This is a genomic window from Mucilaginibacter antarcticus (assembly GCF_042686155.1).
Lineage (GTDB): Bacteria > Bacteroidota > Bacteroidia > Sphingobacteriales > Sphingobacteriaceae > Mucilaginibacter > Mucilaginibacter antarcticus.
The window spans coordinates 1-57,671 of record NZ_JBHUON010000021.1 but is presented as its reverse complement, the minus strand read 5'-3'; the positions used below and the strand labels follow the sequence as shown (position 1 = coordinate 57,671).

The 57,671-nt window shown below is 42.0% G+C and carries 47 protein-coding genes, 1 tRNA gene and 1 riboswitch (1 of these 49 running past the window's edge); of the genes, 36 read left to right on the top strand and 12 right to left on the bottom strand.

What is annotated here, in order from left to right:
• Nucleotides 1-648 carry the start of a GumC family protein gene (locus ACFSYC_RS15635; RefSeq protein WP_377129496.1) on the bottom strand. It extends 1,692 nt beyond the left edge of the window, so only the first 648 of its 2,340 coding nucleotides appear in the window; the start codon lies at nucleotides 646-648; the stop codon falls past the left edge of the window.
• Between the two features lie 6 nt (nucleotides 649-654).
• Nucleotides 655-1,494: a polysaccharide biosynthesis/export family protein gene (locus ACFSYC_RS15630; protein WP_377129495.1), complete on the bottom strand. Its 840-nt coding sequence runs from the start codon at nucleotides 1,492-1,494 to the stop codon at nucleotides 655-657.
• Between the two features lie 418 nt (nucleotides 1,495-1,912).
• On the opposite strand from ACFSYC_RS15630, the gene ACFSYC_RS15625 reads away from it, so the two are divergent.
• The 9 genes from ACFSYC_RS15625 to ACFSYC_RS15585 all read left to right on the top strand — a co-directional run bounded on the left by ACFSYC_RS15625 (nucleotide 1,913) and on the right by ACFSYC_RS15585 (nucleotide 11,085).
• Nucleotides 1,913-2,740, top strand: coding sequence for an MOSC domain-containing protein (locus tag ACFSYC_RS15625; protein ID WP_377129494.1), 828 nt, complete (start codon nucleotides 1,913-1,915; stop codon nucleotides 2,738-2,740).
• Nucleotides 2,741-2,751: 11 nt separating this feature from the next.
• The gene (locus ACFSYC_RS15620) at nucleotides 2,752-3,036 is read left to right on the top strand and encodes a SelT/SelW/SelH family protein (RefSeq protein WP_377129492.1); all 285 of its coding nucleotides are present in this window, start codon (nucleotides 2,752-2,754) and stop codon (nucleotides 3,034-3,036) included.
• Between the two features lie 72 nt (nucleotides 3,037-3,108).
• Nucleotides 3,109-3,543 (top strand): RrF2 family transcriptional regulator, encoded by a 435-nt coding sequence (locus tag ACFSYC_RS15615; protein ID WP_377129490.1) that lies wholly within the window; start codon nucleotides 3,109-3,111, stop codon nucleotides 3,541-3,543.
• Between the two features lie 136 nt (nucleotides 3,544-3,679).
• Nucleotides 3,680-5,773: a nitrite reductase gene (locus tag ACFSYC_RS15610; RefSeq protein WP_377129488.1), complete on the top strand. Its 2,094-nt coding sequence runs from the start codon at nucleotides 3,680-3,682 to the stop codon at nucleotides 5,771-5,773.
• On the top strand, nucleotides 5,770-7,293 hold the full coding sequence (locus tag ACFSYC_RS15605; RefSeq protein ID WP_377129486.1) for a TSUP family transporter: 1,524 nt from the start codon (nucleotides 5,770-5,772) through the stop codon (nucleotides 7,291-7,293). Before ACFSYC_RS15610 ends, ACFSYC_RS15605 begins: the two co-directional genes overlap by 4 nt.
• 5 nt (nucleotides 7,294-7,298) lie before the next feature.
• Nucleotides 7,299-8,015, top strand: coding sequence for a phosphoadenylyl-sulfate reductase (locus ACFSYC_RS15600; RefSeq protein ID WP_377129484.1), 717 nt, complete (start codon nucleotides 7,299-7,301; stop codon nucleotides 8,013-8,015).
• A gap of 76 nt (nucleotides 8,016-8,091) precedes the next feature.
• Nucleotides 8,092-9,000 (top strand): sulfate adenylyltransferase subunit CysD, encoded by a 909-nt coding sequence (gene cysD / locus ACFSYC_RS15595; RefSeq protein WP_377129482.1) that lies wholly within the window; start codon nucleotides 8,092-8,094, stop codon nucleotides 8,998-9,000.
• 63 nt (nucleotides 9,001-9,063) lie between these two features.
• A complete protein-coding gene (locus tag ACFSYC_RS15590; protein ID WP_377129480.1) occupies nucleotides 9,064-10,314 on the top strand; it encodes a sulfate adenylyltransferase subunit 1 in 1,251 nt (416 codons plus the stop codon).
• Between the two features lie 162 nt (nucleotides 10,315-10,476).
• A complete protein-coding gene (locus ACFSYC_RS15585; RefSeq protein WP_377129478.1) occupies nucleotides 10,477-11,085 on the top strand; it encodes a dihydrofolate reductase family protein in 609 nt (202 codons plus the stop codon).
• An 86-nt stretch (nucleotides 11,086-11,171) separates the two neighbouring features.
• On the opposite strand, the gene ACFSYC_RS15580 is transcribed toward ACFSYC_RS15585, so the two are convergent.
• Complete coding sequence (locus tag ACFSYC_RS15580) at nucleotides 11,172-13,793, bottom strand: TonB-dependent receptor (RefSeq protein WP_377129476.1); 2,622 nt, start codon at nucleotides 13,791-13,793, stop codon at nucleotides 11,172-11,174.
• A 450-nt stretch (nucleotides 13,794-14,243) separates the two neighbouring features.
• Here ACFSYC_RS15580 and proB point away from each other — a divergent pair, with 450 nt between their 5' ends.
• From proB to ACFSYC_RS15555, 5 genes are all read left to right on the top strand, one after another.
• Nucleotides 14,244-15,323, top strand: coding sequence for a glutamate 5-kinase (gene proB / locus ACFSYC_RS15575; protein ID WP_377129474.1), 1,080 nt, complete (start codon nucleotides 14,244-14,246; stop codon nucleotides 15,321-15,323).
• A gap of 4 nt (nucleotides 15,324-15,327) precedes the next feature.
• Complete coding sequence (locus ACFSYC_RS15570) at nucleotides 15,328-16,572, top strand: glutamate-5-semialdehyde dehydrogenase (RefSeq protein WP_377129472.1); 1,245 nt, start codon at nucleotides 15,328-15,330, stop codon at nucleotides 16,570-16,572.
• A 70-nt stretch (nucleotides 16,573-16,642) separates the two neighbouring features.
• On the top strand, nucleotides 16,643-17,731 hold the full coding sequence (gene mnmA, locus ACFSYC_RS15565; protein WP_377129470.1) for a tRNA 2-thiouridine(34) synthase MnmA: 1,089 nt from the start codon (nucleotides 16,643-16,645) through the stop codon (nucleotides 17,729-17,731).
• Nucleotides 17,732-17,895: 164 nt separating this feature from the next.
• Complete coding sequence (topA, locus tag ACFSYC_RS15560) at nucleotides 17,896-20,238, top strand: type I DNA topoisomerase (RefSeq protein WP_377129468.1); 2,343 nt, start codon at nucleotides 17,896-17,898, stop codon at nucleotides 20,236-20,238.
• A 73-nt stretch (nucleotides 20,239-20,311) separates the two neighbouring features.
• A complete protein-coding gene (locus ACFSYC_RS15555) occupies nucleotides 20,312-20,716 on the top strand; it encodes a hypothetical protein (protein WP_377129466.1) in 405 nt (134 codons plus the stop codon).
• A gap of 50 nt (nucleotides 20,717-20,766) precedes the next feature.
• Here the strand turns inward: ACFSYC_RS15555 and ACFSYC_RS15550 are convergent, their stop codons facing one another.
• Nucleotides 20,767-21,489: an RluA family pseudouridine synthase gene (locus ACFSYC_RS15550; RefSeq protein WP_377129464.1), complete on the bottom strand. Its 723-nt coding sequence runs from the start codon at nucleotides 21,487-21,489 to the stop codon at nucleotides 20,767-20,769.
• A gap of 307 nt (nucleotides 21,490-21,796) precedes the next feature.
• Here ACFSYC_RS15550 and ACFSYC_RS15545 point away from each other — a divergent pair, with 307 nt between their 5' ends.
• Complete coding sequence (locus tag ACFSYC_RS15545; RefSeq protein ID WP_377129462.1) at nucleotides 21,797-22,360, top strand: hypothetical protein; 564 nt, start codon at nucleotides 21,797-21,799, stop codon at nucleotides 22,358-22,360.
• Nucleotides 22,361-22,407: 47 nt separating this feature from the next.
• Here ACFSYC_RS15545 and ACFSYC_RS15540 read toward each other — a convergent pair whose 3' ends face one another.
• The 4 genes from ACFSYC_RS15540 to alaS all read right to left on the bottom strand — a co-directional run bounded on the left by ACFSYC_RS15540 (nucleotide 22,408) and on the right by alaS (nucleotide 28,737).
• The gene (locus ACFSYC_RS15540; RefSeq protein ID WP_377129460.1) at nucleotides 22,408-23,100 is read right to left on the bottom strand and encodes a response regulator transcription factor; all 693 of its coding nucleotides are present in this window, start codon (nucleotides 23,098-23,100) and stop codon (nucleotides 22,408-22,410) included.
• A gap of 96 nt (nucleotides 23,101-23,196) precedes the next feature.
• Nucleotides 23,197-24,327 carry a redoxin domain-containing protein gene (locus ACFSYC_RS15535; protein ID WP_377129458.1) on the bottom strand — a complete coding sequence of 377 codons (1,131 nt, stop codon included), beginning with the start codon at nucleotides 24,325-24,327 and terminating at the stop codon, nucleotides 23,197-23,199.
• Nucleotides 24,327-25,793, bottom strand: a complete 1,467-nt coding sequence (gene gatB, locus ACFSYC_RS15530) for an Asp-tRNA(Asn)/Glu-tRNA(Gln) amidotransferase subunit GatB (protein ID WP_377129456.1) — start codon at nucleotides 25,791-25,793, stop codon at nucleotides 24,327-24,329. The genes ACFSYC_RS15535 and gatB overlap by 1 nt, the downstream gene beginning before the upstream one ends.
• Before the next feature lie 310 nt (nucleotides 25,794-26,103).
• On the bottom strand, nucleotides 26,104-28,737 hold the full coding sequence (gene alaS / locus ACFSYC_RS15525) for an alanine--tRNA ligase (RefSeq protein ID WP_377129455.1): 2,634 nt from the start codon (nucleotides 28,735-28,737) through the stop codon (nucleotides 26,104-26,106).
• Between the two features lie 131 nt (nucleotides 28,738-28,868).
• Between alaS and ACFSYC_RS15520 the strand changes: the two genes are divergently transcribed.
• The 10 genes from ACFSYC_RS15520 (at nucleotide 28,869) to ACFSYC_RS15475 (ending at nucleotide 41,487) form a co-directional block, all read left to right on the top strand.
• Complete coding sequence (locus ACFSYC_RS15520; protein ID WP_377129453.1) at nucleotides 28,869-29,204, top strand: MerR family transcriptional regulator; 336 nt, start codon at nucleotides 28,869-28,871, stop codon at nucleotides 29,202-29,204.
• Between the two features lie 39 nt (nucleotides 29,205-29,243).
• Complete coding sequence (locus tag ACFSYC_RS15515; RefSeq protein ID WP_377129451.1) at nucleotides 29,244-31,346, top strand: ComEC/Rec2 family competence protein; 2,103 nt, start codon at nucleotides 29,244-29,246, stop codon at nucleotides 31,344-31,346.
• Between the two features lie 68 nt (nucleotides 31,347-31,414).
• A complete protein-coding gene (locus ACFSYC_RS15510) occupies nucleotides 31,415-32,053 on the top strand; it encodes a hypothetical protein (RefSeq protein ID WP_377129449.1) in 639 nt (212 codons plus the stop codon).
• Nucleotides 32,054-32,120: 67 nt separating this feature from the next.
• On the top strand, nucleotides 32,121-33,980 hold the full coding sequence (locus tag ACFSYC_RS15505; RefSeq protein WP_377129447.1) for an LTA synthase family protein: 1,860 nt from the start codon (nucleotides 32,121-32,123) through the stop codon (nucleotides 33,978-33,980).
• Between the two features lie 611 nt (nucleotides 33,981-34,591).
• Nucleotides 34,592-35,710, top strand: a complete 1,119-nt coding sequence (locus ACFSYC_RS15500; RefSeq protein ID WP_377129446.1) for a trans-sulfuration enzyme family protein — start codon at nucleotides 34,592-34,594, stop codon at nucleotides 35,708-35,710.
• Nucleotides 35,711-35,873: 163 nt separating this feature from the next.
• A riboswitch (SAM riboswitch) is annotated at nucleotides 35,874-35,983 on the top strand.
• A 202-nt stretch (nucleotides 35,984-36,185) separates the two neighbouring features.
• Entirely contained in the window at nucleotides 36,186-37,241 is a 1,056-nt protein-coding gene (locus tag ACFSYC_RS15495) for a homoserine O-acetyltransferase family protein (RefSeq protein ID WP_377129444.1), read from the top strand.
• The gene (locus ACFSYC_RS15490; protein WP_377129442.1) at nucleotides 37,241-38,452 is read left to right on the top strand and encodes a homoserine dehydrogenase; all 1,212 of its coding nucleotides are present in this window, start codon (nucleotides 37,241-37,243) and stop codon (nucleotides 38,450-38,452) included. Before ACFSYC_RS15495 ends, ACFSYC_RS15490 begins: the two co-directional genes overlap by 1 nt.
• A 139-nt stretch (nucleotides 38,453-38,591) precedes the next feature.
• The gene (locus tag ACFSYC_RS15485; RefSeq protein WP_377129440.1) at nucleotides 38,592-39,767 is read left to right on the top strand and encodes a glycosyltransferase family 87 protein; all 1,176 of its coding nucleotides are present in this window, start codon (nucleotides 38,592-38,594) and stop codon (nucleotides 39,765-39,767) included.
• Nucleotides 39,764-40,705 carry a glycosyltransferase family 2 protein gene (locus ACFSYC_RS15480; protein ID WP_377129438.1) on the top strand — a complete coding sequence of 314 codons (942 nt, stop codon included), beginning with the start codon at nucleotides 39,764-39,766 and terminating at the stop codon, nucleotides 40,703-40,705. The genes ACFSYC_RS15485 and ACFSYC_RS15480 overlap by 4 nt, the downstream gene beginning before the upstream one ends.
• A complete protein-coding gene (locus ACFSYC_RS15475) occupies nucleotides 40,702-41,487 on the top strand; it encodes a polysaccharide deacetylase family protein (protein ID WP_377129436.1) in 786 nt (261 codons plus the stop codon). Before ACFSYC_RS15480 ends, ACFSYC_RS15475 begins: the two co-directional genes overlap by 4 nt.
• 160 nt (nucleotides 41,488-41,647) lie before the next feature.
• On the opposite strand, the gene clpB is transcribed toward ACFSYC_RS15475, so the two are convergent.
• Nucleotides 41,648-44,248 carry an ATP-dependent chaperone ClpB gene (clpB, locus tag ACFSYC_RS15470; protein ID WP_377129434.1) on the bottom strand — a complete coding sequence of 867 codons (2,601 nt, stop codon included), beginning with the start codon at nucleotides 44,246-44,248 and terminating at the stop codon, nucleotides 41,648-41,650.
• Nucleotides 44,249-44,466: 218 nt separating this feature from the next.
• Between clpB and ACFSYC_RS15465 the strand changes: the two genes are divergently transcribed.
• The gene (locus ACFSYC_RS15465) at nucleotides 44,467-45,792 is read left to right on the top strand and encodes a sensor histidine kinase (protein ID WP_377129433.1); all 1,326 of its coding nucleotides are present in this window, start codon (nucleotides 44,467-44,469) and stop codon (nucleotides 45,790-45,792) included.
• On the opposite strand, the gene ACFSYC_RS15460 is transcribed toward ACFSYC_RS15465, so the two are convergent.
• Entirely contained in the window at nucleotides 45,789-47,219 is a 1,431-nt protein-coding gene (locus ACFSYC_RS15460; protein ID WP_377129431.1) for an ATP-dependent DNA helicase, read from the bottom strand. The two genes, ACFSYC_RS15465 and ACFSYC_RS15460, sit on opposite strands and share 4 nt — an antisense overlap.
• Before the next feature lie 59 nt (nucleotides 47,220-47,278).
• Here ACFSYC_RS15460 and ACFSYC_RS15455 point away from each other — a divergent pair, with 59 nt between their 5' ends.
• From ACFSYC_RS15455 to coaD, 4 genes are read left to right on the top strand one after another with little or no spacing between them, the layout of a single operon-like run.
• Nucleotides 47,279-48,091 (top strand): DUF3822 family protein, encoded by an 813-nt coding sequence (locus tag ACFSYC_RS15455; RefSeq protein WP_377129430.1) that lies wholly within the window; start codon nucleotides 47,279-47,281, stop codon nucleotides 48,089-48,091.
• The gene (locus tag ACFSYC_RS15450; RefSeq protein ID WP_377129428.1) at nucleotides 48,067-48,600 is read left to right on the top strand and encodes an RsmD family RNA methyltransferase; all 534 of its coding nucleotides are present in this window, start codon (nucleotides 48,067-48,069) and stop codon (nucleotides 48,598-48,600) included. Before ACFSYC_RS15455 ends, ACFSYC_RS15450 begins: the two co-directional genes overlap by 25 nt.
• Nucleotides 48,601-48,640: 40 nt before the next feature.
• The gene (locus tag ACFSYC_RS15445) at nucleotides 48,641-49,660 is read left to right on the top strand and encodes a hypothetical protein (RefSeq protein ID WP_377129426.1); all 1,020 of its coding nucleotides are present in this window, start codon (nucleotides 48,641-48,643) and stop codon (nucleotides 49,658-49,660) included.
• Nucleotides 49,661-49,710: 50 nt separating this feature from the next.
• Nucleotides 49,711-50,172, top strand: a complete 462-nt coding sequence (gene coaD, locus ACFSYC_RS15440) for a pantetheine-phosphate adenylyltransferase (RefSeq protein WP_377129424.1) — start codon at nucleotides 49,711-49,713, stop codon at nucleotides 50,170-50,172.
• Here the strand turns inward: coaD and ACFSYC_RS15435 are convergent.
• Nucleotides 50,141-50,779, bottom strand: coding sequence for an NUDIX hydrolase (locus ACFSYC_RS15435; RefSeq protein WP_377129422.1), 639 nt, complete (start codon nucleotides 50,777-50,779; stop codon nucleotides 50,141-50,143). The two genes, coaD and ACFSYC_RS15435, sit on opposite strands and share 32 nt — an antisense overlap.
• Here ACFSYC_RS15435 and pyrE point away from each other — a divergent pair.
• The 4 genes from pyrE (at nucleotide 50,778) to ACFSYC_RS15415 (ending at nucleotide 54,354) form a co-directional block, all read left to right on the top strand.
• A complete protein-coding gene (gene pyrE / locus ACFSYC_RS15430; RefSeq protein ID WP_377129421.1) occupies nucleotides 50,778-51,428 on the top strand; it encodes an orotate phosphoribosyltransferase in 651 nt (216 codons plus the stop codon). The two genes, ACFSYC_RS15435 and pyrE, sit on opposite strands and share 2 nt — an antisense overlap.
• A gap of 4 nt (nucleotides 51,429-51,432) precedes the next feature.
• Nucleotides 51,433-51,828, top strand: a complete 396-nt coding sequence (locus tag ACFSYC_RS15425; RefSeq protein ID WP_377129419.1) for an SRPBCC family protein — start codon at nucleotides 51,433-51,435, stop codon at nucleotides 51,826-51,828.
• Nucleotides 51,829-51,900: 72 nt separating this feature from the next.
• Complete coding sequence (locus ACFSYC_RS15420) at nucleotides 51,901-53,529, top strand: ABC-F family ATP-binding cassette domain-containing protein (RefSeq protein WP_377129417.1); 1,629 nt, start codon at nucleotides 51,901-51,903, stop codon at nucleotides 53,527-53,529.
• A 6-nt stretch (nucleotides 53,530-53,535) separates the two neighbouring features.
• On the top strand, nucleotides 53,536-54,354 hold the full coding sequence (locus ACFSYC_RS15415; RefSeq protein WP_377129415.1) for a carboxypeptidase-like regulatory domain-containing protein: 819 nt from the start codon (nucleotides 53,536-53,538) through the stop codon (nucleotides 54,352-54,354).
• A 7-nt stretch (nucleotides 54,355-54,361) separates the two neighbouring features.
• Here the strand turns inward: ACFSYC_RS15415 and ACFSYC_RS15410 are convergent, their stop codons facing one another.
• The gene (locus ACFSYC_RS15410) at nucleotides 54,362-55,810 is read right to left on the bottom strand and encodes a family 43 glycosylhydrolase (protein WP_377129413.1); all 1,449 of its coding nucleotides are present in this window, start codon (nucleotides 55,808-55,810) and stop codon (nucleotides 54,362-54,364) included.
• 98 nt (nucleotides 55,811-55,908) lie between these two features.
• Here ACFSYC_RS15410 and ACFSYC_RS15405 point away from each other — a divergent pair.
• A tRNA-Lys gene (locus tag ACFSYC_RS15405) sits at nucleotides 55,909-55,981 on the top strand.
• A 311-nt stretch (nucleotides 55,982-56,292) separates the two neighbouring features.
• Nucleotides 56,293-56,823 carry a Fe-S protein assembly co-chaperone HscB gene (gene hscB, locus ACFSYC_RS15400; protein ID WP_377129412.1) on the top strand — a complete coding sequence of 177 codons (531 nt, stop codon included), beginning with the start codon at nucleotides 56,293-56,295 and terminating at the stop codon, nucleotides 56,821-56,823.
• The last annotated feature ends 848 nt before the right edge of the window (nucleotides 56,824-57,671 follow it).

The window sequence follows — 57,671 nt, the reverse complement described above, 5'->3', positions numbered from 1 at the left end:
AGATTTGGGGTCATCAATGTTGATAACAATAGTTTTTCCGATAAATCTATTAAGGCTGGCAGTAGGCGCCAGTTGCCAAGTACCAAGGGTTGTAGAAATTGGCGATGAAAAGCTATACTCCGGGTTCGAGTTTTCAGGATCAGAAGTTTTGAGCGTAAAGTTGGTACTATTTTCAATTGTAATAGTTACTTTTTGGCTAGGCTTAACATTGGGGTTTCTATGCAGCAAAATAAACTCTACCGGGCTTTCATCTTTATAAAGATTCTCAGTCAGATGATTAACTTCAACCTTGTAAGATGCCCAAAGCTTAAGGTCATTGATAACCATTTCTATCAGTCGACGCGATTGCAATATCTCCCTGTCGTTTTCAACCTTTTTTTGAGCACCGGCAATGCCCATTTCCTGTAATGAAGATTGGATGTCATTACTAGCCTTTTCCTCTTGTAATAATAAGGTTGCTTTTATTTCATAAGTTGGCTTTGATACTAAATGGAAAGCGTAAGCCCCTATCATTGTTAACATTGTAAACAACAAAAATACGGGCCAGTAATAAATGTATTTAATAATAATTTCACGCAGGTCAAAATCGTCGTCAGCTACAACCTGAGGACGTTTGCTTGTTTGTGTGTTTACTTTCTGTGCGCACATAAATAGCTATTGGCTGTCGCTGTTATAGTATAAGAAATAGGCTGTCACCAAAACGCCCGCTGCTGATATGGCAGCCAATAAGGTCGTGAGGGTACGGTACCCTCGGTCAACAGGCGCATACTTTGTGCGGTCTGGCTCAACATAAATTACATCATTGTTTTGCAAATAATAATAAGGAGAAGAGAAGATCTTTTTTGACGTCAGATCCACAGGTAAATATTCGCGTTTGCCCTCGTATTCTCTAATCAGTATTACGTTTTTACGTTTAGCAGTAATGTTTAAATCGCCCGCCAGGCCAAGGGCTTCTAAAATAGTTATACGCTCGTTTTGTATGTTAAAAACATCAGGCCTTAATACATCGCCCACAACGGATATTTTAAAGTTTAGTATGCGTACGCTGGGGATAGGGTCTTTAAGGTAAGGAGTAAGCAACGGTTTCAATTTTTCGGCAAACTCATCAGTGCTTATACCAGCTGCCTTCACTTTACCAACATAAGGTACAGTAATTTCACCGCTCGAGTTAACCCGATAACCAAATACAGGGTTATTATTTGAATTTTCTTGCCCCATTGGCACATTGGCTTTATTACTACCACCGGTTTCAATATTACCGGTAACACGGGCATTTGATGGCGCAAACTCATTAACCGGGCTCGCGCTGGCAACATTAAGACCTAAAAGATCGCCCGCTTGTATCTTCAAGGGCGAGTAGTTATCTACCGCCTCCTGCGTTATCCTTTTATGGTCAAGATCTTGAAAATAAGGCACCTGCTTGTAAACCGAGCATGACGCATTTAATAATATCACCGCAATAAAAAGCACTTTCTTTAAGTCAGATATTATCATTTCTCGCCTTTAAATAGTTGTTTCGAAATTAACGATTACTTTGGTACGCCGTGTTGAGTAGTTATTAACAACCACTTATTTAATTAACAATTTTTCAGTCGCTTTGAGGCAGAAGCATTGTTTATAACAGCAATATTAAAATTGGGATTTTAAATAACCTTAGATCATTAGGATCACAAGCAATAATTATGCTCTAATTTATCAAGTAAAATATAAACGACCTGTTTTGAACGTCGTGTAGCGCTAAAATGTATCATATGTTGTTAAAACGGCCTTTTAACCTAATTTGTTGGGTTTCTACTTATATTATTGATAATAATATATTACAGTTATCACCTCGAGGCACTTGGGCAGTTATTTCCTCAAAATGTAAAACTACTTAATCAATTAAGTAAATTGCGTGCTGTAGACTTTTGAGATGTTACAGATAACTGAACTATATATTTATCCTATTAAATCAATGGGGGGCATTAGGCTTAATGAAGCGATGGTTACCGATCGTGGTCTGCAATATGACCGTCGTTGGATGCTAATCGATGACAACAACCGCTTTATTTCGCAGCGTGAATGTTCTCAAATGGCCTTACTAAAAACCGCCATAAATGATAGCTATTTGGTGGTAACTAATAATGTTACAAATACTTCAATTAACATTCCATTAACTACTAGAAGTAAGGGTTTTATACAGGTTACAATCTGGGACGATAGTTGCGTTTCTGTTCTAATGCGCGATGAAATTAACGCCTGGTTTACCAAGGCACTAGGCATTAGTGTACGGTTAGTTTATATGCCCGATGATTCGCAGCGGCTGGTTGAGGAGAAGTATGCAAAACACAACGATATTACCTCATTTTCAGACGCTTTTCCATTTTTGTTAATCGGTCAATCATCGCTGGACGATTTAAATACCCGGCTTGATAATGCAGTACAGATCGATCGCTTTCGGCCTAATATAGTCTTCAGCGGAGCCGCGCCATATTGTGAAGATACAATAGATAGCTTTACTATTAACAACATAAACTTTAACGGCGCCAAACTATGCGCACGATGTAACATGATCACTATTAACCAGAATGATTCCACCAGCGCTAAGGAGCCTACTAAAACCCTTGCCAGATATCGCAGACGAGATAATAAGATCTATTTCGGTCAAAACCTTATTCATAATGGATCAGGAAAAATTTCTGTCGGTGACGAGTTGCATTTGATTTCTACTCATACAGACCAACGTTTTATAATCGCTTAATAAGCCCAGATATGAAACCTACCATAATTATAGAATACTGCCCTAAATGTAAATGGCTCCTGCGTGCCGCTTATATGGCGCAAGAGTTATTGACCACTTTTGAAGATGACCTTTTTGGCGTCACCCTTCAACCCAGCGAAATAGCGGGCAGATACTCTATCAGCATAGATGGCAACTTGTTATTTGATCGGAAGCGCCAAGAACGTTTCCCTGAAATAAAAGAGCTTAAACAATTGGTGCGTGATTTAGTTAGCCCGGATAAAGATTTGGGGCACTCTGACAAAATTGTAAAATAATGTATACCTAACAGGTATTTTTAATTGGATTACAATTCTTTACTTATATTTGTTAGTTATCAACCCCAAAAAATGCTGTCGAAAAAAACGAAGTATGCTATTAAAGCATTGGTGATTTTAGGTAAACATGCCGATCAACCACCCATGCAGATATCAAAAATTGCAGAAATAGAACGGATCCCTAAAAAGTTCCTGGAGCAAATCTTGTTAGATATGCGCAACGCCGGTTTTTTATACAGTAAGAAGGGGGCTGGCGGTGGCTACGCTTTAAATAAAGACCCAAAAGACATTTATTTGGTAAGTATAATGCGTATTACAGACGGGCCTGTGGCTATGCTGCCTTGCGCGAGTTTAAATTTTTATCATAAGTGCGATGAATGCCACCAGGAAACCACCTGCGGGATACGCGATGTATTTGTTGATGTACGCGATGCGACACTAAAGATCTTATCAGAAACCAGCATAGCCGATATTATTGCCCGCGAAAACAAGCTTATCAATATTTAATACAGAATGTTCATTTAATTGTTAAAATTTATCTTTTTTTAACAATATTCTACCATTTCCATATACTATATATATCTTTGGCTTGCTAACGCACTTCTTTATATTGCAATGGCATCTATTTAACTAAAATATTATTATGCAAAGCTTCAGAACAGAGCTTGAAAACCCTATTGTTGAGAAGGATATTATTGATCTTGAGAAAAAGATAAGGGAGTTTCGTGAAGGAAAGATACATGACGAGAAATTTAGAAGTTTACGTTTAGCAAGAGGTATTTACGGTCAGCGCCAGCCAGGTGTGCAAATGATACGTATTAAGTTACCTTTTGGTAAAATGACCTTTAAGCAGTTATTGCGCATTGCCGATGTGTCTGACAAGTACGCAAGCCGCAACCTGCACCTTACCACCCGCCAGGATATACAGATACATTATGTGAGCTTGGATCGCACGCCCGAACTATGGGCGGAATTAGAGCAAGATGATGTTACCCTGCGCGAGGCCTGCGGTAATACCGTGCGTAATATCACCGCCTCTCCTACTGCGGGCATAGATCCGAAAGAACCATTTGATGTTTCACCTTATGCGCATGGCGCATTTGAATATCTGCTGCGTAATCCTGTAAACCAGGATATGCCGCGCAAGTTCAAAATCGCTTTTTCTGCAAGTGATGAGGATACCGCTTTTTCATTCGCGCATGATTTAGGTTTTATACCCAAGATCAACGCATCAGGCGAACGTGGTTTTAAAGTGATGTTAGGTGGCGGTCTCGGTGCGCAGCCTATATTGGCGCATATTGTTGAGGAGTTTTTGCCCGAAGATCGACTTATACCATATATCGAATCAACCATTCGTGTGTTTGATCGCTATGGCGAGCGTGCAAATCGTAATAAAGCGCGTTTAAAGTATGTTATTCAAAAATTAGGTTTAGACGAAGTGTTGCGCCTGATGCAAGTTGAGCGTACTGCTAATAAAGTTAAAACCTATAAAATAAATATCGAGGCCGTAGAAGTACCTGTATTGCCCCTACCAATTGATTTTGGTGATGTTAGTATCACTAACCCACTAGGTTATGAGCAATGGTTAGCTACCAATGTATTTGAGCAAAAGCAAACAGGATTTTTTGGTGTATATATTAAAGTATTAACGGGTGATATTCCGACCGATCAGGCGCGGAAGCTGGTAGCGCTATTGCAACCTTTAGCCGGCGACGAAATTCGCGCTACGCAAAATCAAGGTTTGTTATTAAAATATATCCGTAAAGAAGCTTTAATAACCCTTTACAACGGTTTAGCAGAGTTAGGCTTAGCGGCACCCGGGTTTGACAGCGTTGCCGACGTTACCACCTGCCCTGGTACTGATACCTGTAACCTGGGCATATCAAACAGTATGACCTTTGCGCGCGTGTTGGAAGACCTGATCTACAACGAATATGAAGACCTGATTTACAACCGTGACATCACCATAAAGATCAGCGGTTGCATGAACTCGTGCGGACAGCACAGTATGGCACACATTGGTTTCCACGGAAGCTCATTAAAAGCCGGTGCTAAAGTATTACCGTCAATGCAGGTAATGTTAGGCGGTGGTGTTGTTGGCAATGGTGTAGGACGCGCAGGCGACAGGGTAATCAAGATCCCGTCAAAACGCGCTACACAGGTTTTAAGAGATTTGTTAGACGATTATAAAGCAAACTCTAATGAGAACGAGCTTTTTAATGATTACTATGACCGGCAGGGTAAAGATTATTTTTACCAGATGTTAAAACCACTGGCTGATCTGACTACCCTTACGGACGAAGATTATGTAGACTGGGGCCATGTAGAAAGCTATGAAAAAGCTATTGGCGTTGGCGAGTGTGCGGGTGTGGTAATTGATTTGGTAGCTACGTTACTATATGAGTCTGACGAAAAAATGGAGTGGGCAAATGAATCATTCGCCAATGGCGCATGGGCAGATGCTATTTACCACTCATATAACGTATTTATTAACTCTGCGAAAGCTTTGTTGTTAGATAAGGGCATTAACAGCAGCACACAGATAGGTATAATACGTGAGTTCGACGCACAGTATATTGACACCCACGAGTTTGAATTAGGCAGCAGCTTTAACGACCTGGTAACTCAGCTTAACCAGCACGAACCGTCAGAAGCGTTTGCAACCCGTTATAAAGAATTAGCCACAGGATTTTTAGCAAGCGTAAAAGCAAAAAGAGAAGCGATTTTACAGTCATGAGTTTAGCGTCTAAAGGATTGGTTGACACTGCTGATAGCGATTTAAATTCCGTTCGGAATGAAAACGCCGGCGGCAATCAACTTTTCCCCGTTTTTTTGAAGCTGAACAAACTCCATACCGTGGTTATTGGAGCAGGCAAAGTCGGGCTTGAAAAGCTTACTGCCATTATGCACAACTGCAATACGGCGCGTGTTACGGTTATTTCAGCAGCGGTTATTCACGAGGTTAGTGCTTTGGCCGTCGCCTATCCTACCATCAATGTCATCCAAAAAAGTTTTGTTGATAGCGACCTGGATGGCGTCGACTTAGTTATTGCCGCTACGGACGACTCTGCTCTTAACGCTTACATCCGCGAATCAGCGCATCAGCGTAAGCTATTGATCAACGTAGCAGATAAGCCTGATTTATGCGACTTCTATCTAGGTTCCATCGTAAAAAAAGGCGACCTAAAAATAGGAATATCTACCAACGGTAAATCGCCCACCATAGCTAAGAGGCTACGGGAGGTTTTGGATGAAAACATCCCTGATGAAATTGATATTACCCTGCAACAAATGGCAGGCCTGCGCAACACCCTATCAGGCGACTTTGCAGCCAAGGTTAAACATTTAAATGAGATAACATCAGTATTAGTTGAACCTAAAATCGAGCGTAAAAACCTTCGCTGGCTGATATGGCTGTTTATTATATTTGGACTAGGTATAGCTATAACCGCTTTATGGTTTAACGAACCCGAGTTTAGAGCCTATGCGCAACAGATAGACCAATCCTTTTATTACTTTTTAGGCGCAGGCTTTTTGTTTGCGATGGTAGACGGAGCGATAGGCATGTCATATGGCGTTACTTCAACGGCTTTTTCAATATCTATGGGCATTTCTCCCGCATCAGCTAGTATGGCCGTGCATTTGTCAGAGATCATGAGCAATGGTATTGCCGGCTGGATGCACTATCGTATGGGTAATGTAAACTGGAAATTATTTAAGCTGCTCATTTTACCAGGTATACTTGGCGCTGCGGTAGGCGCCGGTTTAATATCGTCGTTGGAGCATTATGCCATGTACACCAAGCCTTTGGTGTCAATCTATACGCTTACATTGGGCGGCGTAATATTATCCAAAGCATTTAAAACAGCTAAAAAGAAATCAGCCGATAAAATAAAGCGCATTTCATTATTAGGCTTGGGCGGCGGTTTTATTGATGCTGTAGGCGGTGGCGGTTGGGGTTCAATTGTATTGTCGTCATTAATTGCCGGTGGTCGGCATCCACGTTTTTCTTTAGGTACGGTTAAGCTAACCCGCTTTTTTATTGCCATGATAGGCTCGCTGGTATTTTTAACTATGCTTAATGGTGCCCCATGGAGCGCTATTGCAGGTTTAATTATAGGCAGCGCATTGGCAGCCCCTATAGCGGCAAGGATATCTAACCGTATATCGGTTAAGCTCATCATGGTTGCCGTAGGTATAATTGTGATATTGGTAAGCTTAAAAAGCATCGTTGCCTTTGTAAGTAAAGTGATATAATAATAATGAATTCATCAGAAGAAAATATAACTCAGTTAACTACAGGGCTTGAACCTGTAGAAGCTTTAAAGAAGTTAGCCGAAATATTTCCGGGCGAGATCGTTTTTTCCACCAGCTTTGGCTGGGAAGATCAGGTAATTTCCCACATGATATTTGCTAACAACATCCCTATTAAAGTTTTTACGTTAGAGACCGGACGTATATTCCCCGAGACCTATTACGTTTGGAACCGTACCATGGAGATGTACAGCAAAACCATTTATGCCTACTACCCTCAGCATGAGCCTTTAGAGAAAATGCTGAACGAAAAAGGCCCAAGCAGCTTTTACGAGTCGGTTGATAACCGTAAGGAGTGTTGTGGCATCCGCAAGCTTGAGCCATTAAACCGTGCTTTAGCAGGCAACCAGATATGGATTACCGGTATCCGTGCAGAACAATCTGTAAATCGCCAGGATATGCATAACGTAGAATGGGACGAAGGCCATAATCTAACTAAGTTCCACCCTATTTTTAGCTGGAGTTTAGAGGACGTAAAAGCTTACATTAAACAACATAATGTACCCTACAACACCCTGCATGACCGTGGTTTCCCCAGCATTGGGTGCCAGCCATGTACCAGGGCGATACGCGAAGGTGAAGACTTTAGAGCGGGCCGCTGGTGGTGGGAAGACCAATCAAAAAAAGAGTGCGGCTTGCATGAGCTAATAATTGATAACAAATAATTAAGGAATTATTGCTTGTTTTGCAATCGCTAATAAATAGCTATTCTACCACGCAATAATACCGTTTCACACAAACATGAGTAAACACAACCAACTGGACTACTTAGACGAGCTTGAAGCAGAAGCCATACACATTCTGCGTGAGGTAGCCGGCCAGTTTGAGCGCCCCGCGCTTTTATTTTCGGGAGGAAAAGATTCGATCACCCTGGTGCGTTTAGCCGAGAAGGCTTTCCGTCCGGGTAAATTTCCTTTCCCGCTGGTACACATTGATACCGGCCACAATTTTCAGGAAACCATTCAATACCGTGACGATATGGTTAAACGCCTTGGCGAGAAACTCATCGTGGGTAACGTCCAGGATTCTATCGACCAGGGTAAGGTAGTTGAGCAGAAAGGTAAAAACGCCAGCCGCAATTCCCTGCAAACCGTCACTTTGTTAGACACCATTGCCGAGCATAAGTTTGACGCCTGCATTGGCGGTGCCCGTCGTGATGAGGAGAAAGCCCGGGCCAAAGAACGTATTTTTTCAGTACGCGACGAGTTTGGGCAATGGGACCCAAAACGCCAGCGCCCCGAGCTTTGGAACATTTATAACGGCAAGATTCACAAAGGCGAGAACGTACGCGTTTTCCCTATCAGTAACTGGACCGAGCTTGACGTTTGGAACTACATCCGCAGAGAACAAATAGAACTGCCAAGTATATACTTTGCGCATGAGCGCGATACCATTATACGTAATGGTCAGCTGATGGCCGCCTCCCCTGTTTTGAACATGGATCAAGAGGATGTCATTACCCGCCGTACCGTACGTTTTCGTACCGTGGGCGATATGACCTGTACCGCGGCGGTAGCGTCTGAGGCGTTTTTGATTGATGACATCATCGACGAGATCAGCCAGTCAAAGATCAGCGAGCGCGGCGCCCGTATGGACGACAAGGTATCAGAGGCTGCAATGGAAGATAGAAAAAAAGGTGGTTACTTCTAAATTTCGATGATTGACTAAGGACCTAAGTCCGAAAACTCAAACCCGAAATCCGAAATTATAATTATGGATATTTTAAAATTTTTAACCGCAGGTAGTGTTGACGATGGCAAAAGTACGCTTATCGGCCGCTTGTTATATGATAGCGACTCTATCCTGCTTGATCAATTAGAGGCACTGCAGGCATCAAATCGTAAAAACGATGACGGTACTATTGACCTTGCTATTTTAACCGACGGCCTTAAAGCCGAGCGCGAGCAAGGTATTACTATCGATGTTGCTTACAAATACTTTCAGACAGAGAAACGCAAGTTCATTATAGCCGACACCCCGGGGCATATTCAATATACCCGTAACATGGTTACCGGCGCGTCTAACGCTAATCTGGCTATTATTTTGGTTGATGCGCGTAAAGGTGTTATTGAGCAAACCATACGTCACTCCTTCCTGGTATCGTTATTAGGTATACAGCAAGTGGTATTGGCCATTAACAAAATGGACATGGTTGACTATGGTGAAGAGGTATACAACAAAATTGTAACCGACTACAAAGCTTTAGCCCAAAAGGTAGGTTTAAAAAATGTACACTACATACCGGTAAGCGCGCTTAAAGGCGATAACATTGTAAATAACTCAACCAATATGCCATGGTATACCGGCGAAAGCTTACTGCATTTCCTGGAAACTGTTGACGTGGACATTGACGACAGCACTGAGCATGCCCGTTTCCCCGTACAGTGGGTAGTACGACCGCAGACGGACGAGCTTCACGACTATCGTGGCTATGCTGGTCGTGTTTCAAGCGGATCGTTCAAGGTTAATGATAAAGTAACGGTATTACCGTCGGGCTTTACATCAACTATCAGCAAGATAGAGATGTTTGATAAAGAGCCCGAAATAGCTTCAGCTGGTATGTCAATCACTATGCATTTAGCGGATGAGATCGACATTAGCCGTGGAGATATATTGGTGAACAGCAACTTTCAACCGCAGGTATCGCAGCTAATAGAGGCCGACCTATGCTGGATGGACACCCGCACGTTGGACACAACACACACCTACTTTATTCAACATAACAGCAAGGTAACGCGTTGTAAGATTCAGGAAATGCTTTACAAGGTGAACATCAATACCCTTGAACAAGAGCAAGCCGAAGACTTTAAATTAAACGACATAGGCCGTATCATTATAAAGACCGCTGATCCGCTGGCGTTTGACCATTACCAGGAAAACAAAGCTAACGGCGGCGCCATCATCATTGACAGCCGCACTAACGTAACTGTTGGCGCTGTGATGTTAAGAAATGCAGCTGATTAGGTAGCCTCTAAAATCTTATTGAAGGCGAATCGAGGATAACTTGGTTCGCCTTCTTTGTTTTACTATCCAAGCACGTCCCAATCCACCCCTACAATGTCCTAATCACACCTCACCAGTGGCGATTGTACCAGCTACCTTTACATCAACATAAACAATCAGACTATGAGAAAGATCATCGTATCAGAATTTTTAAGTATGGATGGTGTTATGCAGGGGCCCGGCGGTCCGCAGGAAGATACTACAGGCAATTTTGCATACGGCGGTTGGATAGCCCCGCTCGGCGACGAGCAGATGAATCAGCAATTGGGCAAAATAATGGCACCGCCATACGACCTTTTACTGGGGCATTTCACATTTAATATCTGGGCATCATATTGGCCTAACCAGCAGGGCACCATTGCCGAACAGTTTAATAAGGTTACCAAATACGTAGTTTCCGGCTCGCAGGTTGAACTATCCTGGGAGAACTCGGTTTTAATAACCGGCGACATAATTACCGAAATAAAAAATCTAAAGGCACAGAATGGGGTGGATCTGCTAATCATGGGCAGTGGTAAGCTGGTGCAAGCTTTGCTTGCAGCCAACCTGGTAGACAAACTGCATACCTTTACCTACCCAATAATATTGGGCGGCGGCAAGCGCCTTTTTGAAGCCGGCAGCCAAGCCTACGAGTGGCAGCTGACAGACTCGCTGATATCTGCTACAGGTATTATTATGGCTACCTATCAGCCCAAAGGCGATGTGCGAACCGGACAGGTTAGCGAGGATTAAAGAGAACATTTAATTTTATATCCAAAAAAAAGCGGGTCAGCAATTAAGCTGAACCCGCCTCCTATTTAAACCTAAAGAAGATTTTTCTACAAAGAGTATCGTAAGGTTATGCCATAGGTGCGTTGGTCGCCCAATACACCTGCGTAATGGCCCGCGTTACCACCCGCAGGTAGCAATTGCTCAAAATAGTTTTGGTTAAGCAAGTTGCGGCTCCAGAGGTAGGCGCCGAAACCATGTACTGCTTTAAAACCTAAACGTGCATTAAGCAAACCGTAGCCGGCAATGTTCAAATAAGCCGATGGTGACGCGCTTGAAGAAAACGACGAGCGGAATGAACCATCAGCAGCTACAAAGAATTTTGATGTAGGATTGTTAACAAACTTGGCGTCAATAGCATACTCGCCACCTAATGACCCCGCCCATTTCGATATACCCGGCAATAGGCTGCCTGATACGTCTTTAAATGCGGGTGTTAAACCTGTTTCCTCTAACGGAAGTGGCGCATTGGTAAACTTCACATATTTAGCATCGGTATAAGCACCGGCAGCGTAAAACGAGAAGTGCTGATCAAGTCTGTAGCTTGCGTCTAACTCTAAACCTTTAACGTTTACTTCATCAGCGTTAGCTATGTAACCACGGTTCACTGTTAAGTCCGGAGATTGCACGTTGGTTTGGAAGTTATCGATATCAGAGTTATGATAAGTAAGGTTAAAAGTAAGGTTGGTTAGCGGCGTGCTTTTAAAACCAATTTCATAATGCCGGGTTTTTTCGGGCTTAATAACCGCGTAATCTAAAATCGTTTTACCAGCCTCTGGCGATGGCAAACCTGCTACGTTAACACCTACGGGCTTGTAGCTGGTTGAGTAAGTTGCAAAACCGTTAAATTTTGAGCTTGGTCTGTAAGCCGCAGTTAAAGAGAAAGTAAAGTTTTTTTCGTCAACATTAGTCGTATAGGCCTGGCTGCTGTATACGCCATTTTTAATTTTCTGTAGTTCGGTTTTTACCGCAGCGCTGTAAGCGCTGTTGGCAACATCTAAACCACCACGGGCAGCACGGTCATAAAACACGTCTTTTTTATCGTAGTTGATACGAGCGCCCGGTATAAAGTGTAAACCTTTTACTAACTCATAATCAACGCTGGCAAATGCCGCGGCACTTTTTGATTTGATAGACGCGTTAGTATAAATTCCGTAACCTTCTAACAAACCTGGTGTTGCCCATAACTGGTCATTGGTGGTGCCGGGGGTATTAGGGTTATTACCTGTTGAATTTTTTGAAAACCTCGCTTGTGCAGCGCCAGATTCTTCTGTACCGGTAATGGTAACTTCCTGATCCAGGTAGAATAAACCTGCAACACCACTTAATTTATCTGTAAAAGTACCAGCGTAACGTAGCTCTTGCGACCAGTTTTTGTGTTTAGCCGGGTTCTGCGATTTTTGCAATACCGGTAAACCAGTAAAGTCACGGTCGTTTGATGGATCCCAGTTCCAGTATCTGTAAGCTGTAGTTGAAGTTAAAGTACCCGGGCCTAATTTGATATCAGCGTTTAACGACACGCCACCTAGTTGATTACCTGATCTCCAGGGCGTATCATGATCTATTTTACGATCAAAGGCGTTTAAGCTTGGTAGCGCATAACCTAAGTCAGCAATGATAGCGTTAAACTGGCGGTAAGCCGCACGTTTAGTAGGCGCTACACCTGCAACAACCTGTGCATAGCCATCAGGTTTCTGATTAGAGTAATCCCCGGCTAAAGTAATAGCGACGTCTTCAATTGGCTTGTATAACAACTGACCACGTACGCCAATGTTGTTAACGTCATTGGTAGCACGGCCAGTTCTAACGTTTTCAATCAAACCATCGCGCTGTGTACCAGAGAAGGATAAGCGCGCCGCTAATTTACTGGTTAAAGGGCCTGTTATAGAAGCTTTAGCCTGAATGTAGCCAAAATTACCAAAGCTGCTCTCAAAAGCTAAACCCGGCGTAAAGGTTGGCTTACGGGTGGTTATGTTAATGGCACCTGCCGCAGTATTTTTACCAAATAATGTTCCTTGCGGGCCACGTAAAACCTCAAGGCTCTCAATGTCTACAAAGTCTAAAGTTGCGGCCGCGGGGCGGGCGTAATAGACACCGTCAACGTAAAAACCTACACCGGGATCTAAACCATCGTTAGTTAAACCAAATGGTGACCCAATACCACGGATATTAATACCCGTGTTACGTGGGTTTGAGGTGTATAGCTGTAAAGACGGAATAAGCTCTTTAACACGGTTAACATTAAAAGCGCCGGTTTGATCAACCTGCGAACCGCCCACTACAGAGATAGCGATGGGTACATCCTGCAAAACCTCTTTACGGCGACGGGATGTTACCACGATCTCGCCTAACAAGGCGTCGTCAACCAATTCTAGCTCTAAAGGAGTATCTTGAAATTTTAGCACCTGGAAATCCTGAGGTTTAAAACCTACCGAGCTGACACGTAAGTAAAACGGTGGTTGCTGATCTGTTTTAAGGGTAAACTCGCCATTTTCGTTAGCGCTTGCTCCGATGTTGGTGCCGCGAATTACAATGCTGGCTTGTGGCACCGGGGCGCCTTTTGAGTTTTTAATTATACCTGTAAGGGCGCTTTGCTGGGCATATGCTATTGCCGACGATAATGATAAAAAGGTTAAGAGTAAAAATTTTATCGAGTAAGAATTGGATTTCATTTGTTGTTTGTATGTTAATTTGAAATTGAATGGCTAACTACTTGCATTTAGTGTTAATTTATTGCGACTAGCAGCAGCAGCAACGTTGGTGATCCATGTGTTTAAGATTAAGTGAAGTTGGTTGTGTTTTTGATAAATACATAAAGTCTATAGAGATAGTAGACAAAAGTATTAAAAATTATTAATTCGCAAATTATTTTTCAAAAAAATCTTTTAATGAAAGATTTGGCTAATCCACTGTGGCAATCTATCTTATAGAAAAGTAAGGTTTTTTTAAAAAAATGGCGCCTACATAGCCCTCTTTACCCGGTTTAACTACAAAAAACACGGATGTGATTTAAAAATGACGAGTTGACATCTTCGCTTAGCTACTTATTTGACTTTTTAGTTATAAAATGATTAAAAACGGATAAAAAACACAATATTTGTTGCATATATCCTTAGAAAAACATGTCGTTTAACTACAAACGGATCGTCATAAAAATTGGGTCAAATGTTTTAACACAGAGCAATGGCCTCCCCGATCAACAGCGTCTCAGCCAGTTGGTGGAGCAAATCTCGGCCATTAAAAAGCAGGGGATCGAGGTTATTTTGGTGTCATCCGGGGCGGTCGCGGCGGGCCGAAGTATAATCACAGTTTCCGACAAGTATGATGCTATAGCTGCAAGGCAGTTGCTGGCATCAATCGGGCAAATAAAGCTTATAAACAACTACGCACAACTATTTGAAAAGCAAGATGTCATATGCTCGCAGGTATTAGTTACTACCGAAGATTTTAAGGGCAGGCAACACTATCTTAACATGAAGAACTGCCTGGAGATACTACTGCAACACCAGGTAATCCCCATAGTAAACGAAAATGACGTAGTTTCAGTTACCGAACTGATGTTCACAGATAATGACGAGCTGGCAGGACTGATAGCATCTATGCTTAACGCACAGGCATTGATCATTTTAACTAATGTAGATGGTATTTATGACGGTGATCCAAACGACGCAGGCTCATCTATCATCACAGAAGTAGCCGAGTCGGGTATTAACTTCGCTTCATTTGTAAGCACCGGCAAATCTCAGTTTGGCCGCGGCGGAATGATCACCAAATCAACCATGGCCCAAAAAACAGCTAAATTGGGTATAGCGGTGCACATTGCCAACGGTACTAAGGATAATATCCTGATTGATGTATTGGCTAATGTTGCAAAACATACACGTTTTATACCCAAGCGTACGGCATCCGAGAAAAAAAAGTGGATAGCACATTCAGAGAATGCTGCTACCGGTGTAGTACAGGTAAATTCGGGAGCTAAAGCAGCGCTCACATCAAGCAAGGCCACAAGCCTGTTACCTGTTGGCATTACAACTATAATAACCGACTTTAAAAAGGGCGAGATCGTTAAACTAATTGACGATAAAAACAAAACAATTGCTCTGGGTATAGCCGAATATGGCTCAGACAAGGCGCGCGAAAGCATCGGGCAAAAAAATCAAAAGCCACTGGTGCATTACGATTATCTTTACCTACTAAGCTAATAATATGAGCTATACTCAATATTTTGAGGCTGCGCAAGCGGCCGGTCGTTCGTTAAGTTTATTTGCCGATACGATAAATAATGTATTGAGGGACCTGGCTAAGGAAGCCATCGCTCAAACAGATTACCTCTTGACGGAGAACCAGAAAGATCTGGATAGAATGGACCCGGAAAACCCCAATTATGATAGGTTAAAATTAACTGCCGACCGGATAGAAGGTATCGCTGATGACATTGTTAACATCTCCCGACTTGAGAATCCGTTAGGTCATGTACTATCTGATAAGACAATGCCTAATGGGCTGAAAATTTCAAAGATCAGTGTACCGCTAGGTGTAGTGGGTGTTATTTACGAAGCAAGGCCCAATGTTACCTTTGATGTATTTGCCCTTTGCTTTAAAACCGGGAATGTCTGTATTTTAAAAGGTGGCAGCGACGCGGCTTTTTCTAATCAGGCTATCATAAACGTCATCCATAAAATACTGACTAAATATAATATCGATACAAACACTGCTGTCTTACTACCTAAAGAACGAGAAGCCGCAGAAGCGCTGATGCAAGCAGTTGGTTATGTAGACGTGATTATTCCGCGTGGTAGCCAGGGATTAATTGACAGCGTGCGCAGAAACAGTAAAGTACCCGTAATAGAGACCGGTGCGGGTATCGTGCACACCTATTTTGATGAGTTTGGAGATCTAAAAACTGGTGCCGATGTTATTCTAAACGCCAAAACGCGAAGAGTAAGTGTATGTAATGCATTGGATTGCGCCATTATTCATTCGTCGCGACTAAATGATCTGCCAAAATTAATGCAACCGCTAGGGGATGCAGGAGTTACCGTCTTTGCAGATGAATTTGCCCATGAAGCACTACTTGGCCACTACCCTGCCAATAGGTTACAACAGGCAGGTAACGAACACTTTGGCACAGAATTTTTGTCGATGAAAATGGCTATAAAAACGGTGGACAACTTACAACAAGCACTTGACCATATAGCAAAGTACAGTTCAAAACATAGCGAAGCCATCATTACAGAGAAAGCAGACCACGCTGAAACTTTTCTGAACCGGGTTGATGCTGCTGCGGTATACGTAAATGCGTCAACGGCATTTACAGACGGTGCACAATTTGGCCTGGGTGCCGAAATTGGTATCAGCACCCAGAAACTGCATGCTCGCGGCCCAATGGGTTTGCAGGAACTAACCAGCTATAAATGGATTGTGAGGGGTAACGGCCAAACCCGCCAGTAATTATATTTACCCTTAACTGACTAACGCCATTTAGCATAGTTAGGCGTAAAGCTGTATCTTTGCGCCCAATATGAGTAAGCACGGTAGGATTTTGGTCGCCATGAGCGGCGGGGTTGATAGCTCGGTAGCGGCAGTTATGCTGCATGAACAGGGTTACGAGGTTATCGGCCTTACCATGAAAACGTGGGACTACGCTTCTGCCGGCGGCAGCTCAAAAGAAACAGGCTGCTGCAGTTTGGATAGCATCAATGATGCACGCTCCCTAGCTGTGGGTTATGGTTTCCCGCACTACATATTAGATATACGTAATGAGTTTGGCGATTTTGTAATTGACAATTTTGTTGACGAATATCTTGCTGGCCGCACCCCTAACCCTTGTGTGTTATGTAATACACACATTAAATGGGAAGCCTTATTAAAACGTGCTGATAAACTGGATTGCGAGTTAATTGCTACCGGACACTACGCGAACATCCGCTTGCAAGACAACGGCCGTCATGTGATATCAAAAGGTAAAGACGAAAATAAAGATCAATCATACGTACTTTGGGGTGTATCGCAAGAGAACCTCGCGCGTACCAAATTCCCTTTAGGCAGTTTTTCCAAGCCCGAGATAAGACAAATGGCTTTAGACATGGGGCAGATTGAACTGGCTGGTAAAAGCGAAAGCTACGAGATATGCTTTGTACCCGACAACGACTACAGAGCTTTTTTAAGGCACAAAGTAGAGGACCTGGAAGCACGTGTTGCAGGCGGCAACTTTATACTTGCAGACGGCACTATAGTAGGTAAACACGAAGGATATCCATTTTACACCATAGGGCAACGCCGTGGCTTAGGTATTGCGTTGGGTAAACCAATGTTTGTAACACGTATTGATCCTACCACCAATACGGTTGTTTTGGGTACTGAGGATGAACTACAAAAGAAACAAGCCTGGGTTAAAAACCTTAACCTCATTAAATACGAAAGTATCATTGAGCCGCTAAACGCCATCACCAAAATAAGGTATAAAGACGCGGGCTCTGAAAGTACTATTGTACAAATGGGTGACCACATGAAGGTTGATTTTGCGCACATGGCATCGGGCGTAGCGCCGGGGCAGTCTGCCGTTTTCTACGAGGGAAATGACTTGCTGGGCGGCGGCTTCTTGATGTAGTCTAACGTTCGAAAGTTAAAATGATGAACGGGCTGAAACCTGCTCTTTCGACTTTTAAAATTTAAAACTACAGGCTTCAAACCCTACACCTTTACAACCCTTTCAAAAAAACAAGTTTGCGTTTCGCTTACTTTATCCTTTATTTGCAAAAAATACTCTAATAAATGGCTAAAAATTTACTGATAGTAGAATCACCTGCGAAAGCTAAAACCATTGAGGGATACCTTGGAAAAGACTTTATGGTGAAGTCGAGTTACGGCCATATCCGCGATCTGGTGAAATCTGAAGATGCTATTGATGTAGCCAACAACTTTAAACAAACCTATGAAGTACCTGCCGATAAGAAGCAGATAGTAAGCGAGTTAAAGAAATTAGCAAAAGAAGCCGAAACAGTATGGCTAGCGTCCGATGAGGACCGCGAGGGAGAAGCTATATCATGGCACTTATTTGATACTTTAAATTTAAAGGAAGCCAATACCAAACGCATTGTTTTTCATGAAATAACTAAACCGGCTATTTTAGCTGCAATTGAAAATCCGCGTAAAATAGATTATAACCTTGTAAATGCCCAACAAGCCCGCCGTGTTTTAGACCGCTTAGTAGGTTTTGAACTTTCGCCGGTATTATGGAAAAAAGTTAAGCCGTCGTTGTCTGCCGGTCGTGTGCAATCTGTTGCTGTGCGTATTGTAGTCGAGCGTGAGCGCGAGATCAATAAATTTCAGTCAGAAGCTGCGTTTAAAATTGTAGCCATATTTGGTAAAGGCAAACAAGCCTTTAAAGCCGAGCTTGCCGAACGATATAGCCAACAGGAAGATGCCGAGAAGTTTTTGACAGACTGTATCGGAGCTGATTTCAATGTCAAGTCGTTAGAAACAAAACCGGCTAAACGTTCGCCCGCAGCACCGTTTACAACCTCTACCCTACAGCAGGAAGCCAGTCGAAAACTGGGTTACTCTGTATCGCGCACCATGCAGGTAGCCCAAAAATTGTACGAGGGCGGGCATATCACCTACATGCGTACCGACTCGGTTAACTTATCTGAAACCGCATTAGCTGCGGCTACTGCAGAGATCATATCCGCCTACGGCGATAAATATCACCAATACAGAAAATATAAAACCAAAAGTGCAGGCGCGCAAGAGGCTCACGAAGCTATACGCCCTACTTATTTCAGTAATCATAAAATTGAAGGCGACAGCAGCGAAACACGCCTTTACGAGCTGATCTGGAAACGTGCTATCGCGTCGCAAATGAGCGAGGCACAGTTTGAAAAAACTATCGCAAAGATCAGCATATCAACCCGTAAAGACGATTTGACCGCCAATGGCGAGGTAATGAAGTTTGACGGTTTCCTGAAGGTTTACCTTGAATCAAACGATGAAGAGGATGACTTGCAGCAAGATGGCGACAACACCATGCTGCCACCATTAACTAATGGACAGGCGCTTGAGTTGCAGGAAATGACTGCCACAGAACGCTTCTCTCGCCCACCGGCACGCTATACAGAGGCAAGTTTGGTTAAAAAACTGGAAGAATTGGGTATCGGCCGACCGTCAACCTATGCTCCTACCATATCAACCATACAAAACCGTGGCTACGCGATAAAAGAGGAGCGCGAAGGCAAGCAACGTAAATTTAGGGTACTCACGCTTAAAGGCGATGGCATTTTAAAGGACGAACGCATTGAAAATACCGGTGCTGAGCGTGGTAAGTTATTCCCTACGGATATTGGTGCTGTGGTAAATGACTTTTTGGTACAACATTTTCAAGGCATTGTCGATTTTAACTTTACCGCCAAGGTTGAGAAACAATTTGATGAGATAGCACAAGGGTTAGAAGAGTGGACTACTATGCTCCACAACTTCTACACGCCTTTCCATGCAGACGTACAAAGCACTATTGAGACGGCAGATAAAGCTACCGGTATACGCGAATTGGGCGCACACCCTGAAAGCGGCGAAAAACTGTCTGTACGCATTGGCCGTTACGGACCGTTTGTACAGATAGGCGAAAACGCCAGCGACGATAATAAAGATTACAAACCGCAATATGCCAGCCTGCGCACGGGCCAAAGTATCGAGACAATATCCCTGGAAGAAGCGCTTGAACTTTTCAAACTACCTAAAGTGGTTGGCGAGTTTGAAGGTAAGGTAATGAAAGTTGCTATTGGCCGTTTCGGCCCTTACATCAGCCATAACAGCGCTTTTGTATCGTTGCCGAAAGAGATTGATCCGCTTGACGTTACCGAAGAGCAGGCAGTTGAGTTGATATTAGCAAAACGCCAAAAAGATGCTGAAAAGCTGATAAAAGCGTTTGATGAGGACCCAACCATGAAAGTACTAAACGGACGTTGGGGGCCTTATATTGAATTTGGTAAACAAAACGTTAAAATCCCTAAAGATATAACAGATCCGCTTACGCTTACGTTTGAACAGTGTAAAACACTGGCCGCAGCAGATGCTAAAGCGCCCAAAAAAGGCGGTAAGAAATTTGCCAAGAAAAAGTAAGTGAGGCGTTGATGGGTGAGTGGTTTCATATGATCAATTACTCACCCAATCAGTGATAACTCAATAACCAACCATGATTAAAGATCTTCCGGAAAATAACGTAACAGATATTGCAGTTGCTGTAGCCTTAGAGGGCGAAACAGCCGAGCGCAAGATCTGGCATGTATATCTTATCAATCAAAAAAAAGAAAATATCGAGAACGTACTGATCACGTCAAAAGGTTATGGCGAAAAGGATGGTGAGCAGGTTAAGACATCTACCCTGCGCCATATGTTTACCGAAGTTGCCGCTGGCACATTTAAACAGATAGAAATGATAGACGAGCAAACCTTTGGACTTAACAACGAGTACTGGGTAAGCTATTACATTGGCAAACAGATCTACGACAAGAAATTCATCTTCCTGCCCGAAAGCATTATTGATGCCAATTTTATTAAGTTACCTGTGGTAAATAAACCCGGGGTAATGATTGGATAGTTAATCCTCCATTGTCATGCTATGTTTGTATAGGACAACGAGTGTTATTATTAAGCGTCAAACTTCTCCAATAACTTCAATAACGTTTCAAAATCTTTAGGATACGGGGCGTGAATAGTGATTGGTGTACCGTCTATCTTTTTGAAGGTTACCTCGTAAGCATGTAGCGCAAAGCGCTTCATAATAGGCAGTTCCTCCTGATCTTTACCTAAATGATATTTACGTTTTATGGCTGACAGGAACACCGGTTTGCCTTTATACATCTCGTCGCCGGCTATTGAGGCGCGCTGGGTAGCCAGGTGGATACGAATCTGGTGCATACGGCCAGTTACCGGGCGGCACTCTACCAGGGTATAGTGTTTAAAAAACTTGAGCGACTGAAACCAGGTCTCTGCCCGTTTACCTTCCTGGCGGCTGATGGTTACTGTACCCTTACCAACGTTCAATATCGGCAAATCAACAAATAGCTTATCAAACTGGTGTGTACCGTCAATTATAGCGTGATATACCTTATTAACCTGGCGTTTTTCAAATTGCATAGATACCGCACGGTATGTTTCCGGGTTTTTAGCTATAATAAGCGCACCTGAGGTCTCTTTGTCTAAGCGATGACACACTTGAGCGTCATCACTATATTGTTTCGCCAAACGCAGTATATTGACCTCACCGCCTTCACCCCTATCATCAAGCGAGCTTATAAAGGCTGGCTTATTAATAACAATCAGGTCATCATCCTCAAACAATATCAGGTCGGCAAACTTTGGTATTTTCATGTATTAAATTAAAGGTGCAAAAGTACGGTTTTTAAAATAAATCTTTTAGTAAAGCCTAAAGCCTTTAATCAATTCATTGCCGGGCCCTTCTCTATTTCTGGTTGCGTTGGTTATAACTTTACACTGTGTTATGTGTAGATAACAGGACAGTTTATATTGGATATCCTAAGCTGTAATTCTTCGTCGCCCGCAACGATAGCTGTGTTTAAGTTGATTTTGAGGGCTGTATACTTATGGGGCAAACAAAAATGAATTGGTGTAGTTATTGTAATTATACCATCAATTATACATCTAACTTATTTACATCATGGAAGATAAATCAACCAAACCTGAAGAAAAAGGATTTTTCGAAAAGGTAAAAGAAACACTTGAAGAGCTTTGGGAAGGCACCAAAGACACTGCCGAAGATATAAAAGATGTTACCGAAGACAAATATGACGACATTGCTAAAAAAGCAGCTCCGGTCAAACGTGCTATTGCTAAAAAGTTAACAGCCACTAAAACTGCGGTAAATGAAAAAGCCAGCGCTGCAACTACCGAAGCAAAAGCTGTGGTTAAAGACGTAAAGGCTAAAGCAGATACTAAGGTGAAAGACACCAAAGCAAAAGCTGATGCAGAAATAAAGCAAGTAAAAGCGAAAGCCGCCGATGTTACAAAAAAAGCAGACGCCAAAGTAAAAGACGTAACAGCTAAAGCAAAAGATGTAGCAGCCAAATCAAAAACCGAAGCTAAAGAAGTAAAAGCCAAAGTTGAAACTAAAGCTAAAGAGGCTGGCGATAAAGCAAAATCAACCGTTGAGGCCGCTAAAAAAGCAGCCACAGCCAAAACCACTACTACAGCTACAAAAGCTAAAAGAAAACCGGTTTTGTAAGTTTAAAGCCTTATAAATAACAAAAGGCCCCAATTTGGGGCCTTTTGTTATTTAATCTCAAATTTGTAACCTACACCTTTAACGGTAGCTACTATATCGTCGCCTAACTTCTCGCGCAGTTTGCGTATATGTACATCAATAGTACGGTTGGTAACTACTACGGAGTCTTCCCAGATGTTTTTTAGGATAACTTCGCGGGTATATACCTTGCCCGGTTTTGAGGCCAGCAGGTAAAGCAATTCAAATTCTTTTTTAGCTAGTACCACCTTCTCGCCGTCTTTAAAAACAAGATACGCCTCGCGATCAATTACCAGGGTGCCTATCTCCAATTTGTTGTCGCTTACATCTTCAGCAGGGGCATTTCTTCGTAATATGGCATTAATGCGGCTAACCAAAGCACGTGGCTTAATTGGTTTGGCTATATAATCGTCGGCCCCTACATTAAAGCCGGCAATTTCAGAGTATTCTTCGCTACGGGCGGTTAAAAACACCATAAATGTATTTTTAAACTCGGGCATGGTACGCATAATGCGGCAAGCCTCAATGCCATCCATTTTAGGCATCATGATATCCAACACGATCAAATCAGGTAAAGATCTTTTTGCCTCGGTAACAGCTTCCTGGCCATTACGGGCCGTGAAAACCTGGTAACCTTCTTTTTTTAAATTATATTCAATGAGTTCCAGAATATCCGGTTCATCATCTACTATTAGAATCTTTTGTTTGGTAGAGGTGCTCATGCTTATTATAATTTTGTTATAAAAGTATGTACTTAAAAGAAGCTTACAGTAAACTTAATATTAACAAATTGTTAAGTGGCACTTTAAGTTAACATATTATAAAGGCTTGTTAAACGTTTTATTTAAAAACGCTCCTAATTCATCGCCTCTTACATTTTTTGCTACAATAACACCCTGTGGGTCAATGATAAAATTAGCCGGGATCCCTTGAATATTATAAAGGCGCTCTGTTGGGCCGTCAAATCTTTGCAGGTTAGACGCGTGTGCCCAGGTCAATTTATCTGCAGCTATAGCTTTTTCCCATTCAGGTTTGCCTGTATCCAGCGATATACCCAGGATATTAAAGCCTTTGTCCTTAAACGCGGCATAGGCTGCAACAACATTTGGATTTTCTGCACGGCAAGGGCCACACCATGACGCCCAAAAATCAAGCATCACGTATTTTCCTTTATAATCTGACAGGTTAACTACTTTACCGTCAATGCCCGGAATGCTAAACTGCGGCGCTTTGTGGCCTACAGACAATGGCTTAATTAAAGCCATTTGCGCTAAAAAGCGCTGCACGGCAGGGTTCTCGCTAAACAACTTCTCTTTTTCAATTTCGTCCGCATAAGCCACCATTTGTTGCTCATACTGCATAGGCTCAACAGAGGAGACAGCGTAGAATGCCGCTAAAGAAGTTTTATTTTCGTTTACAAATTTTAAAACGGCCTGTGTATAATCATTCATGTTTTTCATGAACAAGGGGCGATACTGGGCAATTAGCTCTTCGCTTTCTTTACCAGCCGCTTCTACTTTAGCCTGATATTCTTCAACTACCTTATTATTCTTTTCGCCATAAACATTGCTCAGCTTATTAAACTCCTGTATTTTCTCTGAGTTTTCAGAACCTTTTACAGTATAGTTATGGGCTTGATCGTTCTGGTCAGCTTCAAACTCAATAGCATCGCCATTTTTAGCAATCAGGTCATAAATATTACCGCCTATGCGCAGTTTATACAAGTTGGCAAAAGGCGTAGCTCTTTTAAACTCAAATTTACCATCGGCAGCAATGTTAACAGAATCTACAACAGCAATTTGCACGCTGTCTGCTTCTAACAAATAGATCTTATTAATTTTACCCGGATTTTTAAGCGTACCGGTTACTTTAAAGTTAGTACTGTCTTTGCAAGACGCGAGCAATAACGCCGAAGCGATGATGCCGTAAACTGCTAATTTCAATTTCATTATTTTGATTCTAGTGCGGTGATCAATAATTTGTTGGTAGCCTGTGGGTCAATCTTGCCTTTCGAGCTTTTCATGATCTCGCCCATAAACAGGCCTAAAACGCCTTTTTTACCTTTCTGGTACTCTTTTACTTTATCAGGGAACTTGGCCAGTGCGTCCTGAATATATTTATCTACATCATTGCTGTCGGCAGTGATCAGCAAGTTGAGTTCGGCAGCTAGTTTATCAGCAGTTTTGCCCGGCGATTTTATCATGGCCGGAAATAACTTGTGTGATGCGACTGTATTGTTCACTGCGCCGGTATCTACCAGTTTAATTAAGCCGGCCAAGGTGACCGGTTCAATATGCAGGTCGCTAATATGCTGGCCACTTTCATTAAGGTGCGATTTTACCGCGCCCATCATTAGGTGGGCCGCGCCTTTATAGTTTGATGTGTGTTTAGTTAGTTCCTCAAAATACAGGGCAACCTCTTTATCGGCAGTAATTACCGACGCGTCGTAATCTGACAAACCCAGATCAATATATTTTTTATATAACTGTCCCGGCAATACAGGTAACGATTTACGGATGTTATCAACGTAGGCATTATCAAGCACTAAAGGCATCAGGTCGGGCTCAGGGAAATAGCGGTAATCATTAGCCATTTCTTTTGAGCGCAGTACAGATGTTTCGCCGGTATCGGCATTAAAATTCAATGTATTTTGGTCGATATGGCCGCCGTCTTCAATCACCCTTATCTGGCGTGCAAACTCATGCTCAATAGCACGCTGCACGTTACGGATAGAGTTAAGATTTTTTACCTCGCAACGGTTACCATATTCGGTAGCGCCGTGCAAGCGTACAGATATGTTAGCATCGCATCGCATGCTCCCTTCTTCCATATTACCGTCGCAAATATCCAGGTAGCGCAAAACCTTGCGTATTTCTGTTAAAAATAGTCCGGCTTCTTCCGCACTGCGCATGTCTGGCTGCGAAACGATTTCTAACAAGGGTACTCCGGCCCTGTTCAAATCAATAAGCGAGTCGGCATGATGATTATCGTGCATGCTCTTCCCCGCATCCTCCTCCATGTGAATGTGATGGATAGCGAGATTTTTAGTTGTACCATTACTTAACTTGACCGTTATAGAGCCGCCCAGACAAACCGGCGCATGATCTTGCGTAATCTGGTATCCTTTTGGCAGATCTGCATAAAAGTAGTTTTTACGCGCAAAAGTGTTATTTAAATTGATGGTACAGTTGCAAGCCAGCCCCAATTTCACCGCATACTCTACCATTTTTTTGTTAATGCGCGGTAACGTACCGGGATGGCCCAACGATATAGCGCTAATGTGGTGATTTGGCTCGGCGCCAAAGGCAGCCGAATCGGACGAAAAGGATTTACTTTGCGTAGATAGCTGAGCGTGAACCTCTAATCCAACTACTAATTCATACTTTTCGGCTATCTCTACAGGTAGAAGTGTCATAAATAGAAAGACTAACAATATTTGCGTTAGCCAGCATTCAAATATAATTATTTATATGTCATTGCGCACGGCAGCCAGGCAATCAAGGCTTTCATTAACAAGCGGCGGCGTTACTTGTACGTCAATGTTGTTTCACAAATCGCATTTTGACACAGTTTTCAATTAGCTCGTAATCAATATGTTAATTGAAAATTTTGTTTCATTTTGTTTCACTTCAATTTAGCAAGCAACTAACCATCAATAAGTTAAGCCAAAATCTTGTTTCACTTGTTTCATCTGTGTCACACACGCGTGAAACAAAACGCCATAACTAAGCTATAAAGCTTTTAGCTTTAGCTAAAACAGCCGGCAAACCGCTAACATCTTTACCACCTGCGGTTGCAAAGAACGATTGGCCGCCACCCCCACCCTGGATCTCTTTGGCTAACTCGCGCACAATGCTTCCGGCGTTAAGCCCTTTGTCTTTAACCAAATCATCGGCAACCATAACTGTAACGTTTGGCTTACCGTCTATAACAGCAGCTAGAACAAGGTATAGGTTAGGCACGATATCTTTCAGGTTGTAAGCCAGGTTTTTGATCGCGTCGGCATTTGGTAACTCCACTTGTTGAGCGATGAAGTTAACACCATTGATAGCTTCGGCGGTCTTAGCCAGTTCATCCTTTAAGCCTGATGACTTCTCTAGTATCGACTTCTCTATCTCTTTCTTTAAACGGCTGTTCTCTTCTAATAGGCTCTCAATGCTTTTGCTGATGTCCTTAGGGTTCTTCAATAACTCTTTAACCTGGCCAACCAGTTTAGTTTGCTCATTAATGAAGTTCTCTGCACCTACACCCGTAATGGCCTCAATACGACGAACACCGGCAGCAACCGCGCTTTCTGACGTGATCTTGAAGTAACCTATGGCACCGGTAGCCTTAACGTGCGTACCGCCGCAAAGCTCCTTACTAAAGGCATCATCAAAAGTAATAACACGTACAAAGTCGCCGTACTTCTCGCCAAACAGTGCAGTAACGCCGCTCGTGATGGCCTCGTCATAAGGCACATTGCGCTGCTCGTTAAGGGCGATATTCTCGCGCACTTTACCGTTTACTATAGCTTCAATCTGAGCTAACTCGTCATCCGTAACCTTGGCAAAGTGCGAGAAGTCAAAACGCAGGTAATCATTGTTCACCAATGAACCCTTCTGGTTTACGTGCGTACCCAACACCTGTTTCATGGCAGCATGCAGCAAGTGCGTAGCGCTATGGTTATTAGTGATGTTGTCACGACGGTCTTTGTCGACGATAGCCGTTAAAGCATCATCGATATCCTCGGGTAGCTTATCCACAAAGTGAACGGTAAGGCCGTTCTCTTTCCTCGTATCTGTAACGTAAATGATCTCACCATCAGGGAATACCAGCTCGCCGGTATCGCCCACCTGTCCACCGCTTTCGGCATAGAACGGTGTTTTATCCAACACCACCTGAAACTGCTCTTTACCCTTAGCCGTAACCTTGCGGTACTTGGTGATGTGACAAATGCTCTGCGTTTCATCATAACCGGTGAAAGTTGTGTCATCTTCTTTCAATGAAACCCAATCGCCGGTATCAATAGCAGATGCGGCACGTGAGCGGGTCTTTTGAGCTTGCAATGCGGTTTCAAAACCAGCAGTATCAACTGACCAGCCTATCTCGCGGGCCATCAGTTCTGTCAAATCCAGCGGGAAACCATAGGTATCAGAAAGCTCAAATGCCACAGCACCAGCAATTACCTTGTCTGGGCCAGAGGCCACCTCTTTAAACTTCCGGATGCCTGCGGATAAGGTTCTTAAGAAAGACACCTCTTCTTCTAAAATCACCTTCTGTACAAAGTCCTTTTGACTACTCAACTCGTCAAACACGCCTTTAAACTGATCTGCCAATAAAGGTACCAACTGATTAAGGAAAGGCTCTTTAAACTCTAAGTACTGGTACGAGTACCGCACCGCACGGCGCAGTATACGACGGATAACATAACCAGCCTTATTGTTTGATGGCAGCTGACCATCTGCAATTGTAAAGCTCACTGCACGAATATGATCTGCCAGTACACGCATGGCAACAGCGGTATTCCAATCAGCGTCACCGGGTATGGCAGCAGCGTTGTATGCCTTACCTGATTTTTGAGCGATAAACGCGATTACCGGCGAGAACACATCACTATCATAATTACTTTGCTTGCCTTGTATTACACGTACTAAACGCTCAAAACCCATCCCTGTATCCACGTGTTGGGCAGGTAATGGCTGCAATTCACCGCTTTTTAGTCTGTTAAACTGCATGAATACGTTGTTCCATATCTCAATAACCTGCGGATCATCAGCATTTACCAACGTAGCGCCGCTAACGTTGGCACGCTCGGCATCAGTACGGTTATCGTAGTGGATCTCAGAACATGGTCCGCAGGGGCCTGTTTCGCCCATCTCCCAAAAGTTGTCTTTCTTGTTACCTAACAAGATATGGTCTTCGGGCACGTAGGCTTTCCAAAAATCGAATGCTTCCTGGTCTTTTGGTAGGCCTTCTTTGTCATCGCCTTCAAAAATGGTAACGTAAAGACGGTTCTTGTCTATCTTATAAACGTCAGTCAATAACTCCCAGCTCCATTCAATGGCTTCCTTTTTAAAGTAGTCGCCAAAGCTCCAGTTACCCAGCATCTCAAACATGGTGTGGTGGTAGGTATCGATGCCCACCTCTTCCAAATCGTTATGCTTACCGGATACACGCAAACAACGCTGGGTATCAGCAACGCGCGGTGACTTGGCCGGGGCCTCGCCTAAAAATATGTCTTTAAACTGGTTCATGCCAGCATTGGTGAACATCAGTGTAGGATCGTTTTTAACAACAATAGGTGCAGATGGCACAATGCTATGGCCCTTAGAAGCAAAAAAATCAAGAAAGGCCTGTCGTATTTCGTTAGCAGTCATAGCCGCAAAAGTGTGAAATTTTGTGCAATTTTGAGCAACTAAATTGCAGCAATATGCACCCGGCTAGCTTGCCCGGCGCCTACTATAGAAATCGAAATTCAAAAATCGAAAATATCAATTACATTTGTGACATGCCTTACAAAGAACACGAGATCAGTAAAATGTATTACACCATTGGCGAGGTGTCAACTATGTTCGAGGTTAATGCGTCGATGATACGTTTTTATGAGAAAGAGTTTGATGTACTTCAGCCGAAAAAGAACAAAAAGGGCAACCGACTATTTACTCCTGAAGATATAGAAAACTTTAAGATCATACTTGATTTGCTAAGAAACAAAGGTTATACTATCCCTGGTGCTAAAGACTATCTTAAAAACAATTTCAACGATAGTAAAGATCAGCAACGCATAATTAAATCACTAGAAAACCTAAAGCAGTTCTTGTTAGAAGTGCGTGAACAGTTATAACTATTCATTTTTATATATTAGCTTGTAAAACCCTAATCCGTGTTAGCTAATCACAAAGGCGAAGTTCCATTTTTATTACTACTACTGCCTTTATTAACCGGAATAGCTTTGGGTCTTAACTTTTCGACGAGTTTTTTTTTGCTTCGGGCTATAACTCCACTCCTGCTTTTTTGCTTAGTCTTTATCATTATAAACATCTGTTACAGGCAACTCAGCGTTTACAAGTTTAACTGGATAGGGGGTGTGCTTATTAATTTGATACTGTTTTTAACCGGTTGGCTCAGCGTCATAATACATCATGATTTAAACCGTCAAAATCACTTTTCTAAACAATCGGCAAAACAACTCTTAGTGAGGATCAACAATGAGCCTACATTAAAAAATGGCTTAGTACGTTTTACCGCGGTGGTTGAACATACTGTTTTTGATAAAGACATTCATCAGACAACGGGCTCATTATTAGTAGCAATTAAAGATACTCTTGCCACTACACTTAGTTATGGCGACAAATTATTGATACCAGCAACCTATACCACCGTAGATACCCCATTAAATCCGGCAGAGTTCAATTATAAACAGTACCTGGCCAACCAAAATATTTATCAGCAAGCGTTTTTATTTCCCTCTCAATATAAGATAACAGGCAGAGGGACAGGCAATCCTATCATCGCTTATTCGCTCCAGTTTAGGCAGCGTTTGGTCAATAAGCTAAAGCGTAATATGCACGACACTACAGCTATCGCTGTAGCATCGACATTAATATTAGGTTATAAAGCCAACTTGAGCCAAGAGGTGTTGCAGGCCTATTCCAAAACCGGCACTATACATATTTTGTCCGTTTCGGGTGGGCATGTAGCAATCATTTACCTGTTATTGAACTTAATTTTCAGTTTCTTACAGCGATATAGGCGTGGGCGTATGGTAAAAGCTCTGCTTATTATTTTACTAATATGGGCTTATGTTTTGCTTACCGGTCTTTCACCGGCAGCTTGCCGCGCCGCGTTTATGATCTCATTTGTAATTATCGGCACCACTTATAGCCGTTATATAAACATACTCAATATCCTCGCGGTATCGGCGTGCTTTATGGTATTATACAATCCGTTTCTATTAGTTGATGTAGGTTTCCAGCTCTCCTATCTGGCCGTGGCGGGCATGGTAGTGCTACAACCTATTGTGTATAATTTGATAAACGTTAATAATAAATGGGGCGATAAGTTTTGGGTTGCATGTTCTGTATCCATCGCTGCCCAAGTAATTACTTTTCCCTTAAGCGCGTTGTATTTTCATCAGTTCCCGATTTATTTTTTGATAAGTAACCTGTTTATACTTATCCCAGCAGAAGTTATCTTATGTACCGGAGCACTCTATCTAGCCATACCGCAGATACCCTATATATCTTCATCACTAGCGTGGGTGTTAGAAAGTTCTATCTTACTTATGGATAAAGTCCTAACCGCAATAGAACATGCGCCCTTTGCAAGCGTCAGCAAAATATGGCTTAATACCGTGGAATATGTGCTATTATCTTTCCTAATCATCTGTGTTTTTTACTTTTTATTTAGCAAAAAGAAACGGGTTCTTGGTGTAGGCCTAGTCGCTACATTGGTATTATCACTTAGTGTAAGCATTAAACGTGTTAAAGAAATACAAAAGGACAGTATTACTTTTTTAAGCTTACGCAAAAATCAGGGTATTATCTTTAAGCAGGGCAATAAAGCTATTGTATTGACTAATCTTAGTCCTTCTGATAAAAATTATCAATATAGCATACAACCATATTTGGATAGCAGTAAAGTTACCGACACTTCGGTGTATGCATTTAATAGCAATATCAAATCTGCTTTTCTGTTGAAATATCGAAATCTCATTCAGTTTAAAAATCAGAAGCTATTGATAGTAGATAAAGCAATGCCTGATAATCCCTCGGGCACAAAATTAAATGTTGGTTATATATACCTTACCGGTAATTCGCACGTTAGTTTAAAAAAATTGGGCGCATGTGTAATTTATAGTAAGCTATTTATTGACGGCAGCAATTCGGCAAGTTATATTTCAGATATAACGCAGCAAGCCAAGGCTCTTCAAATCAACTATTACATATTAAAGGGTAATAAATCGTTAACTTTAGCGTCGAATTAAATATTTATTAAGCATAAGTTGCGTAGTAAAGCACAAACAACTAAATTGTACTAATCAAATTACAAAAAATGAATACTAAATTAAAAATTGCCTTAGGCCTAACACTTACGACACTGGCATTTAGCGCTAGCGCTCAGAAAACTTACACTCAAGGTTTGGCTACTTACAAAATGTCAACCCCGAGAGGTGACGCTGAAAGCAAACTTTATTTCACAGCCGATTCAAACGCGATGTTAACAGTTCAAGGGCCTGCTACAATCAAGATGCTTGCCAATAATAAGTTAACATATGCGGCAATATTGCTTGATGTACCGGTTGCATCAATGAAAAAAGCGGCTATTTTAACACCTGACGAAATTGACCAATTTGCAGCAATGGCACCAAAATTCACTTTTACGCCGGGTACTGAAACTAAGGTTATCAGCGGATTCAATTGCAAAAAGGTAGACGTTAAGGATCAAAAATCCGGAACAAGCTATGTGGCTTGGGTAACTAACGATATCAGCCTACCGATCACTGGTTTAACTAAACCATTTGCAGATGCAGGTGGTGTGCCTGTTCAATTTACCACAGTACAGCAAGGTCAGGTTGTTGATGTTACTTTGAAATCAATTACTGACTCAAAAGCTCCGGCTGGTACATTCGGTGTACCGGCAGGATATGACAAAATTACGCTTGATGACCTGAAATCAATGGGTGGCAAATAAGTCAATCCTATCACATTTTTTTAAAGGCTTCTTAACCTTGGGGTAAAATAGTTATTTTTGCCGTCCCATGTTAAGAAGCCTTTATAGTTTTTTACGTTTCTACCTCTTTTGGCTGCTGTTCTTCGGATTAACAAGGGCCGTGTTCGAAGTGTACTTTTATACTAAACTTAAAGGTGCCAATTTCCTGGACATTGTTAAAACTTTCATATATGGTGTCCGTATGGATGCCTCTGCGACTGCATACATTGCGGTAATACCTTTATTAATATTTATTGTTAACTGGTTTGTGAAGGGTAAAGGGATTAACCCTATTTGGTTAAAAATCTATACCTGGTTTTGCGTGTTTTGCATCAGTTTGATCGCGGTTGTGGATCTTGGTATTTTTGTTGAATGGGGCGCGAAGGTTAACTTTAGGGCATTTGACACGCTTTACAACTCGCCGGCCGAGTCAATGTCATCTACCGCGTCCTCGCCTATCTTTTTGCATCTAAGCATTATGTTGTTTTTGCTGGTAGCGGGCGTATTATTATCGCTCCACGTTCTCGACCATAAATTCGTTAAACCCCGTGTTACAACCAAAGCAAAAATCATGCTATCGCTTTTGCTGATAGCTGTCAATTTTCTGTTATTACGGGGCACTATAACCCCCTCACCCATTAACCAAAGCGCGGGGTACTTCTCTGATAATCAGATTCTCGACCTTGCCGCTCAAAATACGGAGTGGAACCTTTTTAATAATACCTTCGAGAATCTGCGACCCCCTTACAACCCTTATAACTTCTTTGAAACTGCAGAGGCGCGCCGCATTGTTATTGATGCTTTTAGAACGCCTAAGGACACTACTGTTAAGCTGCTAACGACCGATAAACCAAACGTAGTCATCATTCAATTGGAAAGCTATACGGCAGACCTAATCGAATCATTGGGGGGCGAGAAAGGTGTTTCTCCTAACTTTGAAAACCTCGTTAAGCAAGGCGTGCTTTTTAGCAACATTTATGCAGTGGGTGACCGTACCGATAAAGGCATCATAGCAATATTGAGCGCGTTCCCGTCGCAAGCTATACGAACTATTGTAATTGATACCGCCAAGCAACGCAAGCTACCCTCACTGCTGACATCATTTGGTGATGCCGGATATAAAACATCTTACTTTTACGGTGGCCATGCCGACTACATGAATTTTGATACCTACATGGTACATCATGGCGTTCATGACATTATCGATCGTAACACTATGAAACCAAGCGAAGTTGGCTCAACATGGGGAGCATTTGACGACGTGTTGTTTGGTAAACACCTGGCTTATATGGCCAAGCAAAGCACACCGGTCTTTTCTTTGGTACAAACCTCGACCAACCATGAGCCTTTTGTTTTACCGGTGCCTCGGCACTTTAAAGGTAAGGATGTGGCTGATCAGTTCAGAAGCACTGCCTGGTTTACCGACTCATGCCTGAACGCTTATTTCGAACGGGCCAGAACGCAGTCATGGTATAAAAACACACTATTCGTACTGGTTGCCGACCACGGCCACCGTTTGCCAAAAAGCACTGCTGGCGCTTATGATCCAGCAAAGTATCATATACCGATGTTATTTTATGGCGATGTGCTGAAACCTGAATATCGTGGCACCAAGATCACTAAACTGGGAAATCAGGTTGATATTGCAGCCACCTTGCTGGCACAGCTGGGATTACCATATAATCAGTTTAAATGGTCTAAAAACTTATTGAATCCTTATACGCCCGCCTTTGCCTTTTTCGATTGGGATAATGGCTTTGGTTTTATAACTCCCGATCAGGCTGTATCCTTCGACAGCTCGGGGCAGCGCAGGATCTACACTAAAGATAAAAGTAAGGACACCGAAGCTAACTTGAAAAAAGGCAAGGCCTTTATGCAGCAAATTTATACTGAATACCTAGCGTATTAATTTGCAAATAATATGAAACAGTTGAAACAGTAAATATGTTAAGTGATTGATCCATCAGTACATTAATTAAAAAGGCAAAACGGTTTGAAACAGCAATGAAGCATTAACACCCTGTAGTTAATACATTAAAAACTAACAGTTTATCAAATTTTTTCTATCAACATTTAACCAAACATTTTTTGCGCGGTCATACACTTGATCCATAGTGTATACATCCAAACCATCTTATGCGATCCAAGGTTGGCAGTGGTTTCTTGCCATTTTAGTGAAGCCACTCTTTTGCCGTAATTAGTAGCAGCTCATGTAAAGACGAATAATCGCGGTTAGTAACCTACTATTGGTAACAGTTATGCACGTAGAATCATCTAACCAATTTGGCGCTTTGGTGCTATAAAAATAAGAGTTATTTGCGTTGGCTCTAAAGGTTTGCAAACAGCTTTCAAACTCGGTTTTGAAAGCCTATTTTTGCACGATACTGAAAAAATAAAACCACAGTTACTAGTAGTAATATTGATTTTTTCATAGATAGGTTGAGTGATTATAGGTTTTGGGTTGCGTAAAATTAAAAACATTAACTAGTATTTATAATAAATGTGGTAATTTGATCTGTTATGAAAACAGAAACCATCGCCATTCACGCAGGCAACACTACCGATCATACCACCGGCGCCGTTATACAACCCATCACTATGTCTACCACGTTTGAGCGTATGGAGGACGAGAATTATAGGGAGGGCTATGTTTACAGCCGTTCTGCAAACCCCAACCGGAAGGCCTTAGAAAACGTACTCACCGCTTTGGAGGGTGGTATAGATGCTGCTGCATTTTCATCCGGCAACGCTGCAGGGATGGCTGTATTTCAGTCGCTGACACCGGGCACACACATTATTGCGCCTGATGATATGTACCACGGCTTGCGTAACCAGCTAAAGCAGTTATTTGCAGGGATACTTGAGTTTGACTTTATTGATATTGATGATGCCGACGTACTGAAAGCGCACATAAAGCCAAACACGGGTTTAATATGGATAGAGACCCCATCAAACCCGCTATTAAAAATTACAGACATCAAAAAGATCGTCGCAGTAGCAAAACAATACGACGTTAAAGTGGTGTGCGACAATACCTTTGCTACACCGATATGCCAGCAACCATTACGTTTGGGTGCCGACTTGGTAATGCACTCAACCACCAAATATTTTGGAGGCCACAGTGATTTAATGGGTGGTGCGCTGATAACCGCAGATAAGAGCGAATGGTGGCAAAAGATTCGCCAGGTGCAGGAGATGGGCGGCGCTATCCCCTCGCCTATGGACTGTTACTACCTGGTGCGCAGTATTAAAACGTTGCCTTACCGTGTAAAAGGGCATATGCAAAATGCGCAGCTTTTGGCTGAGTTTTTAAATACACATCCGGCTGTAGACCAAGTGCTTTACCCCGGGTTGGCATCGCACCCAAATCATGATATAGCTAAGGATCAAATGACCGGATTTGGTGGTGTGCTATCCTTTTGCGTACAAGGTGACCGCGATGATGCACACCGGGTTATTAACAAGCTAAAACTATTTACCAAAGCTACCAGCCTTGGTGGTGTAGAGAGTTTAATAGAACATCGTGCAACCATAGAAGGGCCTGACACTAAGACTCCGTTTAACCTTTTAAGGGTATCCGTGGGTTTAGAGCATATTGACGATCTAATTGCAGATTTACAGCAGGCGCTGGAAAGCTAAAATTGACAAACTACAGCTGATACTTTTTCGTTTCTTTTCGGCTTGGTCGTTCCGCTGTAGCTTTAAGCTCAAAAAAAATTTGGGTTTATAAAAATTATCCCCTTTATTTGCACCCACAAACGGTAGCAATACCAAATGATCAATTCCTCTTCGTTTAGGTTTTGGTTTATAAAGAAGCGGCGAGAGATTAGGCTCACTGACCCGCTGGCAACCCTCTAAAATTAGAGAAGGTGCCAATTCCTTCCCCGGTAAATATCCCGGGAAATATAAATTAATAACATGAAAAATTTAAAATATCCCGCCTGTTTAAAAAGTTCTGTTAAAGCCACTCATGGCTATGCATTTGCTTGCACATTTATGTGTTACGTGCACTGCTATTGCAAACGCAGTTAACAAGTTATTATTTACCCGAACAATTAAGTAAAACGATAACTGCACCCATCAATAAGGAGCAATTGAACTACCACACAAACAAATGAGCACACAATTATATAAATACGATAAACCTTTTGAGCTGGAGTCGGGCGCTGTTTTGCCCGGGCTGGAATTGGGCTATCATACTTATGGTACGCTCAACGCCGGTAAAGACAACGTAGTGTGGGTATGTCATGCCTTTACTGCAAACTCTGATGTGCTTGACTGGTGGAAGGGTTTATTTGGGATGGGTTACTATTTTAATCCCGAAGATCATTATATCGTGTGTGTTAACATGCTGGGATCGGCTTATGGCTCAAGCGGGCCATTGAGCATTGACCCTGCTACAGGGCAACCTTATTACTTAACCTTTCCGCAGATTACTACGCGCGATATGGTTAAATCACAACAACTAATGGCTAAAGCTATAGGTATTGATAGCATCCAAACTTTAATTGGCGGATCATTAGGCGGGCAACAGGCTTCTGAATGGGCAATTATGGAGCCTGGCTTTATAAAAAACCTCATCCTTATTGCATCTAATGCCAAACACTCCCCCTGGGGCATTGCTTTTAACGAGTCGCAACGCCTGGCCATTGCAGCTGATCCGACTTTTGAGCAGGGCATGCCTGATGGTGGCAGTAAAGGTTTAAAAGCAGCGCGTGCTATGGCGCTGCTCTCCTATCGTGGTTATAAAACCTACGGGATTAGCCAGCATGAGGATAATGAAGATGTAGTAGACAATTACAAAGCCGCAAGCTATCAAAACTACCAGGGCGATAAATTGGTAAAACGTTTTAACGCTTACAGTTATTGGTACCTAACCAAATCAATGGACTCGCACAATGTAGGCCGCAATCGCGAAACCATTGAAAAAGCTTTAAGCGCAATCACCGCGCGTACTTTGGTTGTGGCTATTGACTCCGATCTGTTATTTCCTGTTGAAGAGCAAAAATACCTGGCTAAAAATATTCCCGGAGCTATTTATGCAGAGTTTGATTCCTACTACGGGCACGACGGCTTTTTGATAGAGACAGAAGCGCTAACTAATATCATAACAGCATTTTTTAATACAGCAATAAACGGGCATACAGCCCAAATACACCAAACCGCATAATGAGTAAAAAATTAAATATCGGCCTTTTTGGCTTCGGCGTTGTAGGCCAGGGATTATACGATATCATCAGAACTAAAAACCTAAATATTGAAATTAAGAAGATAGCGATTAAAGACGCCAGTAAAAAACGCACATTACCAGAGCATTATTTTACGACCGATAAAGATGAGCTATTGAATAACCCGGAAATCAACACCATTATTGAGCTGATTAACGATACCGAGGCCGCCTATGAAATCGTATCTACAGCACTTAAGACCGGCAAAAATGTAGTATCGGCCAGTAAAAAAATGATCGCAAAATATCTTGAGGAGCTTATAGCTTTGCAAACAGAGCATGGTACATCATTACTGTATGAAGGGGCGGTTTGTGGTAGTATCCCCATCATCCGTAACCTGGAAGAGTATTATGATAATGAGTTACTGCACTCTATCAGCGGTATCTTCAACGGCTCGTCAAACTATATCCTTTCTAAAGGTTTTTTAGAGAATATGGATTATGACGCCGCATTAAAACAGGCACAGGATCTCGGCTTTGCCGAAACTGACCCGATTAGCGACGTTGGTGGCTTTGATGCTAAATACAAGCTGATTATTGCTGCTGCCCATGCCTATGGAGTGGTGATTGATCCTGACAAGGTATTTAATTTAGGGATTCAGAATTTAGGGGCCAGCGATATTCAATACGCCCGGGAGAAAAACTTAAAAATAAAGTTGGTACCCGTAGCTAAAGAACTGGACGAAGAACACGTTACGCTTTTTGTACTGCCTAAGTTTGTTACGGAAAGCGAGTTTTTATACAATGTGGAGTACGAATACAACGGTGTGACCGTACAAGCCGCATTTGCAGATCAACAATTCTTTTTTGGTAAAGGTGCGGGCGGCCACCCAACAGGTTCGGCTGTGTTGTCAGACATAGCGGCCTTGCGTTATGACTATCAGTACGAGTACAAGAAGATCAAAACCAGTGCAGGCTTAAATTTTACCAATGACATTGAGCTATGCATTTACCTGCGTTACGATAACGAAGACCTGGTAGACTTACTTGATTTTAAAGAAATTAAAGAGCGATATTACTCCGGCACATATAAATATGTTATTGGAAAAGTAAATTTGCAAAAACTGATAGAAAATCAAGCCCGCATATCGTCAGACAAAGCGTTTATTGCTTTTGCCGACCAGCTAGCAGGGGTCACTTTAGCTACGGCATAACAACATTTCAGTATGCTTAAAAAAGGGTTCTGTTCTTACAGAACCCTTTTTTAATTGCATATTGGCCGGGCTGAACGGCTCGTCAATTGTATTTTACTTTTTTTAGTTAATTTGCCAACCGAAATACCAGCCCCTTGTAATGGATAAACTTGCTAAATTCTTTACCAGTAAACCTTTCGTCTATGTGTTTTGGTTTGGCTTAAGCTTGTTTGCTGTTGTTAAAAGTGTAATATTAGGGCACACCCATATCCATAACAATTACTTTGTTTACAAATACAACTTTATACACGTTTTAGAGCAGCGTAATCTTTATCTGCACGATGCTGCCCATTATTTTGATCTTAATCATTACGGCCCCATCTTTAGCTATATTATAGCGCCGTTTGCATTAATGCCCGATGCTTTGGGCGTGGTTTTATGGGTGATGTTTACCGCTGGGTTATTACTATTCGCAATAAAACAGTTGCCTATAAGAGAGAACCATTACCTAATCATCCTGCTGCTCTGCGCCCACGAGTTAATGACATCAGCCGCTAATGTGCAAATCAATCCGCTTATTGCCGCGTTGATAATATTAAGCTTTACTTTCATAAAAAAAGAGCAGGATTTTTGGGCTGCTTTGATGATAGCGCTGGGTATGTTCATTAAGCTGTATGGTGTTGTTGGGCTGGCTTTTTTCTTTTTTTCCAATAACAAGATAAAGCTTATAGGCTCATTGGTATTTTGGTCGGTAGTATTGTTTATATTGCCAATGGCTTTATCCTCGCCGGGGTTTATCGTTCAGACTTATAAGGATTGGTACGCAGATTTAGTTCATAAGAACGTAGACAACATAGCTTCAACCCGCGAGGATGTTTCAGTAATGGGTATGGTACGTAAAATTGCTTTGCCTCATCTGTCAAACCTGGTGGTGCTGCTACCGGGTGTTGTACTATTTGGGCTTTCATACCTTCGTATCAGTTTATTAAAAAAGTTAAATTTTCAACTACTGATCCTTTCATCGACATTGATTTTTCCGGTAATATTTAGTACCGGGTCAGAGTCGCCTACCTATATCATCGCTTTTGTAGGCGTAGCCATCTGGTACATTAACGGCACACGGCCAGTTTCAAAGCTGGATATTGGTTTATTAATCTTTGCTTTGATATTAACCAGTTTATCGCCTTCTGATCTGTTCCCCAGATATTTAAAGCAACATTATGTTGATCCTTACGCGCTGAAAGCGTTACCATGCTTTCTAATTTGGTTGAAAATTATATATGAAACTCTGTTCAGAAAGTTTACAGATAAAGATTTAAAAGCGGTTGCAGCATGAAGAAATTATCAATAGTAATCCCCGCTTTTAACGAAGAGGAAAATATAAGCCACCTGGTGGCCGAACTTGACAAGTCTTTAGCTGACATAGCCTATGATTATGAGTACATTTTTGTGAACGATGGTAGCAAGGACAATACCCTGGTTGAGTTAAAGGCGCAGGCAGCAAGCCATTCGAATGTGTTTTACATCGACCTTTCAAAAAATTTCGGTAAAGATTATGCCCTTAAAGCTGGTATAGACATGGCTAAAGGCGATGCCATAATCACCATGGACGCCGATTTACAACACCCCCCACACCTGTTGCCGCAAATGTTGCAGCATTGGGAAGAAGGTTATGACATTGTTTACACCTATCGTAAAGATTCCAATCCGCACGTTGGTCGTTTCCAAAAGTTTGCTTCAAAAAAGTTTTACAAATTTATCAATGCTATCTCTGATATCACTTTAGAAAACGGGATATCAGATTTTCGCCTTTTAGATGAAAAAGTAGTGTATGAATTGAAGCAGATAAACGAGTACGAAATATTTTTCCGTGGTATGGTTAAATGGGTAGGATTTCAGCAAATGGGTATCCCCTATACCCCTGCTGCCCGCCACACCGGCGAAGCCAGTTATTCTTTTTGGAAACTGGTTAAACTGGCCGTGGGCAGTATTATGGCCTTTAGTGTTAAGCCCCTGTATATTGCCACAGGTTTAGGTTTGTTTTTCTCATGCGCAGCTTTGCTGTATATCCCGTATATCTTGATCAGTAAACTATATGGTTTTGACGAGCTTTCTGGCTGGGCATCATTAATTGCAACAGTAGCTTTTTTTGGGGGCTTACAGCTAATGGTATTAGGTATTATTGGCTCATACCTGGGCAAAATTTTTATGCAAACCAAGCATCGGCCAAACTACATCATCCGTTCAACCAATTTACCGCGCAGCAGAAAATGATATTATTAGGTTTTGATGTTGAGGAGTTTGATATGCCACTTGAGTACGGCAAAGAACTTGCCTTTGAAGAGCAAATATCCATATCAACAAGCGGTACATTAAAAATTCTTGACCTGCTTAAAGAAGCCGGTGTAAAAGCTACCTTTTTTTGTACGGCCAATTATGCAATAAACAAACCAGATATTATAGCCAAAATGGTGGACGAGGGCCATGAAATAGCATCGCACGGTTATTACCATTCGGATTTTAAAGTTGAGCATTTACTCCAATCCAAAATCAAGCTCGAAGAGATATCCGGAACGCCGGTTACAGGTTTCCGTATGGCGCGCATGATGCCGGTTGATGAAGCCGAAATTGCAAAAGCAGGTTATGCTTATAATACCTCTATGAACCCAACGTTTATACCGGGTCGCTATAACAATTTCAGCAAACCCCGGGCGTGGTTCTTTGATCATGATGTTTTGCAGATTCCAGCTTCAGTATCGCCATTGGTGCGTTTTCCTTTATTTTGGTTGACGTTTCATAACGTGGGACTGCCCCTGATTAAATGGATGAGCGCAGCAGCGCACCGCAAAGACGGGTACCTGAATCTATATTTTCACCCATGGGAGTTTACCGATTTAAAGCAAGAACGATTTGGTTTTCCAGGTTATGTCTCTAAAAACTCAGGCGATACTTATGTTGAAAAAATGAAAGCTTTTATCAAATGGGCACAGGTAATGGGTTTAGGCTTTATGCGGACTGATGAGTTTGCGCAAGAGATAATACGCTCCAAAAGATAGTTGTCATTGCGAGCGTAGCGTGGCAATCGCGAATTATGTACGGTCCACGCCGTTCTCGGTGGGATTGCCACGCTCGTTCCTCGCTCGCAATGACAAACAATATAAAACAAGAAAAGCGATCCAATTTGGATCGCTTTTCTTGTTTACCTATAACCAATAATTACTTCTCATTTGTATTCAAGAACACAAATTGGTTATCAAACATATCAAGTTTGATGTTGCTGTCTTTGTCGACCTTACCGGCAAGGATCTGTTTTGATAGCTCGTTCAAGATCCGTTTTTGAATAACCCGTTTTAGTGGACGCGCGCCAAATTGCGGATCGTAGCCAAGTTGAGCAAGCCAATCAAGCGCTTCATCTGATGCTTCTATCGCTACACCCATTTCGGCCAGTGTTTGTTGTACACCTTTAAATTGAAGTTTAACAATATCCGCTATCTCGCTACGGCTAAGCGGAGTAAACATAATAATCTCGTCAATCCGGTTTAGAAACTCCGGCCGAATAGTTTGCCTTAACACATCAAATAACTGACCTTTTGTTTTAGCAATTACCTCGTCTTTATCGCTCTCCTCAAAATCCTGGAAGTTTTCCTGAATAATATTTGAGCCGATGTTAGATGTCATGATGATGATTGTATTCTTAAAGTTCACCAAACGGCCTTTGTTATCCGTTAAACGACCATCATCTAATACCTGCAGTAAGATGTTAAATACATCGGGATGCGCTTTTTCGATCTCATCAAGCAAGATAACGCTATACGGTCGTCTACGAACGGCTTCGGTTAACTGTCCACCTTCATCATAACCCACATAGCCCGGAGGGGCTCCTATCAATCGTGAAACGGCATGGCGCTCTTGATACTCACTCATATCTATGCGTACCATAGCGTGCTCGTCGTTAAACAGGTATTCAGCCAAAGCTTTGGCTAACTCTGTTTTACCAACACCGGTGGTGCCTAAAAATATGAACGAACCAATTGGCTTACGTTTGTCTTGCAAACCCGCACGACTACGGCGGATTGCGTCACTTATAGCCTCAATAGCTTCATGCTGACCTGCAACACGTTTATGTAATTCATCCTCCAATGACAGCAGCTTCTCGCGCTCGCTCTGAATCATTTTAGAAACAGGGATGCCTGTCCAGCGCGATACCACACCGGCAATGTCTTCAGAAGTCACTTCCTCTTTCAACATCCGGCTGTCAGACTGGTTAGTCAGTAAGGCTTCTTTCAATTTCTCAACTTCTTCCTGCGCTTCGCGGATACGGCCGTAGCGCAACTCAGCTACTTTACCATAGTCGCCTGCGCGTTCAGCCTGATCAGCTTCCAATTTAAAGTTTTCAATCTGCTCAACTTTAGCATTGATGCCGTCAACCACATCCTTCTCGCCTTGCCATTTGGCACGCAATGAGTCTCGCTCCGATGACAGGTTAGCTATTTCTTCACTTAAAACCTTTACTTTCTTGTCGTCTTTCTCGCGCTTGATAGCCTCGCGCTCAATCTCCAGTTGCATGATCCTGCGATTCAATTCGTCAACAGCCTCAGGCACCGAATCCATTTCGATACGCAATTTAGATGCAGCTTCGTCCATTAAATCGATGGCTTTATCTGGTAAAAAACGATCTGCTATATACCGCTGCGACATCTCGACGGCGGCAATAATCGCTTCGTCTTTAATACGTACTTTGTGGTGCGCCTCGTAACGGTCTTTTAATCCGCGCAAAATAGAGATCGCGTCAGCGGTATCAGGCTCATCAACCAGAACAGTTTGAAAGCGACGCTCCAGGGCCTTATCCTTCTCAACATATTTCTGATACTCATTGAGTGTTGTTGCGCCAATTGCTCTTAGTTCACCACGTGCAAGGGCTGGTTTTAATATGTTAGCCGCGTCCATAGCACCTTCGCCACCACCGGCACCAACCAACGTATGGATCTCATCAATAAAAAGAATGATCTCACCGTCGGCTTGGGTAACTTCTTTAATAACGGCTTTCAAACGTTCTTCAAACTCTCCTTTGTACTTAGCGCCGGCAATAAGGGCGCCCATATCTAACGAAAAGACAGTTTTAGTCTTTAGGCTTTCGGGCACATCACCTTTTATAATCCTAAAAGCGATGCCTTCGGCAATGGCAGTTTTACCTACGCCTGGCTCACCAACTAATATGGGGTTGTTTTTTGTACGGCGAGACAAGATTTGTATAGTACGACGGATTTCGTCATCGCGGCCAATAACCGGGTCGAGCTTGCCAGATTCGGCATACTCATTCAAGTTTCGGGCATATTTGTTTAGCGCGTTGTAAGTAGCTTCGGCATTTTGATCGGTAACTTTGTTATCACCGCGCAAACTTGTGATCGCTTTTTTAAGATCCTTTTCGTTTACGCCAAAGTCCTTAAGTGCAGCGCTGGTTTTGTCGCTAACGCTTAAAATACCTAACAATATATGTTCCACGGAGACAAACTCATCCTTAAACTCCTTTAAATAACCTGTTGCTTTTTGCAAAGCCGAGTTGGCATATGATGATAGGTAAGCGTTGCTCCCGCTAACTTTGGGGAACGATGCAATCTGTTCGTCTAAGATAGTATTAAGGCGATTAATGTTTACGTTTAATTTTTTTAACAGATAAGAGATAACATTCTCATCAACCAGTAATAAACCTTTTAACAGGTGGGCCGTCTCTATAGCCTGTTGCTGATTACCGGTTGTAATTTCTGAAGCCTTTTGGACGGCTTCCTGGGCTTTGATGGTAAAATTGTTAAAGTTCATGTTTCTGTTCGGTCAAAATACTTGCCAGTAGTTATTTTATGAAATAATGTCATTCTAAAATCAATGGCAGTGCCTTTTTGGCGTGCGACCTTAGTTGATCCGTCTAAATTACAGTCAATTATCTTTTTTACAACTGAGCAATAACTCATTAAAAAATGACATGGAGCATAAATCAATTCAGTATTTTTGATATTTTTGGCCGACCCTATTAATAACGCGTGGAAACCCATTTTTTTAAAAGTTTAAGCAAAAAGTATCGTATCGCTTTTCGCAACTATTATACGTTGCAAAATTTGATGTCTATACGCAACTGCACGCTTATATTTTTCATCATCAATTTTACACTCAGGATTTTTGTACTTGCCCTCCCGGTAAACATTACTAAAGCCCAAAACTTCCCGGAGTTTGATCTCGCCAATTGGATAAATTTGGTATTAACGCCGTTATTTTACCTGGGCACTCACATTTTCATCAAAAAGATAAATGATACGAAGAAGGCCAGTCCGGGGATGATCCTGTTTGTGTTTGCTTTCGCATTATACATCATCTTGTGCGGTATGTATTCAGCCTCTATATCAACCGGCGACCCGCGCAACTCATTAACCGTATACCTAATTGCGCTTATTGTGATCAGTGTAATGTGTGTATTTGAGTACGACGAAATTATCGCATTGTTAATAGTAACGGAGTTGGCATACTCTGCGTTGCTATTTTACGCACACGCCGATGCTACAAGCATGTTGTATGACCAGCTAATATCGGTCGTATTGTTATCTGGCTTTTACCTAATATCGCGTTATTTTTTCTCCTATAAAGCGAGCTACTATCAACAGATATTAGAGATTCGTGGTAAAAATATTGAGATTGAGAAAGCCGGCGAATTTAAAAACCAAGTGCTTGGTATGGTAGCGCACGACTTACGCAACCCTATTGGCGCTGTCGAATCTATTGCCATGATGATGGAGCTCGACGAACTTGACGAAGATACTCAGGATAACGTCAACATGATCAAAGAGTCATGCAGTAAGGCCCGTGGGATATTGGATGATTTGCTTGAGGCCGCTAAAAACGAAAACATTAACGTAATTGAAACTCAAAAGGTAGAGCTTAACCAATATCTGAAGGGTATTATTGACGCTTGGAAGATACAAAACTCTATTGCGATCATACTGGTAAGCGCTGTTAATCCGTTGCACGCGCAGCTAAGCAAAGAAAAATTTACCCGTGTGTTGGACAACCTAATTAGCAACGCGCTAAAGTTCTCAAAAGAAACGGATAAGGTTGAATTGCACCTTAATTTAAAAGATAACACCATTAGTATAGAAGTAAAAGATCATGGCCTAGGTATCCCCCAGGATATGATTCCACATATATTTGAGCGCTTTAGCAAAGCCGGTCGCACCGGTTTAAAAGGCGAAAAATCCACCGGTTTGGGTTTAAGTATTGTCAAGCAGATCATTGAGAGCCACAAAGGTAAAATCAGCGTTAGCAGTATTGAAGGTAAGGGTACTACGTTTCTGATACAGCTGCCTGTCAGCCATTAAAGCGAATCATCTGCCGGCTCCCCGTAAAACTTATCATTAAAATTCACCAGGAACAGCTCCTTTGTTGCGCGGGTACAGGCCGTATAAAACCAGCGCAGAAAATCCATGTTCACCATATCATCCGTCAGGTAACCCTGATCAACAAACACCGCGTCCCATTGGCCGCCTTGTGCTTTATGACACGTAATGGCGTAAGCAAACTTAATTTGCAGCGCGTTATAATATGGGTTAAGCTTTAGCTCATTGTGTTTGGCGCGACGGTTGGGGATGTGATCGTAATCTTTCATTGCCTCGATATAAAGCCGCTTCTGATCGTCTTGCGTTAAAGCAGGTGCGTCGGTGTAGAGCGTGTTCATTAGAATTTTGCAATCCAGTACCGGGTCCTCCGCATAATCAATAAATTCAATCTGTACATCGGCAAACTTAAAGCCGTACATCTCTTCTATCTTTCGCACTTTTCGTATTTTGGCAATGTCACCGTTGGCAATAAAAGCAGTGCTTTGTTCCTGCTCAGCTTGCATCCAGAAATAATTATTTTTTACGATCATTATCTGGTCGCCGCCGGTTAGTTCTTCCTCGCGCCAAAGCAAGCGGTTGCGTATCTGTTGGTTATATAAGTTGGCATTTTTGTTTGAACGACATATCACCAGTGCATTTTCGTTGCCATACTTATTGTAAGCATATTCCAGTCCCTCCTCTAAACGCTGCCCGGTCATCCTAAAAACATCCTTGTAGCCCTTGGTTATTATTTGTGGAATGATTTCCATTTCCTGGCGAATGATCTCGCGGATACGGGTTGCATTGAATAATATGCCCGAGTCTTTTTGCTGACGCAAAACATCCGTTAGCTCATAGCTAAAAACTGTAAGCCCATAGTCGGCCTTTATTAAAAGCTCCTTAAGCGCAGGGCTATCAGCCGACCCTACCGGTGGCAGCTGAGCGGTATCGCCTACCAATAGCAGTTTGCAGTTTTTGTCGTTGTAAACATATTTTATCAGGTCGAAGAGCAGCGTGTCGCGGTTATTGCCGCTTAGCTGGTCTGATATCATAGAGGCTTCGTCAACGATAAAAATGGTGTTTGTGGCCATATTATCAGCTAACGAAAAAGAATCATCGACATTTAAAGCTGTTTTTTTTCGGTAAATACGTTTGTGAATGGTAAACGCCTTGCGGCCCGAATAGGCTGTGATAACCTTAGCTGCCCTGCCGGTAGGCGCCAGCAGTACCGACTTGTAATTATAGCTGCTTAAAGCTTTTACCAGTGCGCCCACAATGGTGGTTTTACCCGTGCCGGCATACCCCTTTAGGATAAAACATTCCTCGCCTCCATCGCTTAATAAAAACTGATCTAGCATACCAAACAGCTGCTGTTGCTGCTCGGTTGGTTGGTGCGGAAATGCTTGTCGGATCTGATTGTTTGCGGACACATTGCAAAAATGCGGATAACTAACTTAAGTAATCAAAAAAATAATACTTTTGTTATAGCATGAGCGAACAAATTTACACCTTCCGCGACCCTTCATTTAACATTAACCAAGCTTACTACTACACCTTGCTGATCCAACTCAGCGGTGGCTATTTTTCGTACGCCATAACATACAAAAAGCAGCTCATAGCTTGGGATACTAACTGCAATTTGGCTGAGCTGAGTAACCCGCAAGAGTTAGCGGAAGAGCTAAACGCTACCTATAAAAAGGTAGTTGTTGGTTTGCCAACTGATAGTTTCACGCTTATCCCCACACCTCTCTTTGCTAAAAACCAAATTGCCAATTACGCGCGGCTACTTGATGTAAAACAAGAGGACCGTGTATTAGCGCAGTCATTAGACGATAAAAACTACATTATATACAAGGTTGACGAAAAGATATTATCTGCCGTGCAGCGTTTTGATCTGAACAATGCAGTTTACAGCTACAAAGGCTGGATCACTGCCGCCGCGCAAAACAATCCGGGCAGCCAGGATATTTACCTGCATGCAGAAAACGGCAAAGCCGAATTCTTAAATTTTAAGAACGGCAGCATCCGTTACTACAATAACTTCGATTACAAAAACGAAGAGGATTTAGCGTACTATGCTTCTTTTGTTGTCGAAGAATTAGGCCTGTTGCCTCAAAACACCCATTTAAAATTAAGCGGCAGTATTAAGCCCGAAGACAAATACAGCAGCAGGCTTGCTGACTTTTATCAGCATGTTACATTTTTTAACCCGCCGCTGTTAGATGTGCCTGAGCAAATAAATGCTACACAAATTTTAACGCTTGCAGCATTATCGCTATGCGGATCATTGGAGGTACTTTAAAAGGTTTAAGGCTTAATCCGCCTAAAAACCTTCCCGTCCGCCCTACTACAGACCTTGCTAAAGAAGCGCTTTTTAATATCCTGCAAAATCAAATTGAGCTTGACGGCATTAAAGTGCTCGACTTGTTTTGTGGTACAGGCAATATTACCTACGAGTTTGCCTCACGCGGAGCACAACAAGTAATTGGGGTTGACCGAAGTATGCAATGCATTAATTATGTTAAGGATACATCGCGACAGCACGGCTTAAGTCAGATAAAAACCTTTAAAGCAGATATTTTTAAATATCTGCAGCTAGAGACAGACCAGTACGATTTGATATTTGCTGATCCGCCATATGACATGAATCAAATTCCAGAAATACCTAAGATCATTTTTGAACGAAATTTATTATTACCAGGTGGTTTGTTAATTGTTGAACATCAGTCGATGCAAAATCTTACTAATCACCCGGCTTTTACGGAGTACCGCCAATACGGGCATTCGTCATTTTCATTTTTTAAAAATTAATAATTAGTAAAGCCATTCATCCAGCGAATCAATTATACTTATGAAAAAGAGTTTCCTTTTAAGCGTTTTGGTCATTATTATAGGTATTGCTATACAAGGCTGCGGCAACGGTAATAAAGCAGCTAATACTTGGACTAACGATGATATAGATGCCGAGATTAAAAAGCAAGTGTCGCCTTTAAATGACAAGCTTTTTAATGCTATTATGGCAAGTGATGTCAATACAGTAAGATCTATGTTGTCGCCTACGCTGTTACAAAAAGCTGGTGGTAAAATTGATACTTTGGTAAACTCGACCGGAAAATCTTTCAACGCTAAGGCCTTTGACGTAAAGGACGAATACTATACCAAACATCATGTTAAAAAAGATCCTGACACGCTTTTAACTCAAAAGGGAAGCGATGATGATTATATGGTGACCTACAGAGCGATGAACGAAGAGATGTACACTTCTGTTCTGGTGTCGCAAAATTTACCTATAAATTGCTTGATTTTGGTGGTGTATGGCAAATATGGCAACGATTGGAAGATAAATATTTTGCAAATTGGCGAGTATACTATTGACGGTAAAAACTCGCAGGCTTTTTATAAGTTGGCGCAAAAGTATTATGACGGCGGCGATTTGCTTGACGCCGCTAACATGTTGGTATTAACATCGCAGTTGGCTAACCCAGCCGGCGATTTCTTCAAGTATAGAAATGAAGATACGCTAAAAAACTTTTATGCAAAGGTGATGGAGGATGCTAATAAGATATATAATTTTCCATATCCGATAAGGGATATTAAAACGATCCCGCAGATATTTTCTATAACGCCGGAGTTTGTTGCAGATAAGGGGCAACAAGGCGTGTATCCAATGATAAAGTATCGCAGCACTATTAAACTTACTGATGCTGAGGCCTTAAAAGCAGAAAACCGGGCTTTACAAGCCATTATAGGTAAGGTGTTTCCCGGAATTTTGCAGAATAATCCATTTATATTGTACAAAGCTTATAACTCGACCCCTGATGGCAAAGTGCCGGGCGATAATTATAATTTTATACAAAAAACGTCAAATTAATATATCATTTACTAGCAGTAAGTTATCTTTATCTATAAATAAGGCACACAATGAAAATAGCCCTTTTCCCCGGATCATTTGACCCGGTTACTAAAGCCCACGTTGATATCGTAAAAAGATCTGTTGGTCTGTTTGATAAGGTTTATATAGGTATTGGGACAAACAGCACCAAGGCTGGTTTTTTAAGTGTTGAAAAGCGGGAGCAAATGTTACGCGCGGTTTTTGAAACCGAGCCTAAAATCCACATAGTGGCATACGATGGCTTAACTGTAAACTTTTGTAAAAGCATTGGCGCTAATTACATGATACGGGGTATCCGCACAGTATCTGATTTTGAGTACGAAAAAGGAATCGCCCAAATGAATCATTCGCTTGCGCCTGATATTGAGAGTATATTTATTGTGAGCAAGCCCGGCTATTCGTCCATTAGCTCAACCGTAGTACGCGAAATTTTGCGTTACAATGGCGATATATCTCAATTTATTCCGAAAGAAGCTTTGGCCTTCCTGTAATTAAATCCTTCTTCTCTAAAACATCTAAAATTGAGGGGAAAGTATTGGTTAATATGGAGCCGATATCGTTTGGCTTAAACCATCTTACATCAGTAATACCCTCCTCAGTTTGTGGCTTCAGTTTATTTTGCCCTTTGGCGCTCATATCATACCAATGCGTCTTTTTTAACACTACCTGCTCTTTGTAAATATAAGTATGATAGGTTTTACATATTTTTTTGTCGCGCTTAGCAACTTCAATATTGCACTCCTCCTCTACCTCACGTACAGATGCTTCTTTTGGTGTTTCGCCCTTTTCAATCTTACCTTTCGGGAGGTCCCATTTATCGTTGCGGTGAATAAATAGCAGTTCGCCATATTCGTTGCTTACTAAGCCGCCTGCAGCCTCAATGACGCCCACGTCTTTCTTAATATTCTTTAAGAAAGCTTTGGCATTTAAGCACAGTACATAAAAAAGATCGCTTTTATGTGCCAACACCCTGTTATAAATTATTGATAAATCAAAGTCTTGACTATCAATCTTTTGGTATTGGTCAAGGTTCTCAGGCTCTGATTCTGTTAATAAGATAACTTTTTGGTTAATATAAATTCTGTATTTTTGGGCCATGTTTAATACTACTGAAACCGAACAACAGGTAGCGGAATTTCTGTTGCAAATTAAAGCAATTAAATTGCAACCTAATAATCCTTTTACATGGGCGTCAGGCTGGAAATCGCCAATTTATTGCGACAACCGCATAACGCTATCGCATCCTGCTATAAGAACATACATCAGACAGCAACTTACTAAAGCCATACAAGAAAAATTTGGATCTGTAGGTTGTATTGCTGGTGTTGCAACTGCCGGTATCCCACAGGGAGCTTTGGTAGCACAGGAACTTGGCTTGCCATTTATTTACGTGCGTGCTAAACCGAAAGAACACGGGCGCGGCAATATGATTGAAGGTGACATACTTACCGGCCAGCGTGTAGTTGTTATTGAAGATTTGATATCAACCGGCATGAGTAGCTTACAAGCAGTGTCTGCTTTGCGCGAGGCTGGTTATGATGTTGCCGGCCTGGCCGCTATATTTAGCTATGGATTTGATATTGCTACAGAGAATTTTAAGGCGGCAAATTGTCCATTTATTACACTGTCTAACTACACTGCATTATTGCGTTATGCCGAAGATCATCAATACATTACCCGTAAAGATGTTGACGTGTTAAGAGAATGGCGCGAAAGCCCGTCGACCTGGGGTACAGAAACAGCTTAATAATATGGCAACTTTTCAAGGCAAGACCACCATCAACCGTACGATAACTGATATTTATGCGTTTTTAAGTGATTTTAATAATCACAAGCAATTAATGCCTGATAACATACAAAACTGGACCTCGACTTATAACGAGGCTGGTTTTGGTATTCAAAATATGGTTCAACTATCACTACAGATAGTTGAGCGTATTGAAAACAGCGCGGTAAAAATTGTAGCTACCGGTAACCCACCTTTCCCGGTAAAACTATTATGGGATTTGCGATCAGCAGACGCAGGCACAGAGGTTACTTTCACTATTGATGCGGAACTGAACATGATGATGAAAATGATGGCATCAACCCCATTGCAAAAACTCGCAAATCATGAGGTTGAGCGCTTGGCGGCCGTGTTAAGTTAATTAACTAATCTATATTAACCAGTCTCTAATCTCTCAAAAAACATTACCTTTGCGCCAAATTACAGGTGCAGTATGATCTCGGTATCCAATCTATCTCTACGCTATGGTAAGCGTACCCTTTTTGAAGACGTTAACTTAAAATTTACTCCAGGCAACTGTTATGGCATTATTGGTGCCAACGGTGCGGGTAAATCAACGTTCCTTAAAATCCTTTCAGGCGAAATTGACCCTACCAGTGGTCAGGTAAGCTTCACTCCCGGCTTGCGTATGGCGGTGTTAAGCCAAAATCACTACGCCTTTGACGAATTTACCGTTCTGGAAACTGTAATGATGGGTCATAAGGAGATGTATGCCGTTATGAAGGAAAAAGACGCTATTTATCTTAAAGAAGATTTTACTGATGCTGATGGCGAACGCGCCGGCGAGCTGGAAAACCTTTTTGCCGAGATGGATGGTTGGAACGGCGAAAGCAACGCCGCTACGATGTTGAGCAATTTGGGCATTAAAGAAGAATTTCACTATCAGCTTGTAAAAGACCTTGATAACACACAAAAGGTACGTGTGTTATTGGCGCAGGCTTTATTTGGCAGCCCTGAAATTTTGCTACTGGATGAGCCGACTAACGATTTGGATCTTAAAACCGTAACCTGGTTAGAAGATTTTTTAGCCGGATATGAAGCTATTGTATTAGTGGTATCGCACGATAGGCACTTTTTAGATACGGTATGTACCCACGTGGTAGATATTGACTTTGCTAAAATGTCTATTTACACAGGTAACTACACATTCTGGTATGAGTCTAGCCAGTTGGCTTTAAAACAACGGTCTGATCAAAATAAAAAGACAGAGGACCGGATTAAAGAGTTACAAGAGTTTATCCGCAGGTTTAGCGCCAACGCGTCGAAATCAAAACAAGCAACCAGTCGTAAAAAAGCTTTGGATAAGATCAATCTAGACGAAATACAACCGTCTAACCGTAAATATCCAGGCATCATATTTAATAACCTGGGACGCGAGGCTGGCGACCAAATTTTGCAAATTGAAGGTCTAAGTAAAAGCCTTAATGGCGAAACTTTGTTTAAAGATATTCGCCTGATGATTAACAAGGGCGATAAAATTGCTGTACTGTCAAACAATAGTTTAGCAACCACTGCTTTTTATAACATACTCACAGGTAGAGATACCGACTTTAAAGGCGAATTTAAATGGGGCGTAACCATCAATTTGGCGGATATCCCTATGGATAATACGGAATACTTTAAAGGCAAGAATGATAACCTTATCGATTGGCTGCGCGAGTATTCGCCGGGAGAAAAAGATGACCAGTTTATCCGTGGCTTTTTAGGCCGCATGTTATTCTCGGGCGAAGAAGTTTTGAAGAAAAGCTCGGTACTATCTGGTGGCGAAAAAATGCGTTGCATGTTTAGCCGTATGATGTTGCAATCGGCCAACTTGTTGATGTTTGATGAGCCTACAAATCACTTAGATTTGGAGTCGATTACGGCTTTAAACAACGGTATGAAAGATTTTAGAGGCACTGTCCTATTCACTTCGCGAGATCATGAGTTGGTGGAAACTGTTGCTACACGTGTAATTGAGTTAACTCCCGGTGGTATTATAGATAAGCTAATGACGTATGACGAATATATCAATAGCGATGCTGTGCAGAAATTACGGGATGAGCTTTACGCTAAGAAATAATATCTAATGAATAAACTAATGCCTGCCATTATTGCGGTAATGTGTAGCACCGCTACTTACGCCCAATTAGTGACAGGCACTGTTATAGATGCTAAAACTAACCAGGCCTTACCCTTTGTAAATGTTGGCATAGTGGGAAAAAATTCAGGCACGGTTACTAATGACGGCGGTGCCTTTAGCTTAACCCTTGATAGATTTCATGCAGATTCTTTAAGGGTATCCATGCTTGGCTACCGACCGCGATCGTTTTTGGTGGCTGATGTAGTGAGGAACCCTAATCTGCTAACAATAGCATTAATCCCTGATGTATTAAGCTTAAAGGAGGTTAAAATAACAAGCCACAAACAAACGGGCGTTGTGTTGGGTAACACCACAACATCGCAGAGCTTATCGGCAGGTTTTCAGGAACATCTATTAGGGCATGAAATTGGGGCGGTCATCAAGATTAAAAAATCTCCGGCCCGGTTAAAGCGCTTTAATGCCAGTATTGTAAACAAGATGCAGAATGACTCGGTTAAACTACGTTTTAACGTTTACAATGTTAAAGCCGGCATGCCTGACAAAAACCTTCTATCCACAAACATTTTCGTCACCGTGTTTAAAGGCGATAAAGCAATTATTATTGATATTGAACCTTACAAGATTATGGTTGGAGGCGATTTTTTTGTAAGCCTTGAAAGCGTTCAGAGCATGGTAGGTAATGAAATTCAGCTTTCAGCAAGCGAATTCCGACGTAGCCCTATCATCACCCGTGGTGCTAGTCAAAGCGGTTGGGGCAACCTGGAACGCATTGGCGTTGGCTTTAATGTGTTGGTAGAATATTAATACCGTTTTATTTCCTAACTGCTGTTATGGTAGTGTTATAAATGAACTTAGGCGAATCCGTTCCCTTGGTAGCCCTGTCATATTCTAGCCCGTAGCACCCTTTTTTTGCCGCCGAAGTTAGGCTAATGGTATACTTTTTACCTGCGACAACCCGCACTTTTGTATTTACCGCAACATTACCCGGCGACCAGCTCAATTTGCCGGACGCAAGCGTAATTGTGGCTAAAATCTTTTCATTTGCAGCGTCGGCTATTTCAAGGTGTAAGTCGGCATCCGGATAAGCTGCTTTAAACATCGAAACGCTAACGGCGCTCAATATCCCTGATTTATTTGCTATGAAAGTTTGCGTACGCTTTAGCCCATTGTTTATGTCGCAACCCGGTGCATAGTTATGGTTCTCTTTTTTACCCGGTGTGTTGGGCACAGCCACTGTGTTTTGACATTCAATTGGGTTGATAGAACCATCAGCGGCAAAGGTTAAGGGCGCCCAGTAGTAATTAGCCAGCGATTCATTTTTGGCAGCATTGTTCCAAAGGTCGCTGCCATACAGAAATACATCCCCACCTTTTAATTTAATAGTTGACACGAATGACGGCTGCCCGCCGCAAGAGTTATCACTGATCCTGATTCCTTCAGACCATGGGCCCAACGGTGATTTAGCGGTTTTGTAAGACGAGCCTGTACCGGAGCAGTAACCGCAGTTGGGGTCCGAGTATACGACATAGTAAACACCTTTACGCTTAAACAACGCCGGCGCTTCTGTTTTGGTTACAGTAACTGCCTTTACTATTTTGCCGGTACCGGTAAGGTAGTCATCGCTTAGTTGCTCGATAGCTATCGCGCCGCCCGCCCGCCAGTCTGTAAAGGCCAGGTAAGCCGTTCCGTCATCGTCAACAAAAGTATCATGGTCGCCGTTATTAAGGCCGGCCACGGGCATTTCTGTATTCAGTGATAACTTGGGTTCGGCTTTTTCAATGAAAGGCCCTACGGGCGTCTTGCTGGTAAATACGCGGTAGCCTACCCTATTATCGTAAACGTTTATCCAGAGTACATACAACCTTGTTTTGGCGTTGTATATAACGTGTGGCCTAAAGCAGCCGTACGTGTTGCCATTGCAACGGGTTTGCCATACCGCGGTGCTGGCATTAAACAGCGCCCCACGGTCTGTCCAGGTTACCATATTTTTGGATGAGTACACTTTAAAACCGCAAAACGGTGCGTCTTTATGCCCCCACTCAAAACCGCAGCCATAGCTGGTACCGTATAGATAGTAAGTGCCGTTAAAGTAGGCTACCTCACCGTCGTGTGCGTCAACGGCGTCGCCAAGTTTGCTAAATTTGGTGACCTGCTCGCCTTTGGCGTTAAAGTTATTAAAGCTGGCGTTTTGTGCTTTAAGCATTACAGGCAGCAAACAGGCTGCTAATGTCCATATGCATATTTGACGGGTTATTTTCATAAAGGTAATCTTGGCGTGGGGTAAATATATTAAAATCAGATTGTATTGACGAGTTGCCAATTTGATATATTGCAGTATATTTGACTTCCACTTAAAACGACTTGGTAGCTCAGCCGGTAGAGCAACTGACTCTTAATCAGTGGGTCGAGAGTTCGATCCTCTCCCAGGTCACTTTATTGAAGCCTTAAGACAAAAGTCTTGAGGCTTTTTTGTTGCTGGGGTGATTCGTTTTAAAATATGAATCACATGAATCACTATTTTTGATTAAACTGCTGTAAATTAATGTTTTACATTTTTTGGCGAATCACCCGTTATCAGCAGTGTTACTTTAAGTTAGAAGCGTTAAAAATGTGTATTTAAATAACTTATATTTCATTAGACTTTTCGAAAGGTTTTTGAGTGAATCACTAAAAGTGAATCACTTTTTTTCACATCATTGCGGGGCTATGGCAACCTATTAATGAAATTGCTGTTACCTTTGTATGATGATCAACTACTTCGATTTTTACGCTATTCCGCAATCATTTAATCCTGATGGTGCCTTGCTTAAAAAGAAATTTTACGAACTAAGTAAACAATACCATCCCGATTTTTATGCTAATGAGAGTGAGGAAAAGCAACAGGAAATACTTGAACTTTCTACCCTGAATAATAAAGCCTATCAAACGCTTTCTGTGCCGCAAAAGCGACTTGAATACATTTTACGACTGCATGATCTGGTAGCAGACGGTGCAAAACCGCAATTGCCTGCAGATTTTTTAATGGAGATGATGGACATCAATGAGCGTATTATGGAGGTTGATAGCGCCGGAGATTTGGCACATATAACCGCAGAAGTGCTAGCAGTTGAGGGCGATATCAACGAAGAGCTTAACGGCCTGACCAGCGATTACGAGCAATTAGACGATACCGCCAAAGAAAGCCGACTTAACGATGTAGCAAATATTTACTACCGACAAAAATATTTATTGCGAATTAAAGAGAGTTTAGAAACCATAAGCAGCAGGTTATAAGCCTACTACTGTAAAAGCTCATACCACTTACAGCTATCAAACCTATAAACACCTAACTTCATTTTGTCAACTACTTAAGCGGTAACGCAAACCAATTATACTTTAGTGTTATCTAACCAACTCGAAAAGTTTAATGGACCACGGCCCATTAAACAACAAAGCCCCGATATTTCTATCGGGGCTTTGTACTCCAAACGTTTGAGCCCACGAACCAATTTTTAGATGACTTGAAACGTTTAGCCTCTCTATTTGAGGACTAAGTACCTTTCAAAATATCTACGCCGTTTTGAATTGAACCCTCATTAGTTGAAGGATTTATCAAAGTATCACAGGCGAAAGGTTGAATTATATTCTCCGAAAAATATCTATGTGTTATTAATCATTTTAATTCGGCAGCTTTCTTTGGTTTAATGCGGAAAGAGTATACCATTTTGGCGAAATAGTCACTTATACCACTATATTATACAGAAACATGAAATGAAAATTATGACGACGCTTTTACATATCTTGAAAAAAACAGCTGAAGTAAAAGATTATGATTCTTCTAGCCTAACCGCCCTATTTTGGGGCAAAATGTGCTTTTCTGACTTACAGAAGCAATTTACGGACTATTTTTGAAACTTAAAAATTTTGCTACGTTACGTATTTGTTACGGTTTTTACAGAGAATTGCATCTACGCAGATGGTAATACTCTATCAAATCACGGCATTATTAGTTACCGACTACAACAATACAATCAGGGCTCTTTATTTGATATTCCGGGGATGTTGACCACCTGATTCCGTGGCAAAGTGACCATGCAATTAGCTGGCGAACGATAGCAGCGAGAGCTGTAAAAGTGTTTTCA

Excerpts from the sequence above, each read along its gene's own strand:
- ACFSYC_RS15620 (WP_377129492.1), top strand. The coding sequence starts at position 2,752 with ATGAAACCTACCATAATTATAGAATACTGCCCTAAATGTAAATGGCTC.
- ACFSYC_RS15590 (WP_377129480.1), top strand. The coding sequence starts at position 9,064 with ATGGATATTTTAAAATTTTTAACCGCAGGTAGTGTTGACGATGGCAAA.
- ACFSYC_RS15475 (WP_377129436.1), top strand. The coding sequence starts at position 40,702 with ATGATATTATTAGGTTTTGATGTTGAGGAGTTTGATATGCCACTTGAG.
- ACFSYC_RS15500 (WP_377129446.1), top strand. The coding sequence starts at position 34,592 with ATGAAAACAGAAACCATCGCCATTCACGCAGGCAACACTACCGATCAT.
- ACFSYC_RS15630 (WP_377129495.1), bottom strand. The coding sequence starts at position 1,494 with ATGATAATATCTGACTTAAAGAAAGTGCTTTTTATTGCGGTGATATTA.
- ACFSYC_RS15570 (WP_377129472.1), top strand. The coding sequence starts at position 15,328 with ATGAGCTATACTCAATATTTTGAGGCTGCGCAAGCGGCCGGTCGTTCG.
- ACFSYC_RS15625 (WP_377129494.1), top strand. The coding sequence starts at position 1,913 with ATGTTACAGATAACTGAACTATATATTTATCCTATTAAATCAATGGGG.
- ACFSYC_RS15585 (WP_377129478.1), top strand. The coding sequence starts at position 10,477 with ATGAGAAAGATCATCGTATCAGAATTTTTAAGTATGGATGGTGTTATG.
- topA (WP_377129468.1), top strand. The coding sequence starts at position 17,896 with ATGGCTAAAAATTTACTGATAGTAGAATCACCTGCGAAAGCTAAAACC.
- ACFSYC_RS15485 (WP_377129440.1), top strand. The coding sequence starts at position 38,592 with ATGGATAAACTTGCTAAATTCTTTACCAGTAAACCTTTCGTCTATGTG.
- ACFSYC_RS15610 (WP_377129488.1), top strand. The coding sequence starts at position 3,680 with ATGCAAAGCTTCAGAACAGAGCTTGAAAACCCTATTGTTGAGAAGGAT.
- ACFSYC_RS15445 (WP_377129426.1), top strand. The coding sequence starts at position 48,641 with ATGAAAAAGAGTTTCCTTTTAAGCGTTTTGGTCATTATTATAGGTATT.
- ACFSYC_RS15505 (WP_377129447.1), top strand. The coding sequence starts at position 32,121 with ATGTTAAGAAGCCTTTATAGTTTTTTACGTTTCTACCTCTTTTGGCTG.
- ACFSYC_RS15600 (WP_377129484.1), top strand. The coding sequence starts at position 7,299 with ATGAATTCATCAGAAGAAAATATAACTCAGTTAACTACAGGGCTTGAA.
- ACFSYC_RS15425 (WP_377129419.1), top strand. The coding sequence starts at position 51,433 with ATGGCAACTTTTCAAGGCAAGACCACCATCAACCGTACGATAACTGAT.
- proB (WP_377129474.1), top strand. The coding sequence starts at position 14,244 with ATGTCGTTTAACTACAAACGGATCGTCATAAAAATTGGGTCAAATGTT.
- ACFSYC_RS15550 (WP_377129464.1), bottom strand. The coding sequence starts at position 21,489 with ATGAAAATACCAAAGTTTGCCGACCTGATATTGTTTGAGGATGATGAC.
- clpB (WP_377129434.1), bottom strand. The coding sequence starts at position 44,248 with ATGAACTTTAACAATTTTACCATCAAAGCCCAGGAAGCCGTCCAAAAG.
- ACFSYC_RS15435 (WP_377129422.1), bottom strand. The coding sequence starts at position 50,779 with ATGGCCCAAAAATACAGAATTTATATTAACCAAAAAGTTATCTTATTA.
- ACFSYC_RS15615 (WP_377129490.1), top strand. The coding sequence starts at position 3,109 with ATGCTGTCGAAAAAAACGAAGTATGCTATTAAAGCATTGGTGATTTTA.
- ACFSYC_RS15545 (WP_377129462.1), top strand. The coding sequence starts at position 21,797 with ATGGAAGATAAATCAACCAAACCTGAAGAAAAAGGATTTTTCGAAAAG.
- ACFSYC_RS15450 (WP_377129428.1), top strand. The coding sequence starts at position 48,067 with ATGCGGATCATTGGAGGTACTTTAAAAGGTTTAAGGCTTAATCCGCCT.
- ACFSYC_RS15480 (WP_377129438.1), top strand. The coding sequence starts at position 39,764 with ATGAAGAAATTATCAATAGTAATCCCCGCTTTTAACGAAGAGGAAAAT.
- pyrE (WP_377129421.1), top strand. The coding sequence starts at position 50,778 with ATGTTTAATACTACTGAAACCGAACAACAGGTAGCGGAATTTCTGTTG.
- ACFSYC_RS15495 (WP_377129444.1), top strand. The coding sequence starts at position 36,186 with ATGAGCACACAATTATATAAATACGATAAACCTTTTGAGCTGGAGTCG.
- hscB (WP_377129412.1), top strand. The coding sequence starts at position 56,293 with ATGATGATCAACTACTTCGATTTTTACGCTATTCCGCAATCATTTAAT.
- ACFSYC_RS15510 (WP_377129449.1), top strand. The coding sequence starts at position 31,415 with ATGAATACTAAATTAAAAATTGCCTTAGGCCTAACACTTACGACACTG.
- cysD (WP_377129482.1), top strand. The coding sequence starts at position 8,092 with ATGAGTAAACACAACCAACTGGACTACTTAGACGAGCTTGAAGCAGAA.
- ACFSYC_RS15420 (WP_377129417.1), top strand. The coding sequence starts at position 51,901 with ATGATCTCGGTATCCAATCTATCTCTACGCTATGGTAAGCGTACCCTT.
- ACFSYC_RS15605 (WP_377129486.1), top strand. The coding sequence starts at position 5,770 with ATGAGTTTAGCGTCTAAAGGATTGGTTGACACTGCTGATAGCGATTTA.
- ACFSYC_RS15490 (WP_377129442.1), top strand. The coding sequence starts at position 37,241 with ATGAGTAAAAAATTAAATATCGGCCTTTTTGGCTTCGGCGTTGTAGGC.
- ACFSYC_RS15415 (WP_377129415.1), top strand. The coding sequence starts at position 53,536 with ATGAATAAACTAATGCCTGCCATTATTGCGGTAATGTGTAGCACCGCT.
- alaS (WP_377129455.1), bottom strand. The coding sequence starts at position 28,737 with ATGACTGCTAACGAAATACGACAGGCCTTTCTTGATTTTTTTGCTTCT.
- ACFSYC_RS15555 (WP_377129466.1), top strand. The coding sequence starts at position 20,312 with ATGATTAAAGATCTTCCGGAAAATAACGTAACAGATATTGCAGTTGCT.
- mnmA (WP_377129470.1), top strand. The coding sequence starts at position 16,643 with ATGAGTAAGCACGGTAGGATTTTGGTCGCCATGAGCGGCGGGGTTGAT.
- coaD (WP_377129424.1), top strand. The coding sequence starts at position 49,711 with ATGAAAATAGCCCTTTTCCCCGGATCATTTGACCCGGTTACTAAAGCC.
- ACFSYC_RS15540 (WP_377129460.1), bottom strand. The coding sequence starts at position 23,100 with ATGAGCACCTCTACCAAACAAAAGATTCTAATAGTAGATGATGAACCG.
- ACFSYC_RS15580 (WP_377129476.1), bottom strand. The coding sequence starts at position 13,793 with ATGAAATCCAATTCTTACTCGATAAAATTTTTACTCTTAACCTTTTTA.
- ACFSYC_RS15520 (WP_377129453.1), top strand. The coding sequence starts at position 28,869 with ATGCCTTACAAAGAACACGAGATCAGTAAAATGTATTACACCATTGGC.
- gatB (WP_377129456.1), bottom strand. The coding sequence starts at position 25,793 with ATGACACTTCTACCTGTAGAGATAGCCGAAAAGTATGAATTAGTAGTT.
- ACFSYC_RS15535 (WP_377129458.1), bottom strand. The coding sequence starts at position 24,327 with ATGAAATTGAAATTAGCAGTTTACGGCATCATCGCTTCGGCGTTATTG.
- ACFSYC_RS15455 (WP_377129430.1), top strand. The coding sequence starts at position 47,279 with ATGAGCGAACAAATTTACACCTTCCGCGACCCTTCATTTAACATTAAC.
- ACFSYC_RS15410 (WP_377129413.1), bottom strand. The coding sequence starts at position 55,810 with ATGAAAATAACCCGTCAAATATGCATATGGACATTAGCAGCCTGTTTG.